The organism is Staphylococcus coagulans (genome assembly GCF_022557135.1).
Lineage (GTDB): Bacteria > Bacillota > Bacilli > Staphylococcales > Staphylococcaceae > Staphylococcus > Staphylococcus coagulans.
This window is the reverse complement of the sequence record NZ_CP092966.1, coordinates 2,253,171-2,310,841: the sequence shown is the minus strand read 5'-3', so window position 1 is coordinate 2,310,841 and position 57,671 is coordinate 2,253,171. Positions and strand designations below refer to the sequence as shown.

Here is a 57,671-nt window from a genome sequence, read left to right as displayed (position 1 = left end):
GCTGGTTTAACAGCGACAGAAGAATACTTGCTTAAAGAAGTTCAAAAAGTTTATCGTATGCAAGGTGTAGAAATCGACGATAAACACGTTGAGGTTATGGTACGTCAAATGTTACGTAAAGTTCGTATCATTGAAGCAGGTGACACGAAATTATTACCAGGATCACTTGTTGATATCCATAACTTTACAGATGCGAACCGCGAAGCCTTTAAAGAACGTAAGCGTCCTGCGACTGCGAAACCAGTCTTGTTAGGTATTACAAAAGCTTCTCTTGAAACAGAAAGCTTCTTGTCAGCTGCATCCTTCCAAGAAACAACACGTGTTCTTACAGATGCTGCGATTAAAGGTAAACGTGATGACTTACTCGGACTTAAAGAAAATGTTATCATTGGTAAATTAATTCCTGCAGGTACGGGTATGAAACGCTACAGTAAAGTTGATATTGAAAAAGACGAAGCGCCACAACAAGGCCTTGAAGAGCAAGTCATTATCGACTAATTTGAATCATTGAAGTAAGTTGTAATATTGGGATCTGTCAATATATGATCTGTACTGACAGAAATAAAAGGTAGGGGCTGATTTCGATATCGTGTATACAATATTGAAATCAGACTGCCTGCATCCCCAATATAAGATTGACTGGTATTCACAAGTCTCTAAAAATCAATATTTATTGCGAATAACAGTTGACGAAGTATTTATGAAAATGATAATATAGTAAAGGTTGATGCAAGCAAGTACTTTGGAGGATATGTAAATGTCTAATGAAAAAGTCACACGCTTAAACAAACAAGCCTACGTTGTTGGTTTAAAAGAAACGCTAAAAGCGCTTCAAAAACAACGTGTAAAAACATTGATTATCGGTGAAGATGTTAATGTGCATCTCTTAGCACGCGTGTTATGCTTTGCCAATCAAAATAAGATACCTATCGAATTCTTTTCAAGCCGAAAAGCATTGGGAGAATATGTTGGTATAAATGTAAAAGCAACAGTTGTTGCTTTGCTCAAATGAGATTAGTAAGTTTTTGCTTACTAAATTTTATTTAACCTAAAAATGAACCACCTGGATGTGTGGGATTAAGAAATGAAGAGAGGAGGAAACTTGAAATGCCTACTATTAACCAATTAGTACGTAAACCAAGAAAAAGCAAAACTCAAAAATCAGACTCACCAGCTTTAAATAGAGGTTTCAATAGTCAAAAGAAACAATTCACTAAATTGAATTCTCCACAAAAACGTGGCGTATGTACACGTGTGGGTACTATGACACCTAAAAAACCTAACTCAGCGTTACGTAAATATGCACGTGTTCGTTTATCAAACAACATTGAAATCAACGCATACATTCCTGGTATCGGACACAACTTACAAGAGCACAGTGTTGTACTTGTACGTGGTGGACGTGTAAAAGACTTACCTGGTGTGCGTTACCATATCGTACGTGGTGCGTTAGATACATCTGGTGTTGATGGTCGTATGCAAAGCCGTTCATTATACGGTACTAAAAAACCTAAAAAATAAGGTTAAAAGATTGTAAATCAGCCTTTTAATCATGACTGATAGAATATAAATATACTATAATAGGAAGGGAGGACTTGTATTATGCCTCGTAAAGGATCAGTACCTAAAAGAGATGTGTTACCGGATCCAATTCACAACTCTAAGTTAGTAACAAAATTAATCAACAAGATTATGTTAGATGGTAAACGTGGAACTGCTCAACGTATTCTTTATTCAGCGTTCGACCTAGTTCAAGAACGTTCAGGTCGCGATGCTATGGAAGTTTTCGATGAAGCAATTAACAATATTATGCCAGTACTTGAAGTTAAAGCTCGCCGTGTAGGTGGTTCAAACTATCAAGTGCCTGTAGAGGTTCGTCCAGAGCGTCGTACAACTTTAGGTTTACGTTGGTTAGTAAACTATGCGCGCCTTCGTGGTGAAAAAACGATGGAAGAGCGTTTAGCTAACGAAATCTTAGACGCAGCAAACAATACTGGTGGTGCAGTTAAGAAACGTGAGGACACTCACAAAATGGCTGAAGCGAACAAAGCATTCGCTCACTATCGCTGGTAAGATATGTGCTAATTCCCTGAGCAATTCTAGTATCAGTAATCAACTTGCATTTTGCTTGTTTGAGAGAACTGTACGTGCTTAGGGTAAAGCTATATCTAAATATATTATCCTATTATTCTGGAAGGAGAAAGAATACCCATGGGAAGAGAATTTTCTTTGAAAAACACGCGTAATATCGGTATCATGGCACACATTGATGCGGGTAAAACGACTACTACTGAACGTATTCTTTATTACACTGGACGTATCCACAAAATTGGTGAAACACATGAAGGTGCTTCACAAATGGACTGGATGGAACAAGAACAAGACCGTGGTATTACGATTACTTCAGCCGCTACAACTGCAGCATGGAATGGTCACCGTGTTAACATCATCGACACACCAGGACACGTAGACTTCACTGTTGAAGTTGAACGTTCTTTACGTGTACTTGATGGTGCAGTGACAGTATTAGATGCGCAATCAGGTGTTGAACCTCAAACTGAAACAGTTTGGCGTCAAGCAACAACATACGGCGTACCACGTATCGTATTTGTAAACAAAATGGACAAATTAGGTGCTAACTTTGATTATGCAGTAAGCACTTTACATGATCGTTTACAAGCAAACGCAGCACCAATCCAATTACCAATTGGTGCAGAAGATGACTTCAATGCCATCATCGACTTAGTTACAATGAAATGTTTCAAATACACAAATGATTTAGGAACAGAAATTGAAGAAACTGAAATTCCTGAAGACCACCGTGAACGTGCAGAAGAAGCACGTGAAACATTAATCGAAGCTGTTGCTGAAACAAATGATGACTTGATGGAAAAAATCTTCAGTGAAGAAGAAATCACTGTTGACGAACTTAAAGACGCTATTCGTCAAGCAACAACAGACGTTGAATTCTACCCTGTATTATGTGGTACAGCGTTCAAAAACAAAGGTGTTCAATTAATGCTTGATGCTGTTATTGACTACCTTCCTTCTCCGTTAGATGTTAAACCAATCATTGGTCATCGTGCGGATGATCCTGATGAAGAAGTGATTGCGAAAGCAGACGACGATGCTGACTTCGCTGCACTTGCATTTAAAGTTATGACTGACCCATACGTTGGTAAGTTAACATTCTTCCGCGTATACTCAGGTACTTTAACTTCAGGTTCTTATGTTAAAAACTCAACAAAAGACAAACGTGAACGTGTAGGTCGTATCCTTCAAATGCACGCAAACTCACGTCAAGAAATCAGCACTGTATATTCTGGTGATATCGCAGCTGCTGTAGGTCTTAAAGATACTGGTACAGGTGACACGCTTTGTGGAGAGAAAAATGACATCATCCTTGAATCAATGGAATTCCCAGAGCCAGTTATCCACTTATCAGTTGAACCAAAATCTAAAGCTGACCAAGATAAAATGACTCAGGCGCTTGTGAAACTTCAAGAAGAAGACCCAACTTTCAAAGCGCATACAGATGAAGAAACAGGTCAAGTTATCATTGGTGGTATGGGTGAACTTCACCTTGACATCATTGTTGACCGTATGAAAAAAGAATTTAACGTTGAAGCTAACGTAGGTGCGCCAATGGTGTCTTATCGTGAGACATTCAGACAATCTGCTGCAGTTCAAGGTAAATTCTCTCGTCAATCTGGTGGTCGTGGTCAATACGGTGATGTACACATTGAATTCACACCAAACGAAACAGGTGCAGGTTTCGAATTCGAAAATGCTATCGTTGGTGGTGTAGTTCCTCGTGAATACATTCCATCAGTTGAACAAGGTCTTAAAGATGCTATGGAAAATGGTGTCTTAGCTGGTTACCCATTAATCGATGTTAAAGCAAAATTATTTGATGGTTCATACCACGATGTCGACTCATCTGAAATGGCCTTCAAAATTGCTGCATCTTTAGCGCTTAAAGAAGCTGCTAAAAAATGTGATCCAGTTATCTTAGAACCAATGATGAAAGTAACTATCGAAATGCCTGAAGAATACATGGGTGATATCATGGGTGACGTTACTGCCCGTCGTGGACGTGTAGATGGTATGGAACCACGTGGTAACGCACAAGTGGTAAACGCTTATGTACCACTTTCAGAAATGTTTGGTTACGCAACTTCATTACGTTCTAACACGCAAGGTCGCGGTACTTATACAATGTACTTCGATCACTATGCAGAGGTGCCAAAATCAATCTCTGAAGAAATCATCAAAAAGAACAAAGGCGAGTAATTCAATCATTACAAATTAGCGCGAATCATGTTAATATGACTAAGGGCAAGCCTTGTTTATAAATTGATTTTTTCAGTAAAATGATTTATAAAGGAAATATCATTATCTATCTCATGTTGGTGAGTAACTTTCATGAGAGATATTTAAAATATTAATTCTTATTCAAAGAGGAGAGATTTCATAATGGCAAAAGAAAAATTCGATCGCTCAAAAGAACATGCCAATATTGGTACTATCGGTCACGTTGACCATGGTAAAACTACTTTAACAGCTGCTATCGCAACTGTATTAGCTAAAAACGGTGACTCTGTTGCACAATCATACGACATGATTGACAACGCGCCAGAAGAAAAAGAACGTGGTATCACAATCAATACTTCACACATCGAATACCAAACAGACAAACGTCACTATGCACACGTTGACTGTCCTGGACACGCTGACTATGTTAAAAACATGATCACTGGTGCTGCTCAAATGGACGGTGGTATCTTAGTAGTATCTGCTGCTGATGGTCCAATGCCACAAACTCGTGAACACATCCTTTTATCACGTAACGTTGGTGTACCAGCATTAGTTGTATTCTTAAACAAAGTTGACATGGTTGACGATGAAGAATTATTAGAATTAGTTGAAATGGAAGTTCGTGACTTATTATCTGAATACGACTTCCCAGGCGATGACGTACCTGTAATCGCTGGTTCAGCATTAAAAGCTTTAGAAGGCGAACCAGAATACGAAGAAAAAATCTTAGAATTAATGCAAGCTGTTGATGATTACATTCCAACTCCAGAACGTGACTCAGACAAACCATTCATGATGCCAGTTGAGGACGTATTCTCAATCACTGGTCGTGGTACAGTTGCTACTGGTCGTGTTGAACGTGGTCAAATCAAAGTTGGTGAAGAAGTTGAAATCATCGGTTTAGCTGAAGAATCTTCTAAAACAACTGTTACTGGTGTAGAAATGTTCCGTAAATTACTAGACTACGCTGAAGCTGGTGACAACATTGGTGCTTTATTACGTGGTGTTGCACGTGAAGACATCAACCGTGGTCAAGTATTAGCTGCTCCTGGTTCAATTACACCACACACAAAGTTTAAAGCAGAAGTTTACGTATTATCTAAAGACGAAGGTGGTCGTCACACTCCATTCTTCTCTAACTACCGCCCACAATTCTATTTCCGTACTACTGACGTAACTGGCGTTGTTCACTTACCAGAAGGTACTGAAATGGTTATGCCTGGCGATAACGTTGAAATGGAAGTTGAATTAATTTCACCAATCGCTATCGAAGACGGTACGCGTTTCTCAATTCGTGAAGGTGGACGTACTGTAGGATCAGGCGTTGTTACTGAAATCGAAAAATAATTCATCTATTTGATGAGATAAAAGAGCTAGCCCTGTTGGGTTAGCTCTTTTTATATTGGCGCTCTGTCAAATCAGACTGATAAGCAAAGTATAGGGGTAAAGTAGTATCGCGTTACTTAATCTCTTTTTTGATGCGTTTCAAAATGATTCATACATAAAATGATAGACTGCACTACTAAACTATTTATAGAAGGGATACAATATAAAGCTAGCTTATCTAGAGAGCAATGCTAAAAATAACTATCTTTTCTTGTCTCCGCATCATGAACAAAGCTATAAGTAACTACTGTTATGAGTTGAATTAAAAGATCAATGGCATCTTACTAGTAAAAGTATTCTATTAATTCAATAGTACACTTCCATTTGAAATGTATTGCTTTTAAGCGTTAAAGTGTGTATGATGGAAATTATCTAAATATTCTCACTTCACTTTGATTGCGGGATATGATTCCGTTGAGTGTATTGTGTATAAGATGGGATAAATTAAACTATTTAATTTGAATTGGAAAGTGGGAAAACCATGGAGAATTTGACAGCAAAGCAATTTGTAATGAATATTTTGAATGGCATGGCTATTGGTGTCGTCGTTGTGCTTATTCCAGGTGCATTACTAGGAGAATTAATGAAAGTATTAGTACCTGTTCTGCCATTTTTGAAACCTATCGTAGGGGCTTTGGCATTGTCTAATGCGATGATGGGACTCGTGGTGGGTGTATTAACCGGTTTAAACTTTAAATTTAATCCAATCCAAGCTACGGCATTGGGATTAGCGACGATGTTTGCATCAGGTGCAGCGCAATTTGGAAAAGAAGGTATGATTATACTTAAAGGTACGGGCGATGTCATCAACATGGGACTGACAGCAGCATTAGGAGCAGCTGTGATTTTGTTTATCGGTGATAAGTTAAAAGCCTATACGATTTTAGTGATACCACTTATATTACTCGTAGGCGTTGGCTTTATTGGACGCTTGATGTTGCCGTACGTCATGCAAATCACCACATGGATTGGACATGGGGTCGCAGCACTATTGAGCCTTCAGGCAGTCGTGATGTGTATCATCATAGCAGTGATATTTAGCATAATGATTGTGTCGCCGATTACAACTGTAGGTATTTCACTTGCGATTTCAATTTCAGGCATTGGTGCAGGTGCAGCAAATATTGGTATTTGTGCAGCTGGTTTCGGATTTGCGATATTAGGTTGGTCAGTTAATACGAAAGGAACAAGTGTGGCACATTTTATTGGCTCGCCTAAAATGTCGATGGCGAATGCAGCGCAAAAGCCTATTATTTTACTACCTATTGTGTGTACAGCGGCTTGTTGTGGTCTGATTGCTTCTCTATTAAATATTATTGGCACACCTATGAGTGCAGGTTTTGGATTTAGTGGCTTAGTAGGACCCATTAATTATTTAAATTTAGTAGACGGTGGTTGGAATATAACTAATTTTATAAAAATGTTAGTTGCTTTTATTATTGCGCCGGTTGGATTCAATTTCTTATTTAAATATCTATTTATGCGTGTGTTCCCCATTGTGAAACCTGAAGATTATCGTTTGAATATTTAAAGCGTTAGCTGAAGCATTGTCCCATTCAATTGAAAATCGCTTCAACCTATACAACGAAATATAAAAAGAGAGGAGGGGACAATGGTTTATAACTTATAAAAAATAAGAAGGCAAGACGTTGAAGTCTGCCTTCTTAATAATTTGTGATACAGTTTGAGATCAACTTAAAATAGATTTCAAAAAATCAGTGCATATGACTTTTAATTATTTATAAAAAGGGGGTATCGTATTCAATCACTAACAGTATTACAAGCCTAGCGCGAGTAAGCGCGTATGAATATGATGATGTTTCATCCCCTCTTTAAGTAAGGATAACGAAAATCAAGCAACATAATGTTTAGATACCATGCTCAATCTCTTTTTTTCTATTGATAGTTAGATTTAAATACTAAGATTTAAATGAATATGCCACTATTATGGTTTATTCAGCTTCTCTAATTTCATCAGCAATATCGTTATAATCTATTTCAGTTTCTGTGAATGTACGATTATGAACTGGGAAATGTTGCTCAAAATTTTCGAAGTTTTGAATTTCAACTGTAACATGATCGACTTCAAAATCGAGGACATGCCCACCAAACTGACGGGCATCATCAGCGAAATGGATATGAAACCCTCCAGAACCTATCCCATGAAAGAGTTCAGGTGTAAAAAAGCCAATAAGAGTTCCTTGAATATTTTCTTCTGTTTGTTCTGGCTGTCTACGCGCAGAATTGATTAAACGTGTATAAGGGGGCTCTTGCCCAGGCATCATACGCACATGCATTTTTTTAAATGTTCCTGTAATTCTTACAGATGAAAACATATTTGCACTTAGCATATGTGCTTTCACTTCTTCTAACACGTCTTCAGAAGGTTTATTTTCTGTTTGGTAAGTTTCATCAGCAGAAAAGCGTGTAATTGTTGCATAAGGCGTCATTTCGTCGCCTTTTAATTTAACGAACTCTTTATGTTCATTTGCGTGATAAGCTTCTCCATTTAGAAAAATCACTTCACCGTCGGATCCTGTTAATGTTGCAAGTCCAGAGTCACCATGTTCCAGTACTTCTTTTACACTCATAGTGCCTTCTAATAGTCCTGCCATTAACGTACCTAAAGTCCCGTGTTGATATAATGTGTGTGCCATACTCTAATTACTCCTTTGCTTTCTTTTCTGTTTAATTTAATGCATCGGGTAGTACATTTGTTGATAATTTAATGTTATCGGCATAATTGACCGGAATATCAATTAAAACAGGTCCTTCTGTCGTATAACTTTCTTTAATTGCTTGTTCTAATTCTGCTGGTGTAGTGACGCGAACGCCTTTTGCTCCGAATGACTCTGCGTATTTGACAAAGTCAACTTCCCCGAATTCAACACCTGCAGAACGTTGATATTTCATTTCCTCTTGGAATTCAACCATATTGTAACGTCCGTCATTCCAAATCAATTGTGTAATATTAAGGTTTTTACGAACTGCTGTTTCAAGTTCTTGGCCAGAAAATAGGAAGCCACCATCTCCAGCAACTGAGATTACCCGTTCATGAGGTCTAACGAGTGCAGCAGCAATTGCCCAAGGTAAAGCGACACCTAATGTTTGCATCCCATTACTGAACAATAAATGACGTGGTTTATAGCTTCTAAATTTTCTAGCCATCCAAATGTAATGACTTCCTACATCGACAGTCACTGTTGAATCGTCACTAATTGTTTTTTGCATCGCATCGATAATTTCGATAGGGTGAAGGACACCTTCAACATGCGTTGCTTTAATCCCTGTTGCTTCAGATACATTATCTCTAAGTGAATCGAGTTTTTGTAATTTTTCTTCGTCTAAGATTGGATGATTAATATGTTCAGAAATGAGTTGAATTGTCTCTGATATATTACCAATCAATTCAGCTTTAGGTTGCATATGGTTCGTGATTTCTGCAGGAACTTCATCAATATTGATAATTTCAGTCTCTAATTCTTTATTCCAGTTACTTGCTTCATACTCAATTGGGTCATAACCAATTGTGATGACTAAATCACTTTTTCTAAGAAGCTCATCACCCACTTGGTTTCTAAATAAACCTATTCTTCCAAAGAAGTGTGACTCCAATTCACGGCTAATCACACCTGCACCTTGGAATGTTTCAACAACAGGTAATTTTGACTTTTCAACAAGTTGACGAATCGCATGTGTCTCAGCTTCACTAGAGCTACGCATACCCACTAATAATACAGGTGATTGTGCAGATTTTAAATCTTCGACAATATTTTTAATATCTTCCTCTGCAGGAACACCTAATTTTGGTTTTTGAGGAACAGTGATTGCTTCCGTTTGAACTGGCGCACTAATAACGTCTTGTGGAATACTGATAAAACTTGCACCATTTTTTCCAGAAGTTGCTTCTCGAATCGCATTTGTCATCACTTCTGATAATGATTCAGGATCTTGAACTTCCGCACTGAATTTTGTAGAAGATCTCAATAATGATGCATTGTCCACACTTTGATGGGTTAAACGAAGTAAATCATTACGCTTAACTTGTCCACCAATAGCGAGCACAGGGTCACCTTCAGAAGTTGCAGTGAGAAGGCCGGTAGTAAGATTGCTCACCCCTGGTCCACTTGTTACAAGGGCAACTCCTGGCTTTCCAGTCAATCGGCCAATTCCTTGCGCAATCATGGCAGCATTTTGCTCATGACGCGTAACAATAAGTTCAGGGCCATCATCTTTTAATGCATTAAAAAGAAAATCTATTTTTGCACCCGGTATACCAAATACATAGTCAATACCGTGATGTTTTAAAGTATCAATCACCATATCTGCAGCTGAATAGTTTTGATGAGTCATGTTATCAATTCCTTCCTTATCATGTAAGATAAGTCAGTATCAGTGAACGATTCATACCTAAAATATATTAGCAGGGTATCAAATAGATCACTCATATGACTTATGCCTATTTTAAGTCTAGAACACAAAACTAATTTAATCAAAAACAATGTTTTTATTATTTAGATGGAAATAGTTATTTTAAAAATATCAATTTATTAAGTCGTTGATATGACTTGTATTAAGCGATTACATGAATTTTGGCTATCGGATAATATCAATTTTTCAACAATTAAAATATAGAATAATAAATGAAGTAAAAGGGATTTTGATATAAAAATGAGCTCATTTTAGTGAGTGAATAAAACGCAAAGAAGAGGACAATCAAATCATTATTGTCCTCTTTTTTCTAAATCATTATAAATATGAAATTATCCATTAATATATGATAGCGCGCCTGAATTAGCCGTTTGAGAAGTAACGACATCATCAAAAAGATTTTCTATCTTGCTTATATTCTCAACTTGAAACCTTAACTAAAAGTTGCCTTCAAGTTCTAATATTTTCATGAATGTACTTACGGCGTACTTCATCGCACTTTCATCAATATCAAAGTGTGGACTATGATGGGGCCAATCGGTTTCTTTTTGAGGGTTACCGCAACCCGTAAAGAAAAAAGCACCGGGTCTGGCTTTTAAATAAAAAGAGAAATCTTCTCCAACCATCATGAGGTCAGAGTCATGGTATCGAAAGTTCAATGCATTGGCTGCCTTTTTAACGGTTTCTGCTGACGCTTCATGATTATAGACAGGTAAATAACCCTTAATGTAATCATATGAATAAGTGATATCGTTTGCCAATGCGAGTCCTTGAAGCAGCTTATCCATCTTATGATAGATGTGTGTTTGAACTTCAGAATCAAAAGTTCGAACAGTGCCTTGGCAAGTGGCTGTATCAGGAATAACGCTATCGGCGTTTCCTGCTTCAATCTTACCGAAAGAGAGTACTGCTTGTTTGACGGGATCTATCGTTCTTGAGACGATTTTTTGAGCACTTAAAATGAACTCTGCCAAAATAACGATGGGGTCGATGGTTTCGTGGGGTTTCGCGCCATGCCCTCCTTTACCAAAGAGCGTAATATGAAATTCATCCGGCTGTGCCATCATAGGCCCGGGTCGTGTATGAATCGTGCCGGTAGGGTAGCCTGTCCACAAATGGTTGCCATAGATTTTATCAACGCCCATTAATGCATTGTCTGCAATCATTTCTTGAGCGCCACCCGGTGTTAATTCCTCGCCATATTGAAATATCAGAACGACTGTCCCTTTCAACTCCGATTGATGCTCGTGTAATAGTTCCGCGACGGTTAATAATATAGACGTATGGCCATCATGACCACAGGCATGCATGATGCCTGGTACTTTAGAACGATAAGGGACGTCTTTTAAATCATCGATAGGTAGCGCATCGAAATCAGCGCGCAAAGCAATTGTAGGGCCGGGCTCTTCGCCTAATATACGGGCTAATATACCGTTTTGTCCTACATGCGCATCAATTTGAAAGTTTAATTTTTGGAGACGCTCTACAATATAATCATGAGTATGTTTTTCTTGAAAAGACAATTCGGGATATTGATGAAGATAACGACGTGTTTCAATCATATCCTGTTCTTTTTCATAAGCCAATTGGAACCAATCAGTCACGATGATCCCTCCTTACTTGCAGTTATTTCATTTATTATACACTTGCTTTTAAGTTTGTACAAAATACGTTATGATTAAAGTGTATGAAAATTGAAAGGGGAACTTAATCATGGTACAAAAGTTAAATGACTTTCTTGAAGAAAATATTAGTTATTTAAAAGATAATGGTCTTTATAATGAAATTGATACAATTGAAGGTGCAAACGGTCCTGAAATTAAAATTAATGGCAAAAAATACATTAACCTTTCTTCAAATAACTATTTAGGCTTAGCAACAAACGAAGATTTGAAAAAGGCAGCTAAAAGTGCTATTGATTCTCATGGTGTAGGTGCAGGGGCAGTACGTACTATTAATGGTACATTAGATTTACACGATGAACTTGAAGCGACTTTGGCGAAATTTAAAGGCACTGAAGCGGCAATTGCTTACCAATCAGGTTTCAATTGTAATATGGCTGCAATTTCAGCGGTTATGAATAAAAATGATGCTATTCTTTCTGATGAATTAAACCATGCCTCAATTATTGATGGTTGCCGTTTATCAAAAGCGAAAATTATTCGTGTTAACCATTCAGATATGGATGATTTACGTCAAAAAGCAAAAGAAGCTGTAGAATCTGGGCAATACAATAAAGTGATGTACATTACTGACGGTGTTTTCAGTATGGATGGTGATGTTGCTAAATTACCTGAAATTGTCGAAATTTGTGAAGAATACGGTATCATGGTTTACGTGGATGATGCACACGGTTCAGGTGTGATGGGTAAAGGTGCAGGTACAGTAAAACATTTCGGCTTACAAGACAAAGTTGATTTCCAAATCGGAACATTATCTAAAGCAATTGGTGTTGTGGGTGGCTATGTTGCGGGCTCACAAAAATTAATTGACTGGTTGAAAGTACAATCACGTCCGTTCTTATTCTCTACTTCATTGGCACCTGGCGATACAAAAGCTATTACTGAAGCAGTTAATAAATTAATGGCATCAACTGAACTTCATGATCGACTATGGGACAATGCGCATTATTTAAAAGAAGGTCTGAACCGTTTAGGATTTAATACAGGTAAATCTGAAACACCGATTACGCCTGTAATTATTGGAGACGAAAAGAAAACACAACAATTTAGTAAACGTTTAATGGATGAAGGCATTTATGTTAAATCTATCGTATTTCCAACTGTGCCACGTGGTACAGGACGTGTACGTAATATGCCAACAGCTGCACACACAAAAGAAATGCTAGATGAAGCGTTAGCGGTGTATGAACGTGTGGGTAAAGAATTAGAAGTCATTTAACTAAAAAAATTATATATTAAGATTCGTTATTTGAGCTGGAAAAGGGCACATATTCGAGTCATCTTTAAAAGAGCAAGGTGTACACTTATCATAGCAGTGTAATGATTTTACCTTGTTCTTTTTTGATTTAAGTGTCATATCGTATGCAGGACAGAAAATTAATTTTATTGTGAAACTTTGGTAAAGATAACTGCAATTGCGTATAAATGGTTATAAACGAATACGAAATCTAGTGAGTGACTTCCTTTATTTGTTTAGAGCTTTATCTTTAGCTTAAAATATGCTTATAGCTCAAACTGATTTAACATTAAGATGTCTTTGATATTTAAATTTGCGATAAAGTTAGAATTTGAAATCAATGTGTATTTATATGTATATCATGCATATACAAGAAAACGCTTTAATGTTATAATTACTCTATATTTTAAAGAAAATGATTGTACATAAAACACATGTGTCCTCAGGAGAAACACAGAATGGAGATGGATGACGTTATGAAAAGAATTATGGTTACCGGTGCGTTAGGACAAATTGGGACTGAGCTTGTCGCAAAATGCCGTGAAGTTTATGGTACTGAAAATGTGCTTGCTACTGATATTCGTGAGCCAGAAGCAGGTTCTATAGTTGCGGAAGGTCCGTTTGAAATACTAGATGTGACAGATGCAGATAAAATGATGCAAATTGCAGAATCATTTAAGCCTGATACTTTGATGCATATGGCTGCGCTATTGTCTGCAACTGCTGAACAAAAGCCTTTATTAGCATGGAATTTGAACATGGGTGGACTTGTAAATGCGTTAGAAACAGCGCGTCACTTAAACTTACAATTTTTTACCCCAAGTTCTATCGGTGCTTTTGGACCCAATACACCTAAGAAAAACACACCCCAAGTTACAATCCAAAGACCAAATACGATGTACGGTGTAAATAAAGTTTCTGGGGAATTATTGTGCGATTACTATTTTACTAAATTCGGTGTGGATACACGCAGTGTTCGTTTCCCTGGTTTGATTTCATATGTTAAAGAGCCCGGTGGCGGTACAACGGATTATGCCGTTGATATTTATTTCCAAGCGGTTCGAGAAGGTAAGTACACAAGCTATATTGATAAAAACACATATATGGATATGATGTTTATGGATGATGCGATACAAGCGATTATTCAATTAATGGAAGCAGACGGTGGTAAACTGATTCATCGTAATGCATATAACTTAAGTGCAATGAGTATAGAACCAGAAATGGTAAAGTCAGCAATTCAAGAACATATGCCTGAATTTACACTAGACTATGATGTAGATCCTGTACGTCAAGATATTGCTGAAAGTTGGCCAGATAATATTGATACGAGTTGCGCACGTGGCGAATGGGGCTTTAACCCTAAATATGATTTAGAAGCGATGACAACACGTATGTTAGAAGGTATTCGCGAGAAAGAAAGTCATAAAGCCTAAATTAATATTAAATAAAGCAGTAAAGTTGTTGAAAAGTATGTGGCTCAAGGAAATTCACCATTTCAATAACTTTACTGTTTTTTTGCTTGTTATAGTATCATTTCAGAGCTAAACAATAATAAGGGTGTCGACGTATATATCAAAACAATTGAAGTTCAATCGGTTAGAAAGTAAGATAGATGATAATATAGTCAATTCGTATAGGTTATTCGAAATAGCGCTATCTTTTTTGAAATGGCAGAAATATTTCACAAAAATTAAAATAAAATCTATAAATTGTTTTAATTTTCGGAATTCTCATTGAATTGTATGACTGTCATTGTTATAATGCATATATTACATTTACATAATTAGGAGGAATAATCATGTCAGAACTCATTAAACTTGATGCCAGAAAATCACTCAAAGAAAAGCCCGACAATGCATCGCTTACTTTCGGTGAAGTCTTCACTGATTACATGTTAAGCTTTGAGTACTCATTAGAAAAAGGATGGCACGATTTAAAGATTATTCCTTATGGTCCAATTGAACTTTCACCGTCAGCACAGAGTATTCACTATGGCCAATCAGTATTTGAAGGGTTAAAAGCATACAAACATAACGGCGAGGTTGTTTTGTTTAGACCTGAGGAAAATTTTAAACGTATCAATCAGTCGTTGGCACGTTTAAAAATGCCGGAAATTGACGAAGCATTATTGCTAGAAGGATTAAAACAGCTCGTAGATATTGATCGTGATTGGGTACCAGAAGGAGAAGGTCAGTCTCTTTATATTCGACCGACTGTATTTGCGACAGAAGGTGTGTTAGGTGTTCACCCGTCCCACGAATATCGCTTGTTAATTATTTTATCACCATCGGGTTCATATTATGGCGGTGACTCATTACGTCCAACTAAAATTTATGTTGAAGATGAATACGTACGTGCCGTGCGTGGAGGCGTTGGATTCGCGAAAGTAGCAGGTAACTACGCTGCAAGTTTACTTGCTCAAGCAAATGCGAATGAACTCGGTTTTGATCAAGTACTATGGTTAGATGGTGTAGAACAAAAATATGTTGAAGAAGTAGGAAGTATGAACATCTTTTTTGTCATTAATGGCAAAGTGTTTACGCCACAATTAAACGGGAGTATTTTACCAGGGATTACGAGAAAAACGGTGCTCGAATTGGCACAAACATTAGGGTATGAAGTTGAAGAGCGTCGTATTTCGATTGATGAATTATTTGATCTTCATAAAGAAGGCGCTTTACAAGAAGTGTTTGGTACCGGTACAGCAGCAGTCATCTCACCTGTAGGGACATTACAATTTAAAGATCAACAGATTGTAATTAATGATAATCAAACAGGCCCTATCACACAAGAACTTTATGATCACTACACAGGTATTCAAAGTGGAAAATTAGATGATCCTAAAGGATGGCGTGTAGTTGTACCACATTACGAAAGATAAGATATTTGAATCATTTTTAAATTTGAAAAAGGAAGCGTCAAAATTGCGTTGTTCAATTTTGGACGCTTTTTATTTTGAAGTATGATAAACCTAACGCAAAAAAAGATGAGGTGAGGAAAGAATGACAAATCAACAATGGATACTATTCGATAAAGATGGCACACTGATACATTTTGATCAGAGTTGGACCAAGATAGGCATACAATTAGTTGATGACGTCTGTGCATATTATAAAATTAATAATCAGAGCGAAGTGTATCACAAATTAGGTATACGTGATCATCAATTTGTGAAAGGAAGTATCATGGCTTCAGGGACGTTAAAAGATATGATAAATGTATTTAACGCTTTTACAGATGCGGATACTACAAAATGGGTTTCAGAAAGAAGTCAGCAACTGATACGTCAAAGACAGCCTGAAATCGAGTTGTATGAAGGTGTGCAGACATTGCTTTATGAACTAAAACAACAGTCTTATCATTTAGGTCTAGTGACAAGTGATAATGCGGTAGGGGTAGACAAATTTATCAAAACTACACAATTAGAGCAGGTTTTTGACATATTGATTTCTACAGAGGGTAATCATTATGAAAAGCCAGATGCACGGTTGCTTCAACCTTTGTGGGACATGGGCGTACAAGGTAAATCGCTTGTGATGGTGGGAGATACAGATAACGATATGTTGACTGGAAAAAATGCAGGTAGTGCTTTAAATGTAGGTGTAAGAACGGGATTAGGGCAAGAAGCGACATTTGAAGCGGCAGATGTGGTCATTGATGACATCAGTCAATTACTGTCTGTATTAGATAAAAAAGCAGATCAAAGAAGTTAACGACGTGCGTTGTTTCTTCTTTAACCTGCTTTAAAATTAGCGCATTAATCTTGATAAGATTCGGATTATGAACGCGAATCCACTTGTCTATATGTATGAATTACATGTTCGATTTTCTTGAGCACGATATCAATCGACTCGGGGTTTTCATATAAGTCGTATTCTTTAATATTGACACGAACAACTGGACAAGCGTTAAATTGATTAATCCAATCGTCATAACGTTTAAACAACATTTTCCAATATTCTGGATCAGTTTCGATTTCCATTTGACGTCCACGTGTTTGAATGCGTTCAATCACAGTGTCATAATCAGATTCGAGATAAATAAGGACATCTGGCTTAGGAAAGTAAGGTGTTAATACCATTGCCTCGAAAAGGTTTGAGTAGGTCTGGAAATCTTCTTCAGACATTGTACCTTGTTCTTCATGCATTTTCGCAAAAATATCGACGTCTTCATAAATAGAACGATCTTGTACAAAACCACCGCCATATTCGAACATACGTTTTTGTTCTTTGAAACGCTCTGCTAAAAAGTAAATTTGAAGATGGAAACTCCATCGATTGAAATCTTGATAAAATTTATCGAGGTAAGGATTATTTTCGACATTTTCATAAGAAGTTCGAAAGTTAAGCTTCTCAGCTAAAGCTTGCGTTAATGATGATTTACCAACACCAACGGTTCCAGCTATTGTAATAATAGCATTGGAAGGAATGTTATATTGATTCATTTCATTTGCCTCCGATTAGTTCGTTAATTTGTTCTAATACATGCGCATAGTCATCAGGATTTTCAACAAAGTCAATTTTTGTTGTGTCAATCCATAAAACATGATGACCATCATTTTTTAATGATTGATAGTAATTTGCATAATCTTCTTTAAGTTTTAATAAATAATCATCTTGGATATTCGCTTCGAAATCACGATCTCGTTTGGCGATACGTGCTTTAAGTATACTTAAATCTGCATCTAAAATAACAGTGAAGTCTGGAGAAATCAGATCTTCCGTTAAAATATCATAAATTCTGGAAAATTTATCATATTCCTTATCATTTAAAGTATTACGCGCAAAAATTTTGTTTTTATAAATATGATAGTCGCTGACAATGCCACCATCGTATTCAGCTAGATCTTGATAAGCTTTGTAACGATGACATAAGAAAAACATTTCCGTTTGAAAACTCCATTTGGAAATATCTGTATAAAAATCTGATAGATAAGGATTTTCGCCGACAATTTCTTTTGCTTCATAAAAGTGATAAGATTGACTCAACTTATGCGCTAATGAAGATTTGCCAACGCCTATCGGTCCTTCGATTGCGATAAACGGTTTTTTCATATTTTTCTCTCCATAAAAAATTTTATTGAACCAGTATTACAAATTTTAACATAAGTGAGGCTATTTCTGTATGACAAGTCATCAATATTATATGTCATTGGCACTTGAAGAAGCACGTGAAGCGGCAAAAAAAGGAGAAGTGCCTATCGGTGCCATTATCGTTAAAAATGAAAAAGTGATTGCACGTGCACATAATTTACGTGAAACAAATCAAATTCCGACTGCACATGCTGAGCAACTAGCAATAGAACGAGCTGCTGAAACACTAGGAACATGGCGATTAGAAGGATGTACATTGTATGTGACACTAGAGCCTTGCGTGATGTGTGCAGGAAGCATTGTGATGAGTCGAGTGGACAATGTTGTATTTGGTGCATATGATCCAAAAGGGGGATGCACCGGTAGTTTAATGAATCTCGTTCAAGATCAGCGTATGAATCACCGAGCAAAAGTGATTGAAGGTGTATTGGCCTACTCATGTGGTGAAATCTTACGTCAATTTTTTAGAACGCTACGTCAACGAAAAGCCACTAAGGCGATGTCAAACTAGGCTGTGATTAAGTTATCGAGGCATGAAAAAAAGATATGAGTTGGTGCCAAGTGTAAACAACAAATCCCCGACTGAATGACATAGCGTTGTACAAGTAATCCTTTCTTTCGTTTAAATAAATGAAGATGTTTGAACAATACTTATAGTCATAATTTTGATAGAATGAGACTGTATTTGAGACAGTCATTTTATAGTTAAAACATAAAAGAGAGAGGGATAAAGATGGTAAAACTTATTGCCACAGATATGGACGGCACGTTGCTAAACGCAGCACATGAAGTTTCACAAGAAAATATTGAAGCCATTCAATACGCACAATCACGCGGTGTTACAGTAACCATTGCGACAGGCCGAGCGTTTTATGAAGCGAATGATCCGATTAAACCAACAGGATTAAAAGTCCCATATATTTGTTTGAATGGCGCAGAAGTCCGTGATGAAAGCTTTGATATTGTCCATACATCGAGTCTAAATCATGAACTTTATCAACGTATTCGAAACGTGCTCGTTCGTGAAAATATCTATTATCAAATTTATACAAATTTTGGTATTTACACTGAAGACCCTGAGCGTGATTTAGCAATTTATTTGGACATTGCTAAATACTCAGGGCAACAACCTGATGTTGAAAAAATACGTCAACATATTAATCATCGTATTGAAATTGGAACATTAAAAGTAGTAAACAACTATGACAATATAGAATCCGTAACAGGAGAGTTAATCATGAAAGTTCTTGCGCATGATACGGATTTAGATAAAATTGCCCGAGTGAAGGCTGAATTGTCAGAGAGTAGTAATTTAGCGGTGTCTTCTTCTTCAAAAGGTAATCTAGAAATTACGCACATAGATGCACAAAAAGGGTTAGCATTATGTGCGATTGCTGAAAAATTAGGCATTGATATGAAAGATACCATGGCAATCGGTGACAATTTGAACGATAAATCAATGCTAGATCGTGCAGGTATTGCTGTGGCAATGGACAATGGTTTACCTGAATTAAAAGAAAATGCCACTTTTGTAACAGCTTCGAATGAAGAAAGTGGTGTCGCAAAAGCAATTTATCGTGTTTTAGGTGAGAATAATTAATTTGGCTTAAGCGTGATACTGCATATTGTCTTTTAACTCTATTATAGCGGGTATAATCCATCTAGCATGATGGATTTTGTATCAATCGGATTGGTGAAATGATATTTCAATTTTGCCTTTCCGATTTTTTTATGAATAAAAATAGAGAATCACTATAACGACGGTAAATTGTCTAGTTCCCAAGAATAATTTATAAACCAATAAAAAAGAACTCTAGATTATTGATTTAATCTAGAGTCCCTTCTAAATCATTAAAATTATGATGAGTTTGCCTCAAAAAAGATTATTTTTATGAGTGCAAACTATGATTTTCTATATTTCAATTTTGCAAACGCATCATGCTGATGGATAGATTCTTCGTTACGACATTCAATATCGAAGCCTTCTATCCAGTTGACCTCTACTAAGTCAGCAGCAATCAAGCGTATTAAATCTTCTACAAAACGTGGATTTTCGTAAGCGCGCTCTGTTACTCTTTTTTCATCAGGTCTTTTTAAGATAGGATAAAGCATTGAGCTCGCATTGGCTTCCATTGCATCTAAAATAATCTCTTTATGGTTTTCAGGTAATATCGCGTTTTTGTCAATATATGTTTTGACAGTAATCATACCACGTTGATTGTGTGCAGAGTATTCACTGATTTCCTTAGAACATGGACAGAGCGTTGTCACTGCAGCCTCAATTGTCAATTCTTTGCGTGTAATTTGATCGTTATCGACAGCTAAACCATATGTGACGTCTGCATGGCCAATTGCTTTAATTTGAGTGACTGGGCTCAAGCGATCAAAAAACCACTTTCCGCTCACGTCTACACCAGCACTTCGTTGTTTCATACTTGTTTTGAGACGATTCATCAGTTGTGTTAATGCTTCAAATTCAAGTCGAATCCCGTTGTCATATTCCGCTTCAACAGATTCTAATATACGACTCATGTTAATGCCTTTTTCATCTTGCGTCAGGCTTGTCGAAAAGCTAAAATTACCAGCCGTTTGGTATTGATCAATCCAAACAGGGTAAACGAGATTTTTAATTCCTACTTCTTCTATTTCAAATAAGAAATTTTTATGCGTACTTTGAAGGTCGGGCATTTCAGATTTTGTTGTCGGCTTACTTCCATTAACGGGATCAACCGAACCGAAATGTCTCCAACGACCTTCACGCGTTGATAAATCAAATTCAGTCATGTATCTTCCTCCACTAAATTTTCACAGTAATACGAATGTCATACCATTTATTTAAATTGATAAGTCCAAAATGTTTCTCTTGTTAAATAAGCTGCTGCATCTTTGGGTACACCCGATGCCTGTCCTTGAGGATTCGCAAGTTGTTCTAAAAACGGACCTGTTTGTGAACGATGCGCCTCAAAAGCAGCAAATTTTTGGTCTCTATAGTCTGAAATGTCATTGATGATATCAGGTTCACCGAGCACATCAATGGCGTCGTTACTGAATGCTACAAGTTGTAATCTTGGGCGACGACTTTCTTCCATTCGACCTACTGTTCTTACAACAGCTTCAGCAGTCGCTTCATGATCTGGGTGAACCGCATGCCCAGGATAGAAAGAAATAATGGTTGTAGGTTGCGTCTCATCAATTAATTTTTGAACCATCGCATCCATTTCTTCATGGGGTTCAAATTCAACCGTTTTATCGCGTAGCCCCATTTTACGTAAATCTGTAATCCCAATCGCCTTTGCAGCATCTTCAAGTTCGCGTTCACGAATATTAGGCAGTGATTCGCGTGTCGCGATAGGGGGATTTCCTAAGTTACGTGCCATTTGACCAAGTGTCAGACAAGCATAAGTAACTGGCACACCGTCGTTGATATAACGTGCAAGTGTACCAGCAGAGGAGAATGTCTCATCGTCAGGATGAGGAAAGATGACAAGAATATGTTTTTCAATCGTCATTTGTATTCGTACTCCTTTCTACGCCTTAAAAGGTTTGCGACTAATTTCAAGTGCTGCCGCAAGTTGACCTTCATAATTAAATCCTGCTAATAAGAACTCCTCATCATCGTTCACTTCATAGTGTGTTAAGCCTTGAACGTAAACCCAACCGTTGTTGTCGAGCTTTAAACCTACGCGATAAGGATCCTTGCCGCCCCCTTTAAGTTGGGCGTGCTGATAAGTCAGCTGTATATTTCTTAAAAATGTGCCTGCGTTGAATACACGCTGATCAAAATGATTCGCATAAGCGCCATTTGTTGTCTCAACGTGGATATAGACAGGTTCATTGGCATAGTGATCAAATAATTTTTGAACAGTCGTTTCTGTAATCGGTTGCAAAAAATTCACTGCCTTCCTGATTATGGTTATCTGTCCATTTTACTAAAAAAGAAAGAAAATTAATATAGCTCTGCTCATTTTAATCCTCAAATAAAAGCAAATCTTTACTTAATTGAGGTGTGGGTTGTCTTCTCATCACGAGCTGTTGATAACTTTCTGTAAAATAATCAAGACGCTCTTGATCTTGTAAAAGATGATAGCTGAGAAGGTCAATAATAAAGTGATTGGCTAATTGTGAATTAATAAAATACGCATCATGCGTACGACTGCGATCGGCAGTGATAATAATACGGTCACAATAAGTTTCAAGTGCAGGCGTGCGCAAATGAGAAATAGCAATAATCGTCGCTTCATTTTGGTGTCCATGATAAATGCTATCAATAATTTCTTGCGTCGCACCACTATTGGTAAAAGCAACAATGGTTGTTTTGTTATTGCACATATGCCCGACGACAGTCATTAAATGGGCATCAGTAATCGCAAGCGTATTAAACCCCATACGAGCAGTACGAAAGTAAAGTTCTTGCGCGCTCAGTCCAGAACTACCAATACCGATAAAAATTGTTTTTTCGCTGTTTCTAATGGTATTTACGAGGTAGAGCAAATCTGACTCAACTAAAAATTCTCCGGTATGATCCATAATTGAACGATAGTGTTGGTGCAAAATTTGTATAGACGGACTATTATGAATCGGCTTCACTTGCAATTCATGTTGAATAGCGAATCGAAAAGATTGAAAGCTATCATAATGTAGTTTATAAGCAAAGCGCGTCACACTTGAAGGCGATACCCCAATCACATCAGCTAAATTATTTATGGCGCCAATATCCATTTGGTAATCGATATTTAAAATATAATTTGCAATTTGTCGATCTACTTTTGTGAAAAGATGTTGATATTGTTGAATACGATTTTCAATTTTCATAGCAATTCTCCTTTAATCTCATTGTATTTGAAAAGATTTTTCAAAACAATGTATTTTATTGACGGATATTTTCAAAATGATATATTGAAGGTGGATAGATGATGCATTGAAACGCAAAGCATAAGCCATAGTTATCCACCTTGTACTGTACTTTAAAGATGAAATATTTTTAGACGTATGTTTTCAACCGCGAAAGATGTTGCGTAGAACGATTTGAATTGAATGAAGCATCATTGAAATCATAAATACAGACAGATTTTTTTAATGAAATATGGCGTAGGCTATGAATAGATATATACTTCAAAAAATGAAAAGTAGTCATATGATGGATAAAAATAGCTGAATCGAAGCGTAAACCTATGTCATACAGGTCAAAACAAATGAACAGACAACGAAAGGAATGTGGAAAAATATGAAAATACCTCAAGGCTTGGTCGTATCGTGTCAAGCGTTACCAGATGAACCGTTGCATTCATCTTGGATTATGAGCAAAATGGCTTTAGCAGCCAAAGAAGGCGGCGCGGTAGGGATAAGAGCAAATACAAAAGCAGATATTATGGCAATTCAAAAAGAAGTAGACTTGCCTATTATAGGCATTGTAAAACGCGATTATCCTAACTCCTCTGTTTTTATCACTGCGACACAAAAAGAAGTGGATGAACTAATTGAGAGTGGTTGTGAAGTGATAGCACTAGATGCCACATTGCGAGAACGTCCAGCGCAAGATTTAGAAACACTAGTGACATATATAAGAGAAAAAGCGCCACAAGTTGAAATTATGGCAGATATTGCGACGATTGAAGAAGCTAAAAATGCGGATCGTCTAGGCTTTGATTATATAGGAACTACTTTGAGAGGCTATACAGAAGAAACACAAGGACAAGTTTTGTATGATCAAGACTTTAAATTTTTAACAGATGTTTTGTCAGTCGTACAGCAAAAAGTGATTGCTGAAGGGAATGTGATCACACCGGAAATGTTGAAAACTGTATTTGAAAAAGGGGTATATGCTGCAGTAGTAGGCGGTGCAATTACAAGACCTCGAGATATTACAAGACGATTTGTAAAAATGATTGAGGAGTAGGATGCGAAGATGAAAATTATCAATTTAGGTTCAGAAGCACATGCCTCGTTCCATGTAGCATGTGAACTTTACAAACAAATGTTGTATCAAAAAGAGAGTCGCTTAGGATTGGCGACAGGCGGTACAATGGTAAAAGTGTATGAATATTTAGTCGAGCTACTACAAAAAAATCAATTAGACGTTTCACATATTGAAACTTTTAATTTAGATGAGTATGTTGGCTTAGATGCAAATCATGAAGAAAGTTATTATCAATATATGCAGAAAGTACTTTTTAGCGCTTACCCACATTTTGATCCAGAGCGTATCCATCTCCCGAATGGGATTGCACAAGATATCCAAGCAGAAGCAAAACGTTACGAATCGTTATTAGAAGCAGGTGGTGCAGTGGACATTCAAATATTAGGTATCGGTCAAAATGGGCATATCGGTTTTAATGAGCCAGGTACCTCTTTTGATAGCTTAACGCATTGTGTCAACTTGACTGAAAGTACAATTCAAGCGAATAGCCGTTATTTTGAAACGATTGATGACGTACCTAAACAGGCGATTTCAATGGGCTTACATTCAATTATGAAAGCAAAACGTATTATTTTGCTTGCTTTTGGTGAGCAAAAAAGAGCGGCTATGCGTCAATTAATGACAAAAACCATTACAACTGAAGTGCCGGCATCAATATTGCACCGTCACCCGCATGTCGAAGTGTTTGTAGATGATGCTGCAATGCCTTAATCGATAAGGCTTTCCAGTATCTCATCGATATCCGACTTGTTTAATCTCTTATATGTTGGGTAAACATGTTATCATGAGAGTTACAAATTTGACGGAGGATTGATGAAATCATGGAATTACAATTAGCTATAGACTTACTAAATAAAGAAGAGGCAGCAGAACTTGCTAAAAAGGTAACTGATTATGTAGACATTGTAGAAATCGGAACACCTATCGTAATTAATGAGGGCTTACCTGCCGTTCAACATTTAAAAGAAAATGTAAAAGATGAAGATGTTAAAGTTTTAGCAGACTTAAAAATTATGGATGCAGCTGACTATGAAGTAAGTCAAGCTGTTAAATTTGGTGCGGATGTTGTTACGATTTTAGGTGTGGCAGAAGATGCTTCTATTAAAAATGCTGTAGAAGAAGCGCACAAACACGGTAAACAATTGTTGGTGGACTTAATTGCAGTACAAGATTTAGAAAAACGTGCAAAAGAAATTGATGCACTTGGTGCGGACTACATTGCCGTTCATACAGGTTATGACTTACAAGCACAAGGTCAATCGCCACTAGAAAGCTTGAAGAAAGTTAAATCTGTCATTAAAAATGCAAAAGTTGCAGTTGCAGGTGGTATTAAACCTGAAACTGTTAAAGAAGTGGCTGCTGAATCGCCAGACTTAATTATCGTGGGTGGCGGTATCGCAAACGCTGACGATCCACGTGAAGCAGCAAAACAAATTCGTGAAGCGATTGAAGGTAAATAAAATGGCTATTCAACAGCAATTTGAACTTATTCATCGTGAGCTTGAACAGACATTGTCTCAAGTCGATGAAGAAGCCATCCGACAATTTGAACAAGCTGTGTTAAATGCAGAAGCGGTGTTTGTGACAGGTAAAGGACGTTCGGGTTTTGTCGCAAATGGTTTTGCGATGCGTTTGAACCAACTTGGCCAAAAGGCGCATGTCGTCGGCGAAACGACAACACCCTCTATTCAAAAAGGGGATTTGCTCGTTGTCATTTCAGGTTCAGGTTCGACGACACATTTAAAATTATTAGCCGACAAAGCGCATGAAGTAGGTGCAACAATTGCTTTAGTAACGACAAAAGCTGATTCTGAGATAGGTGAACGTGCAGAAGTGACGCTTGTCCTTCCTGCAGGTACGAAACATCAATCTGAAGGCTCTGCTCAACCGCTCGGTAGTTTATTCGAGCAAAGTGCGCAGTTGATGTTAGATGGTGTCGTATTAGATTTAATGCCCGCATTAGATATAAACGAGACAACCATGCAAAATAACCATGCTAATTTAGAATAGTATCATCAAAAATAAAATCAATGATTTGAAGTTGAGGGAAAAGCTAGTTTCTACAGTAGTGATGTGGAACTAGCTTTTTTTGAAAATGTTAATACGTTGAGAGGAATTTGCATGGCTTGCTTTTAGCTTTAAATGCTTTTTTAGATTAAGTGCAGCTATGTCTCATCCGCACGACACACTCGATTAATAGAATTTTCTTATAATTTAATAGAATTTATGTATTAGAAACTGATTACACGATTTGTTGGATTAAAGCAAAGTCATCTACCAAGGAGGAAATGTTATGGATTATTCACCAAAACAAGGGATTAGAAGTCATGGTTTACCTCATGATCCATTTAAAAGTAGTACGGTACCGCGTCCGATTGGTTGGATTTCAACGGTTTCAAAAGATGGAAAAGACAATTTAGCGCCCTATAGCCAGTACCAAAATTTAACGTGGGATCCACCAATGGTGATGTTTGCGGCGAATCAATCAGTATTAGGAAATCATGAGCGTAAAGATACCGTAAAAAATGCTGAAGAGACAGGTTGGTTTGTGTGGAACATGGCAACATATGAATTGCGAGAAGCTGTAAACTTGTCGTCTAAAGCGTTACCACCTGAGGAAGATGAGTTTGAATTTGCAGGTGTGACAAAAGAAGCATGTATTGAAGCGCCAGGCTACCGTGTCAAAGAGTCACCCGTGCATTTTGAATGTGAGTATGTCCAAACAATTCGTATTCCAACTGGCGACCCTGTTTCGACGGTAGATATTGTTATCGGTCGTGTAGCGCAAGTACATATTGATGATGATGTCATTATGGATAATGGAAAGTTAGATATTAAGTCTATCCGTCCTATTGCGCGTCTAGGTTACTATGATTACACAGTCGTTGACCAAATTTTTGAAATGAAAGCACCAGCAGCAACGAAAGAAGAACTTGCAGGACTCGAGGGGCGTAACTTCGATAATAAGTCTGAATCATAGTAAGTCCCTTTTTTGAATTATTACCTCAATAATCGCGAAAAAGCGGAAGATTCAGTTAGATTTTTATTCAACAAGAAGTCTAAAAAGTTTGATATAGGCGATATAGATATTTTAGAAATGAATCTGGTGTAACCGTTTCTAGAATATCTTTTATGTCTAAGAAAAGCGGATGAAATAATCCATGATGAAGATCTTATTCCAATTTATTACAAGAAAACTTATCGAATAGCCAATCATAAAATATGAAAAGATGATATAGGCATACGAGTATTAGTGTCGTAAACAATAAGGACTACTGACTTTAATAGCGTTTTTTAGAAGTGCGCGCTTCTAAAGTAATTTAATTGTTTTGCAATAAGTAAGCTAGGAAATGAAACAATATATTCATATTTTATCAAGTGTAAATCATGTAAAAGCATCAAAAAACTTGTTATAATCAATTTATATAATAAAAAAATCGCATTTTTTAATACATTGATTAGCACGTGAACGTTTATTTTTGATTAACATTTAATGCGATTGGCGTTCACGTATAGAAAGAAGGTAAAATATGCCAAAACTTATTTTATGTAGACATGGCCAAAGCGTTTGGAATGCTGAAAATTTATTTACAGGATGGGCAGACGTTGATTTATCTGAACAAGGACATAACGAAGCCATAACTTCAGGTAAAAAAATGAAAGAACAAGGAATTAATGTTGATATCGCGTTCACATCATTATTGAAACGTGCCATCAAAACAACATTTCATTTATTAAATGAATCAGATCAACTGTATGTTCCTGTTGTTAAATCATGGCGTTTGAACGAACGCCATTACGGTGGATTGCAAGGATTAAACAAAGATGAAGCGCGTAAACAATTTGGTGAAGATCAAGTACATATTTGGAGACGTTCTTACGATACCCCGCCACCAGCACAAGATGAAGCACAACGCGAAAGTTATTTAAAAGATCGTAAATATGAATTGTTAGATAAACGCGTGATGCCTGAATCTGAAAGTTTAAAAGATACATTGGTACGTGTAATTCCATATTGGAATGATCACATTTCACAAGAATTATTAGCTGGTAAGACAGTTCTTGTATCCGCACATGGTAATTCTTTACGTGCCTTGATTAAATACTTAGAAGGCGTATCTGATGAAGATATTGTCGGTTATGAAATTAAAACAGGTGCACCACTTATTTATGAATTATCAGATGATTTAAAAGTCATTGATAAATATTACTTATAATAATGTTATCGCTATAAAGAATAAGCGACTTAAAAAGGCTAGGAGATATCCTGGTCTTTTTTTTGATATGAAAAAGCACAAATCTTCATTGGTTATCATTTGAATTAAATTTGGGATGATAAGGGGTTTCATCATATTGATTCAACATATGTATAATACGGAGATATAGAAGTATCAGTTTCACATATGGATAAAGCAACTACTATGTTAAAATAGGGCAAAAGTATAAAAAGAAGTGTGATGGATTTGGAATTGTTAAAGCGACTTGAAAGATATGCCCAAGAAAGGCCAAAGCATCTCGCGTTATGGATGGAGGATGTCCCCATTACCTACGAAATGTTATGGCAAAATGTACAAGAGGAAAGTGAAACGATAACTGCCGCTATTGCGTTTCAAAAAGTTATGTTGACGCATACGCAAACAGCGAATTTTATTGTCGCTTATTTAGCGGTCTTGATGCGTCAAGGTATACCCTGTGTACTCGGTCCTCAATGGTCGTCGGAACAACGAGATGCGCTCATTAAGTTACATCCTATTCCGTATGTTTGGGGAGATGATGGGTTAGTGTGTACATCTTTTGAAATATCTCATAAGCGATCCGAAAAGCCACAATTATTACATATCGGTTTTACCTCAGGGACAACAGGCTTACCGAAGGGCTTTATGAGAGACTTACCGTCATGGATTGCTTCATTTGAAGTGAATGATAGGTTGCTAGATACTTCAGTACAGATGTATATGGCGCTTGGCCCTTATGCACATTCGTTAACTTTGTATGTCCTGATATACGCGTTGTGGAACGGTAAAACGTTTATAGGACAAGATACATACGATATGGCAAAAGGTTTATCTGACCTTGCAGAACGACAACAGACGTGTGCTTTGTTTCTTGTACCTACAATGGTGTATGATGGGATTCATTTGCGACAACATTCGCCTTGGGTTCGTCATATTTTTATTTCAGGAGACAAGTTACCGCCCAGTCGCCATAAACAACTGAAAGCAGTGTTTCCAGAGAGTTCAATTGATGAGTTTTTCGGTACGTCAGAAGCAAGCTTTATCAGTGTTAATCGTAATCAAACGGCACCTCTCGATTCTGTTGGGCATTTGTTTCCAAATGTAGCAGTGACTTTACGCGAACAAGACAAGGCCGGTATAGGACAATTATTTGTGAAAAGCCCGATGACATTTTCAGGCTATGTGGGTGAAGGAAAAGACAATGAATGGATAGCGACAGGGGATTATGCACGAATAGAGGAGGATGTGTTGTATTTACAAGGCCGTGTAAAAGACCGTCTCATCATTGGTGGAAAAAATGTCTATCCTGCAGTCATTGAACAGTACCTTAAACAATGGCCTGAAATTGCAGAGGCCGTCATTGTGCGCCGTCCACACGATAAGCTAGGTGAGTTGGCCGTAGCGCTTTATGTAGGAACTGCAACGTTGGATGTCCATGCGGTGCGACAATGGCTTTCATCACGTGTCTCAAGATACGAAATACCATCAAAATTTATTCGTGTTGCGTCGTTACCACAAACTGCAAGTGGTAAAGTTTCGCGTAAAGATGCGCAAATTTGTTATGAAAGAGGTGATTATCAATGACGAAAGCAGTCATTGTAGCAGCGAAACGGACACCTATTGGCGTTTATGGAGGGTTATTAAAGAGATGGGAACCCGAAGCATTATTAAAACCATTATTTGAGTATTTTGTGGAAAATTTACCGTGTCCGCTCGATGAACTTGATGATGTAATCATTGGAAATATTGTTGGCAAAGGAGGGAATATTGCACGCAAAAGTTTATTAGAAGCGGGCATCGATGTGTCGATTCCTGGACTTACAGTTGATCGACAATGTGGTTCAGGTTTAGAAGCCATTCATTTAGCGTGTCGGTTGATTGAAAGTGGCGCGGGAGATTTTTACATCGCTGGTGGCGTAGAGAGTGTGAGTCGTGCGCCCTGGAAAATGGAAAAACCGACATCATTATATCCTTCCAGTCCCCCAACTTTTTATGAACGCGCACCATTTGCGCCAGAGGGTCAAGATCCGAGTATGATTGAAGCCGCCGACAATGTCGCAAAACAATACCACGTGACAAGAGAAGACCAAGATCGGTTTGCGGTTCAAAGTCATCACCGCACGAGCCAAGCGATAGCGATGGGTGTCATAGAACCTGAAATATTACCGCTTTCTGTAAATGGACAACAGATGCTTCATGATGAAAGTGTAAAGCCGAAAATCCAATATGAACGTATCGCACGTTTAAAACCGCTACGTGAAGGTGGTACGGTAACAGTCGGCAATTGTTGCCTTAAGCATGACGGAGCATGTTTAGTTGTAGTGATGTCTGAACAAAAAGCAGGGCAACTCGGTTTGACACAAGGATTAGCATTTGTTGATTATGCGATGGTCGGTGTTGATCCCAATCTATTAGGGATAGGTCCAGTTCCAGCAGTAAAGCGCATTCTAGAACAGCAACAACTGACAATCGAACAAATTGATGCTGTAGAGTTAAATGAAGCGTTCAGTTCACAAGTGCTTGCATCACAGCGAGAGCTAGACATTCGCAATGATCAACTCAATCGTTTTGGCGGTGCCATTGCGATGGGACACCCTTATAGTGCAAGCGGGGCCATTTTAGTCACTCGATTATTTTATATGATGGATGCGCACAGAACCATTGCTACGATGGGGATTGGAGGCGGTATGGGTAATGCAGCGTTATTTGAACGTTGGGCGTAAAGAAACCCGTTATTTAAATATTGAGCAACAAGCATTAATGGATTATCAAGCGTTATTTGATGACGCTTCAACAACGACAATCCCCTTATTATTTTTTGCGCGCTATTGGTCAAAATTTGAACTGTTTCAACCTTTTATTGGAGAAGCCATTACTTTAGTAGAGACAAATGTAAATCAGCCTCAAGCCATTTTATATGAGGCATCAATAGAAGCAACAATGACTTATATGGCGTATAAAAAGATTAAAGGATTTGAACGCTTTCAATTTGAGCTTGCTTTACCTCATGATAATACAATACAACAGACATTTGTGAAGCGGGTGGGACATTGAAATTTTCATTAGAAGTCATACAAAACTATGTCAATATCGTTAAAGATGATAATCCGATTCATGTGCATATTGTGCCCGGTCAAATGGTGGTGGAAAGGGTCTGGCATGTGTTGAAATGGCAGCCAAAAGTGTATAAAGTAAAATATCAGCAGCCTATACGTGTGGATGAACAATTAGAGATACGTCAAATGGCACACTTAATCCAAGTTGTAGGCGCAAATGAAGAGACTAAATTAACGATTCGCTATATGTGAGAAATTCAGTGTAGAAAAAGCGCGAATGCGGCAATAAAGCGTTATGAGTGGATATGTATATCTTAATCCATGGAAAAAGTTTTAAATAAAGGCAAAGATGATTAGTGGCTTGCTAACTTATACAGTCCGAATCATCTTTGCCGGGGTAGGGCGACGAAATCAAATTGATTTCTGTCTTGCTCTATTAAATGTATTTGTATCTCTACAGTTATACTTCTGTTACTTCAACTTCAATTTGTTCGATACGATTGGCAGCACCGTGATCGACTGGGCCAACAAATTCATTCATTTTCCAACCGTTTTTAATCGCAGAAGCGACGAATGCTTTTGCATTAACGACTGCTTCTTTTGGTGTTTGACCGTTCGCTAAGTTCGCAGTTGTCGCCGCTGCAAAAGTACAGCCTGCACCATGGTTATAACTTTGTTGGAACATATCCGTTGTTAATTGATAGAAAGTTTGACCATCATAGTAAAGGTCATAAGATTTATCTTGATCTAATGCTTTACCGCCTTTGATTACAACATGTTGCGCACCTTGGTCGTAAATGATTTGTGCCGCTTTTTTCATATCTTCAATCGATTTCAATGTACCTAAGCCAGACAATTGGCCCGCTTCAAAAAGGTTAGGTGTTGTTACTGTTGCTTTAGGCAATAAATATTGAATCATTGCTTCAGTATTTCCCGGGTTAAGAACCTCATTTTCCCCTTTGCATACCATCACAGGGTCGACGACAAAATATTTGGCACCTGATTCAGTAAAAGCTTCGCCTGCGCGCTGAATAATTTCTTCTGTGCCGAGCATCCCTGTTTTGACTGCATCAGGTCCAATACTAATCACAGTTTCTAGTTGTTTATTAAAAACATCAAACGGAATCGGTGTGACATCATGAGACCATGTTTCTTTATCCATTGTTACGATTGCAGCTAATGCGACCATGCCATATGTGTCTAGTTCTTGGAAAGTTTTTAAATCTGCTTGCATGCCTGCACCAGCACTCGTATCTGAACCTGCAATTGTTAATACTTTTTTTAAAGCCATAATATACGCACTCCTTTAAATCTAACTTATTGATATTGGACCGACAAAATCCGCATATCAATACGTCTCCATAGTTATTTAGTTACATACTATCTTATCATGGTCACCTATCGTATGCATATGGAATGTTTGAATCTAAAATGAAAGAACACGATTCATGACGAATTATGGTAAAATGTCAACGAGGTGAAAAAGATGGATTGGTCAACAATATTTCATGAAATTACAACAAAACATGACTTTCAGGCTATGCACGATTTTTTAGAAAAAGAATATTCTACGCAAATTGTATATCCAGATAGAAAAAACATTTATCAAGCCTTTGATTTAACGCCTTTTGAAAATGTTAAAGTTGTGATATTAGGACAAGATCCTTATCATGGTCCAAATCAAGCCCATGGGTTAGCTTTTTCTGTACAGCCTAACGCAAAGTTTCCACCATCACTGCGTAATATGTATCAAGAGCTTGCAGATGATATCGGGTGTCAACGAACTTCCCCTCATTTACAAGATTGGGCAAGAGAGGGCGTTCTCTTATTGAACACAGTCTTAACAGTTCGACAAGGACAGGCACACTCACATCGTGATATTGGTTGGGAAGTCTTTACAGATGAAATTATTAAAGCAGTATCTGAAGGTAAAGAAGGTGTTGTTTTTATCCTTTGGGGTAAACCGGCGCAACAAAAAGAACGTTTAATCGATACTACAAAACATCATGTCATCAAGTCGCCCCATCCAAGTCCATTGTCTGCACATCGAGGCTTCTTTGGTTCAAAACCCTATTCAAGAGCAAATCAATATCTAGAATCACAAGGATTAAAGCCAATCCATTGGTGTGAAGGTAAGGAGAAATTCGATGAATAAAGAAAAACTGATTCAATTGTTGGAACAGGAATTAGTGCAAGCGGATGCAGCAACAACAGATGAAGCATTTCATAAACACATTTATGCGATACACACATTGACATCTTTATATGTTGATGAGGAAACACCAAAGTTTTCAAAGCATAAGTTATCAGAAACAAACAAAAATCGTCATACGTCACGTTCATCTGAGGTGACTGACGAAGAAATCAAAATGATGGGCGGTAAGGTGTCCTCGTCTCCACAACAATTAGATTCAAATCAACGTATGGTAACAGATGATGAAGTGGGGAACGGCGCATCTATTTTTGATTTTTAAAGAGGAGGAAATAAAATGAAAGTATTTATCATATTAGGCGCATTAAACGCGTTAATGGCAGTAGGTACAGGTGCATTTGGCGCACATGCATTGGATGGCAAGTTATCAGAGCACTACATGTCAGTATGGGAAAAAGCAACAATGTATCAAATGTATCATGGTTTAGGTTTAATATTGATAGGCATTATTGGCGGTGCTTTACATCTTAATGTGGGCTGGGCCGGTTGGTTAATGTTCATCGGTATCGTATGCTTCAGTGGATCTCTTTATATTTTATCCTTAACGCAAGTGAGTATCCTCGGTGCGATTACTCCAATCGGTGGTGTTCTCTTTGTAATAAGTTGGCTGATGTTAGCTATTGCCGCTTTTAAACTGTAAGTGGGTATGTTTAAAAGTATCAAGTAGAGCAATTCATTTGATGGCAATGTATATTTAAGTACAGAGCTATTTAGTCATTTTAATATTTATTAAAAGAATAACTTAATCAATTTTATAAAAGCGTTACCTAGAGTGTAATTATTATACATTTAAGGTAACGTTTTTTATTGCTAGATATAAAGATGGGCATTAAATTTGTTTGTCGCAAAAGGATTTGTGCCATGATACGAAATAATGATGCATATTTTTGTAAAAGTTTGACAATAAATAGAGCGCCTTTTTTTATCGCACTTTTTTTAATTTTAAGGTATGATTTATTTTTGATATGCCAAAAATAATTGTTATAAAAATTTATAACAGGGGTATAATAACACTCAGGGGTGAAATGATAATGAATACAAAGAACGGAAAACCTGATCGTGGAGACCTCCAACAAAACTTATCTGAAAAGTTTGTGTGGGCGATTGCTTATGGGTCATGTATAGGATGGGGCTCATTTATTCTTCCGGGGGATTGGATTAAAGCTTCAGGACCGATCGCAGCATCTATCGGTATTTTTATCGGTGCGTTATTAATGATTATTATTGCGGTGAGTTACGGTGCATTAGTAGAGCGATTCCCAGTATCAGGTGGTGGCTTTGCGTTCAGCTTTTTAGGATTTGGACGCTATGTGAGCTTTTTCTCGGCATGGTTTTTAACATTCGGTTACATATGTGTAGTTGCGTTGAATGCGACGGCATTTAGTTTATTAATTAAGTTTTTACTGCCAGATGTTATTGAATTTGGAAAATTATATACCATCGCGGGATGGGACGTCTATATTACTGAAATAATCATTGCTTCATTATTATTGATTATTTTTATGTTGATTGCGATTAAAGGGACGAGTGTCTCAGGATCACTTCAATACTACTTTTGTGTCGCAATGGTTATTGTCGTGGCATTATTATTCGTAGGTTCTTTCTTTGGTTCTAATTTTTCTTTTGATAATTTAAAACCATACAATGGACCTGAATATGGATGGTTTAAAGCGATTATTATGATAGTAGCGGTTGCACCATGGGCTTTTGTTGGTTTTGATAATATTCCACAAACCGCAGAGGAATTTAATTTTTCTCCAAATAAAACATTCAAATTGATTGTTTATAGCTTACTTGCTGCAAGTGTGACTTACATTATGATGATATTATACACAGGTTGGTTAGCAGGGGGAAACAGTGATCTTTGGTTAACAGGATCTGTAACGCGTGAAGCTTTCGGTACGATTGGCTTAGGTGTATTGACGATTGCAATTGTTATGGGGATTTTTACTGGATTGAATGGTTTCTTATTGAGCGCAAGTCGCTTGCTCTTCTCAATGGGACGTTCAGGCATTATGCCTTCAGTATTTAGTAAATTGCATCATCGATACAAAACGCCGTATGTGGCGATTATTTTCTTAGTAGCGATTACGTTAATTGCACCTTGGTTAGGGCGTACAGCATTAACTTGGATTGTAGATATGTCATCTACAGGTGTTTCTATCGCTTATTTTGTTACTTGTCTATCCGCTGCTAAATTGTTTAGTTTTGATAAAAACAGTCGAACTTATGGTCCAGTTTATAAAATATTTGCTATTGTCGGTTCGGTGATTGCGTTTATTTTCTTAATGTTATTGTTACTTCCTATATCACCAGCTTCATTGTCTTTACCATCTCATATTGCGCTTGGTGGATGGACAATACTTGGACTGATTTTCTTCTTAATTCGTTTACCAAAATTAAAACGTATGGATAAAGATGAGTTAACACAATTAATTTTAGATACAAAAAAACGTGATGTTGATAAAATGTTAAATGAATAAATAATAACAGTAGAGCAATGTATAACTTTTAAAAATTGATTTAGGAGTTTGCATTGCTCTATTTATTTATGACTATATATTAAAAGAGATTGTAAAGATTTTTGTCTAATGTTATAATTTTCAGAAAAATAAGAGGTGAGTTGATGCATCATTTTAGATTACCTATCGAGGGAGACGTCGCGCTCGTTTATCCTCATATCGCATATGCAGAAGAAATATTGGAAGCCATACAACAAAACAGCGCACATTTAAGTCGCTATTTAAAATGGGTGGACGATATAACAACAGTAGAAGCTGAAAGAAATTTTTTAGAAGGGGTGTTAACACAAGTTGCAAAAGGTGAAGCGTTGCTTTATTTGATTTTTGATGAGGAGCAATTCATCGGAATGATAGATTTACATGCATTTGATAAAGAAACACGAAAAGCAGAGGTAGGCTATTGGCTTGCAGAAGCATATACAAAGCGAGGGATTACGACAAATGCTGTAAAACTATTGTGCGATATTGCATTTGAAGATTTGGCACTCAATAAATTGGAATTACGTGCCAATGTTAACAATAAAGGGAGCAATCGAGTAGCGGAGAAGGTTGGTTTTCGGTGGATAGGGGTAAAATACGAGGATGAGTTTAGCAACCACCAATATGAAGACATAAATTACTATGAACTTTTAAAATCTGATTATTATGGTTGAAAAACGATTCGCGACATTCCAAACACACAACATAAATAAAAAGTTTAAAAATTTCATAAAAAATTAATGAAATTTCAATATTTCTATCCCAAAAAGTTTAAAAACATGTTACATTAGTGTTAAGCAAAATATATGAACAGTATAAGCATATCATTTTGTGTTTTTCATTTTCAAAAAGTTCTCCAATAAAGGGCCTGGCTCACATTAATAGCGTAGCGACTGTTAGTGATGAGACAGGCCTATTTGACTGCGATTTAAACAGACATTAACTGTGCTTTTAAGGTTTTGACATAACCATATCGTGAGAAATAGATTTCTACCATTAATAAGTTAAAACCTTTGCTTAGATGAAAGCTATATGTCTTAGCCTTGTGAAAGGCACATGATTGTGTATTCTCCAATTTTCTCTCAATCCGTCCCTTAAATTATCTATTCATTTTAAGTACATTTGAATACAAGGTATCTGCCATGGCATCAGGAGATTCTTGACACCCTTTTGAGAGCCAACTATAAACAATCGCAATTTGTCCACCTAGCGTGTAATGGATAAAATATTGCGTCTGCTTTAATTCTGGTAAATGCTTTAGCATTTTCTCATAGGCCCCATAAGTATATTGAATATAACTTCGCATTAACTCAGGTTGCGGCTGTGTGACGATAATCGCGGTAAAAAATGTACGATGACGTTTTAAATAGCGAAACAGCAGTCGAAACACTTTCAAAATTGTCGTTTTAACTTCTGGAAGAGAATGATTTTCTACGACATCGACAAGATAACTAATAAGGTGCTCGTATTTCGTCATATGATAAGTCGTAAGTTTCTCAAATAATTGATATTTATCTTCGAACTGTGCATAAAAAGTAGAACGATGGACACCGCTCTCTGCACAAATTTGTTTAATTGTAATAGATTCAAGGGGTTCAGTCTTCAATAAGCGAATCATCGCTTTAATAATTTGACGCCTTGCTTTTGATTTTGATTTCGTCATAGTATCACCAATTGTTATTATAATATATTTTCAAATCCGACACATTTAAAAAGATTGTCTCTATTTTTTATGAAAAAATCATTTTATAATACAAGAGTTACTTTATTGGAGAAAGGGAGTAAAGACAATGAAGAAAATAATAACGATTAACATTGTAACAATCGTTCTTTTAATTATTATTGGTGTTGTCGGCTTTTATTTTTACAATCAATCTGTAAGTTATATCAAAACAGATAATGCAAAAGTCGATGGCGATCAAATTAAAATTGCAAGTCCAGTATCAGGTAAAATCGATGGTTTGGACGTGCATGAAGGACAAAAACTAGATAAGGGCGATACAGTGGCTAAAGTACAAGGAAAAGGAGAAAATGGTTCTCCACAATCTGTATCAATTAAAATGCCACAAACTGCAACAATCGCTAAACTCGATGGGCAAAACGAAGGTATTGCTCAAGCAGGTCAACCTATCGCTTATGCTTATGACATGGACGACTTATACATCACTGCAAATGTTGATGAAACAGACATTAAAGATGTAGAAGAAGGTCGTGATGTCGATGTTTCTATCGATGGCGAGCATTCTAAGATTAAAGGTAAAGTTGACCGAATTGGTCATGCAACTGCATCAAGCTTTTCATTGATGCCTTCATCAAATAGTGACGGTAATTACACAAAAGTAACGCAAGTTGTTCCAGTTAAAATCAAATTAGACAATCAACCATCAAGTGGTGTTGTTCCAGGTATGAACGCTGAAGTAAGTATTCACAAAAATTAAAAGGGGGTCATCAAATGTTTGTGATGATTTATACAATTCTTGCCCTTATTGTGACTATTATACTTAACTGGATTTTAGTCCGTGGTAAAAAGCGTAAACCACAACAACAACATCGCAAATCGTCAACACAGTCGATGACAACATCAAATGAACCCCATCAAAGTCAGCATACTTTCACACTAGACGATGATCATTCAAATGCGCAAGCTTCTCATGAGACGCATGTTCCACGTCAACCTGTGAATGAAAAAGTTGCAGATGCAACGCAAGACTTTGTGTTCAAAAAAGGTACCACTCGTAGCAAAGTATTAATCGCAATGATATTTGGTATGTTTATAGCGATTTTAAACCAAACATTATTGAATACAGCATTGCCACAACTTAATACGGACTTTAATATTTCCGCTTCAACAGGACAATGGTTAATGACCGGTTTTATGTTGGTGAACGGGATTTTAATTCCAATCAGTGCCTTTTTATTCAATAAATATTCTTATCGACGATTATTCTTAATTGCGATGCTTTTATTTACAATTGGTTCATTCGTCTGTGGTATTGCATGGGGCTTCCCAATTATGATGGTTGGACGTGTGCTTCAAGCGATGGGTGCAGGTGTCTTAATGCCACTTGGTACAAATGTATTTATGACCATCTTCCCGCCTGAAAAACGTGGTATGGCTATGGGAACATTAGGGATTGCAATGATCTTAGCACCAGCAATTGGACCTACATTATCAGGTTATGTTGTTGAAAACTATGATTGGCACTCTATGTTTATAGGTATGTTTGTGATTGGTATTATTTCGCTTTTAGTTGGTTTTCTTTGGTTTGGTATTTATCAAAGAACGACAAACCCAAGAGCAGATATTCCAGGTATCATATTTAGTACAATCGGTTTTGGTGCGCTATTATATGGCTTTAGTGAAGCGGGTAACGATGGTTGGACATCACCTAAAATTGTGATTATGTTCATTATCGGTACAGTGTTTACAATTGCCTTTGTCGTTCGTGAGATGACAATGAAAGTACCAATGCTAAGTTTTGAAGTCCTTAAATATTCTGGCTTCACATTAACAGCAATTATTAATATGATACTTACCATGAGTCTCTTTGGCGGTATGATTTTATTACCACTTTACCTCCAAAGTTTACGTGGTTTTTCACCACTAGATTCTGGGTTACTTTTATTACCAGGTGCGCTAATCATGGGGGTTATGGGACCGATCGCTGGTAAGTTATTAGATACGATAGGGGTTAAACCTATTGCCATTCTTGGTTTGGCGATTACTACCTACGGGACATGGGAGCTTACACAGCTGACTATGGATACACCATATCGTAGTATTTTAATGATTTACATTATTCGTTCATTTGGTATGAGTTTTGTAATGATGCCAATTATGACTGCGGGTATTAACTCTCTTCCATCTCGTCTCATTTCTCATGGTAATGCACTTGTTAATACAATGAGACAACTTGCAGGTTCAATTGGTACTGCGATTTTGGTTACAGTGATGACGCAACAAACTGACCAACATCTTGCAACTTTCCAACAAGACCTAGACCGTACGAACCCAGCAATCAAAGACGAATTGCAAGAAATGGCGCAACAAATGGGTGGCCAAGACCATGCAATGGCTGCGATTATTCGATTTATGAATCAATTAGCATCTGTTGATGGTGTGAATAGTGCGTTTTGGATCGCGACTGCATTAAGTGGTTTAGCACTATTTTTAAGCTTTTTCCTAAAAGGGAAATCACATTATATTTCACACGAATAAAATTAATCACAACTACTATCTTATAAAATTTGATAGGTTGTGTATCAATGAGGTGTGTTTCACTTAATGATTGTTGTGAATCGCAGTCCTCATAAAATATATGATATTGCCCTACAAAGTCGCACAGATATAGTGCACACTTTGTAGGGCATTTTTAATTTGAATATAAGTAATATGAGCTATTAAACAGCCGTCTTATTTTTTAATAGGCAAACTTTGTGTAATATCTATACCTAATACAATAGGTAATAAGAAATAGACAACGACAATAATCATGACAATGCTGAGTAAGTTCATGATAAAGCCTTTGACGGCCATTTCTTTAATTTCTATTTTGCCGGTACCAAAAACAATGGCATTTGGTGGTGTACCTACTGGTAACATATAGGCGCAGTTCGCAGCCATTGCAGCAGGTACCATTAATAATAATGGATGTACATCAATAGCAACAGATAACGTAGCGAGAATCGGTAAGATCATCGTCGCAGTTGCCGTATTCGATGTAATCTCTGTTAAAAATAAGATGAACACTGTAATGACGATAACAATAACGATAGGACTTACATCTTTCAATAACGTCATTTGTTCTCCTAGCCATTTTGCAAGCCCACTTGCTTGTATTCCTTTTGCGAGCGCGAGGCCTCCTCCAAATAGAATGAGCACGCCCCATGGTAATTCTTTTGCGATAGACCAATCTAAAATACGTTTATGCTTATTTTTTGCAGGAATTAAGAAGAGTAAAATTGCCACAAACATCGCAATCGTACCATCTGCTACCAGTTGAGTAGTTCCCCATTTTGAGAGTAAAAACTCACGTGAAATCCATAAGAAGCTCGCAATTAAGAAAACAATAAATACAACTTTTTCTTCATATTTAATTTTGCCTAATTCAGCAAGTTTATCTTTAATTACCTTTTGGCCTCCTGGCAATGACTTCATATCATGACGAAAAGCGATAAATTTAAAATAGAGCCAAGCTAGAAATAATAGTAAGATGACAGTTGGAATCCCAATAATCATCCATTTCCCAAAACTTAATTCTTGTCCAAAATGTGTGGCATATTGGCCTTTTAAAATAATAAGAGGTGGTGTTCCGATAAGTGTTCCGAGTCCACCAATCGTTCCTGCGTAGCCGATACCTAAAACGAGCGCACGCTCAAATTTTAAAATGCTTTCTTCATTGTCATTTTCAGTTTTTAAGGCATGTGCTTCATTGATAATAGCTAAACCAATAGGAATCATAATCATCACGGCAGCTGTATTCGACACAAACATCGATAAACCGCCAGTTGCTAACATAAAACCAAGTAAAATACGCCCAGTACTTGTCCCAATGCTATTAATAATTGTTAAGGCAATCCGTGTATGTAAATCCCAACGTTCCATTGCGATAGCGAGAATAAAGCCACCTAAAAAGAGATAAATAATATCGTTCCCGTATTGAGCGGAAACTGTGGCACTATCCATGACATGACCTAAAGGTAATAAAACTAAAGGCAATAAACTTGTCGCGGGAATAGGGATTGCTTCAGTAATCCACCAAATGGCAATCCAAGCTGTAATAGCGAGTACATAAATGCCTTTAAAAGATAAGTCGTCAGGTCTTACAAATAGTAAAATTAACGCAAAAAGAAGGGGTCCTAATACTAGCCCGATTAACTGTGCAAGCGTATACGAAGGATCCTTCTTTTTCTCTGTAAAAAACGTCAACAATCGTGACTCATTAGAGTTATTCATGATGTTGCCCCCCCTTTGTTTTTAATACACCATCCCATAAGTAGTATCATATTTGAAAATAGTATAGCACATTCATTAATGGCGTATCTAGAGGGTTTCAGCAATAAACAGCGAAGTTAATCTGCAAAATGAAAACGCTTTATATTTTTAGTGTGTATAAATTGAAAAATATTTTAGAAAGGGCGTTAATGCAAGCAGAAGGCCCGTAACAAGGTGAGATAGTATAAAAAGATATTAGCGCTTGGAAAAGCCCTGTAAACGAATAGCATTCAATTCATTTCAGGGCTAAGTATAATCATGATTTATTTTTGAGGTGATTTTAAGATTTGAATAGGTTTACGAATAAAAGATTTGGCTACTTGATCAGATATAAGAAGACCTACTGCGATTGCACCGGCGATTAATGTTGCACGAACAAAGATGTCGCTGGCTTCATTAAAATTTAATGTGAGCAATTGTTGAGTGGCTTTAAAAAAGATACTTCCTGGCACTAAAGGAATAATACCTGGAACCATAAAGATAATCACAGGAGATTTATACGTGCGTGCCATCATGTGAGAAATAATTCCTAAAATAAAGCTGCCATAAAGGCTGGCATAGATACTGTCCATAGTAAAAACGTCATTAGCAACAAAGAAAGTTAAATAACCGAAGCCACCACATAAACCAGCGGGTAAAAATAGTCGAGTAGGTGCATCGTATACAAAAGCAAAACAAAATGAAGTTAAAAAACTACATATAAAGATAAAGACAATTGTCAATGTGAGCACCCCCTATAATATTAAAAACGCGGTTGTTACACCTGCACCAATTGCGAAAGATGTAACGATTGCTTCTAAAAATTTTGCTGTAAACATGAGCATGTGGCGACCAAATAAGTCTTGAATTGCGGTTGTTATTAGAACGCCGGGAACAATAGGCATGACTGCAGCGGTGATGGTGGCTCCAATATTTGGACTGCCTAACCAATGGTTGAGCGGGATGGCGATAAGTCCAATTGTAATGGCGCCTAAAAAGTCAGGAATGAAGAGCGTCAGTTGCTTGTTTTTCATCCATTCTGTCACAAAATAACCTAGTGCACCTGCTAAAACAGCTGGAAAAACATCGATCCAAAAAGCACCTTGTAAATATGAAAAGCCTAGCGAAATCATGCCAGCAAATAGCATTTTATGTCCTAAAGCGTAACGCGGTTGTTTTTGTTCGATTTCTTTTAATATGTTATATGCACGATCAAAGTCAATCGCATGCTGTGCGATTTGTCTCGAAATATGATTGACTAAATAAACGTTTCTTAAGTTAGTGTCATTTTTCTTAATTTTAACCATGCGTGTATCATGATCAGGTGACAAAGAAAAATTAATAAAAATATTGAGGGCATAACCTTGCGCTTCATCATAGCCATAGCTTTGTGCAATGCGTTTCATTGTATCTTCTACACGCGTAGCTTCTGCGCCACATTCAAGTAGAATGCGTCCTGCTAAAATGACTAAGTTTGTGACTTCTCGATCAGAAGGTATAATTTGGGTCATCAATGTCACCTGCTTTTTTATCTGTCATAGTTAACTCCTATCCTGGGTCAAAGTAATTATAATGAATAGTAAAGGTCTAAATGATATCAATTTCTTAATATTGTGAAAATAAAAACCATCGAAAACAAAGTGTTCCATTAAGCTGAAGCTGATTGGAAAGCACCTTTTTGATATAGACCGATTATAGCATAAGAGATGTTGAAATAAATATCGACTTTGTTGAAGAATGAAAGGCCATTAAAAATAGAAAGAACAATTTTTAAAGATATGGAGAGTCGCGTATTTGACAATCATAAAAAAGCTGAGACGTGACAACGCCTCAGCTTTAAAGAGTACACGAAACAAAATGTGATTGGTGACGGGCTACAAGGCGTATCTCGCGGCACATTCATCTCGTTATTATTAAGCTTATATTATTGAATCGCCATTAAAGTATTAATACCTTCTTTATCTAAATGGTGACCGACAAAGAAACTACCAAATTCACCATAGCGTGCTGTTGTTTCATCAAAACGCATTTCATAAACAATTTTTTTGAATTGTAGTACATCATCAGAAAATAATGTTACGCCCCATTCGAAATCATCGAAGCCAACAGAACCTGTAATAAACTGTTTGATTTTACCGGCATATTTGCGACCAATTAAACCATGATTGTACATTAACTTTTTACGCTCTTCCATAGATAACATATACCAGTTATATGTTTCGTTACGACGTTTGTTCATAGGATAGAAACAAATATATTGTTTATGTGGTAATTCAGGATATAATCTCGCTTTTACATGTGGATTTTCATAAGGATCTTCCTCTGAATCACCACCTAAATAATTACTCAACTCTACCACTGAAACATATGAATATGTAGGAATAAAATGGTCAGCGATGGCTAACTTATTAATCTCGTTTTCAATTTCAGTTAAATCCTTCATTTCTGGACGTAAAAACCATAATAATAAATCAGCCTTTTGCCCTGTTACATTGTAAATCACTTGATCGCCACTATGATCTGACTTCGCTTGATCAAAACGATCGAGTAATTGATGGAAAGCAGCAACCATTTCTTCACGATCCGCTTCTGGAACCAAACGCCAAGAAGCCCAATCTATCGCATAAAATAAATGCAAACTATACCAACCATCTAAAGTCTCTGCTGCATGACTCATTCAGAACACTCCTTAGAAATAGAATTATAATTAAATTTTATCATAAAGGGAGCAGGACAGAAATCTATTTGATTTCGTCGTCCTGCCCCAGCAAAGATGTGTAGGGTTGCGCAAAGCTTGAAAAAGCGAAGGCGCAATCCAGCCATCAACTGCGCTTTCTAATAGATATGGATAACAAAAGATGCAGGACAGAAATCTATTTGATTTCGTCGTCCTGCCCCAGCAAAGATGTGTAGGGTTGCGCAAAGCTTGAAAAAGCGAAGGCGCAATCCAGCCATCAACTGCGCTTTCAAAGAAATATGGATAACAAAAAATGCAGGACAGAAATCTATTTGATTTCGTTGTCCTGCCCCAGCAAAGATGTGTAGGGTTGCGCAAAGCTTGAAAAAGCGAAGGCGCAATCCAGCCATCAACTGCGCTCACTAGAGTTTACGCAAAAATTATACATGCAGGATAGAAATGGATTTGACTAGATCCCCCTATCCCTAGATTTACAGTGAGTGGCATGGAAATCTATGCTTAAATAACGTATAATAATAGATGGAAATTATTGAGAAGTAAAGCAGAGGAGGACAACAATGTCTAGTTTATTAGATGTTTTAAAAGACAAACTTTCAGGTAAAAATGTGCGTATCGTATTACCAGAAGGTGAAGATGAGCGTGTATTAACAGCAGCTGTAGAATTGCAAGGTTCTGATTACGTCACACCAATCGTTTTAGGTGATGTGGACAAAATTAATGCATTAGCAGCTGACAAATCTTTAAATATTGAAGGCTTAAAAGTCATTCACCCTGAAAAAAGTGACTTAAAAGCCGAATTAGTTGAGAAATTTGTGGAAAGACGTAAAGGTAAAGCAACTGAAGAACAAGCGCAATCGTTCTTAAACGATGTGAACTACTTCGGTACAATGCTTGTTTACGCAGGTTATGCAGATGGATTAGTGAGTGGTGCAGCACATTCGACTGCAGATACAGTACGTCCCGCGCTTCAAATCATTAAAACAAAACCAGGTGTGTCTAAAACTTCTGGTGTGTTCTTTATGATTAAAGAAGATCAACAATTTATTTTTGGTGATTGTGCCATTAATCCAGAATTAGGAGCATCAGATTTAGCAGAAATTGCGGTTGAAAGTGCCAAAACAGCACAAAGCTTTGGAATGGATCCTCGCGTAGCTATGTTAAGTTTTTCAACAAAAGGTTCAGCAAAATCAGATGATACAGAAAAAGTTGTAGAAGCTGTTCAACTTGCTCAAGAAAAAATAGCTTCTGAAGGACTTTCTGACGTTGTCATTGATGGCGAATTCCAATTCGATGCTGCAATCGTACCAGAAGTTGCGAAGAAAAAAGCACCAGGTGCACAAATTCAAGGTGATGCAAACGTATTCGTATTCCCAAGCTTAGAAGCAGGTAATATTGGTTATAAAATTGCTCAACGTTTAGGAGGATACGATGCAGTAGGTCCTGTACTTCAAGGACTTAATTCACCAGTAAACGATTTATCTCGCGGCTGTTCAACTGAAGACGTTTATAACTTATCTATTATTACTGCTGCACAAAGTTTACAATAATGGACTTAACATCAAAGTATTTTAATGGCCACACATGGCGCTATGTTGACCATTCTTCTGGTTTAGCGCCTATGCAATCATTTGCTTTTGATGATACGTTTTCGGAAAGTGTGGGCAAAGATTTATCTCCGAATGTAGTAAGAACATGGGTTCATCAACATACAGTGATTTTAGGTATTCACGATTCGCGACTTCCTCATTTGCAAGACGGTATTCGATATTTGACAGATACACGTGGTTATAATGCGATTGTTCGTAATTCAGGTGGTTTAGGTGTTGTTTTAGATCAAGGTGTATTAAACATTTCACTGATGTTTAAAGGTAAAACGGAAACCTCTATCGATGAAGCTTTTACAGTGATGTACTTATTAATTAGCAAAATGTTTGAAGACGAAAATGTAGACATAGATACACACGAAATTCAACATTCTTATTGCCCAGGTAAGTTTGATTTGAGTATCAATAATAAAAAGTTTGCTGGCATCTCACAACGGCGTGTACGAGGTGGAATAGCTGTGCAAATTTATCTTTGTGTTGAAGGCTCAGGCAGTGAACGTGCTGAATTAATGCGTGCATTTTACGAACATGCGCTTCACGGTGAGAAGACAAAGTTTACGTATCCAAGCATTGAGCCAGAATGTATGGCATCTTTGGAAGAACTTTTAGGTCATTCTTTAACTGTTCAAGAGGTCATGTTTAAATTGCTTTATGCGATTAAAGATTTAGGTGGTACACTGAATATGGATCCAATTACTTCATTTGAATGGGAGCGCTATGAAGGGTATTACGAACGAATGTTAGCGCGTAACGCGAAAATGAATGCAAAAATGGAATAAATAGTGCTGTATTGATTGAAATGAACGATATTAATGAGATATAGGGTTCAATCTACGAAAAGTTTTAAATAAATTAAAAGCAGTAACTGACTGGATTGCACATATGCTTGAAGCAAGCTTTACTCAATTTTAGTCATTTGTGCTGGAGTGGAACAACGAAATTAAACCGATTTCTGTTCCACTCCTTTTTTAGGTTCTTTAATGTTGGGCGAGGGACGATCTTAATAAGTTGTTAAGTGGCGTAAAAATATGGGTTGACGTTCATATCTCTAAAGATTTGTAACTTGAAAAATATTGAAAAAAGAGTAAAATGGATAGAGTTAAAAAATTGAGAGGTGGGACGCTAAAGTGAAAAATAAATTCATGGTTTGCGATGATTGCCAAGCGGTTAACATTAAAACATTGACGCAAAAGCTTAAAAAGTTAGACCCTGAAGCGGAAATTGAAGTGGGCTGTCAATCATACTGTGGACCAGGAAGACGTAAAACTTTTGCGTTTGTTAACAATCGACCACTCGCTGCGCAAACTGAGGAAGAATTGATAGAAAAGGTAACGAAACAACTTCAAAAACCAAGAGATCCAGAGGAAGAAGAACGTCTCAGAAAGCGTAATGAGGAGCGTAAGCGTCGAAAAGAAGAACAAGATCGGAAGCTGAAAGAAAAACTCGCTAAACGTCAATAAGCGGTTAAATCATTGAATTGATTCAAAATAAATAAGAGAGAAATGGCGACAGACATGTACGGATATGCCGTTGTTTTACGGTGTGGCGCACCTAGAAATAATGATGTCATTTCAAATCCTTAAAAAGGTTAAGACGTGATGACGTCTTAGCCTTTTTTATGTGTTATAGTCGGTTTTGAAAACTTTGTTCAGGTGCAAGATAAAAGAAATCATGCATATTTAGCGCTTTACATGGGAATAGTATCCATACATTCAAAAAAGTAAGAGGGATGATAATTTATGATTACGGTGCTATTCGGGGGAAGTCGAGATTACGGCAATACGGCTGCACTGGTTAAAGAAGCATTAAACGGATACGACTATGAATGGATTAATTTGACAAAATTAAAGTTTAATCCAGTGAGAGATGTCAGACATCAACATGAAACGATACTAGATTACAATGACGACTATCAAGAAGTCATTGATAAAGTGCTACAAAGCGATGAAGTGATATTTGCTTCACCGGTTTATTGGTACAGTGTGAGTGCGACATTAAAATCATTTATTGACCATTGGTCGGAAACATTACAAGATCCGCGTTACGTTGATTTTAAAGAAAAAATGGCGAGAATCAACTTTAGATTAATTATTGTGGGTGGCGATAGTCCTAGAATTAAAGCGCTACCTTGCGTACAACAGATTGAATATAGTTTGCAGTATTTAGGTGCGCATTTACAAGACTATTTAATTGGCTATGCAGAACGCCCAGGAGATATTCGTGATGATAGCTATGCAATGAAAGAAGCAAAGCGTTGGAACCAGTTTTACGCGTGACGAAATAAATATTTTCAATCCTATTTAATTGTGCATTTATGGTATAATAGTATGTATTCTATAATGCAAGTAAGGAGCGAAATGTTGAATGTATGAAGTAAGAATTGCTACACCTGATGATGTCATTGGTATCCGCGATGTTGCGACCAAAGCGTGGTACAATACGTATTTGAATATTTATGCGGCTTCCACTGTGAATGAATTACTCGCGGCTTCATATAACGAAGAGCATTTGCGTAAAAGATTAGAAGACCAACTCTTTATTGTCGCAATTGAAGATAAAGAAGTGGTAGGTTTCGCTAACTTTATACAAGGAAGCGAACTTTATTTATCAGCGCATTATGTGCGTCCACACTCACAAAATAAAGGTTATGGACGTTTATTGTTAGAAAAAGGACTTTCGCACTACGATGGTCAATATGATGCTGTCTACCTTGAAGTCGATACGCAAAATGAAAAAGGTGTCGCATTTTATGAACAAGAAGGCTTTGAAGTATTACGTACATATGAACATGTGATGTATGGTGAAACGATGCATCTCGCCCTTATGAAAAAAAGACTGAGATAAAATTGCGATTAAGGAGGATTTTCGATTGACGAAATCAACTTATGCAGCACGTAAATTACCAGAAGAAAAAGTTTTCAAAGATCCGATTCATCGCTATATACACGTACAAGATCAATTGATTTGGGATTTAATCAAAACAAAAGAATTCCAGAGGTTACGCCGAATTAAACAACTCGGTACGCTCAATTTAGCATTTCATACTGCTGAACATAGCCGTTTTGGTCATTCGCTTGGCGTTTATGAGATTGTTCGACGCATGATTGACGAATCGTTTAGAGGACGGCCAGAGTGGAATGATGCAGATCGACCACTAGCGATGTGCGCAGCCTTGTTACACGACTTAGGACATGGCCCATTTTCCCATAGTTTTGAAAAAATCTTTGATACAGACCACGAAGCATATACTCAGGCGATTATTGTAGGAGACACGGAAGTCAATAAGGTACTGAAACGTGTCAGTGACACGTTTCCAAATGAAGTCGCCGAAGTGATTAATAAAACGCATGACAATAAGTTAGTCATTTCAATGATTTCATCACAAATTGATGCAGATCGAATGGATTACTTACAAAGGGATGCTTATTTCACAGGTGTGTCTTATGGTATGTTTGATATGGAACGTATTTTAAGATTGATGCGCCCTTCGAAAGATGAGGTACTGATTAAAGAGAGCGGAATGCATGCCGTTGAAAACTTTATTATGAGTCGCTATCAAATGTATTGGCAAATCTACTTTCACCCTGTGAGTCGTGGTGGAGAGGTTTTGCTTAATCATTGTTTTAAACGCGCGAAATACTTATATGAGCAAGGCTATGCTTTTAAGATTTCTCCAAGAGATTTTGTGCCTTTTTTTGAGAATAGAGCAACAGTTGAAGAATATATTAAATTAGACGAAACAGATGTTACATATTACTTGAAAGAATGGATGGAAGAAACGGATCCGATTTTAAGTGATTTGTCGCGTCGCTTTATTAATCGTGATTTATTTAAGTATTTACCATTTGATGGCTCCATTATTACGATTACTGAGTTACGCGATTTATTTCAACAGGCGGGTATCGACCCTGACTATTATTTTGTCAGTGATTCATTTTCAGACTTACCTTATGATTATGACCGACCTGGATCTAATAGACAACCGATACATTTATTACAAAATAATGGTAGTATTCGAGAAATTAGTAGCCAATCGCTGATTATTTCAAGTATTACAGGTATTAAACGTGAAGACTATAAGCTCTATTATCCTAAAGAGCTTATTATTAATATTGAAGATCTCGAGATAAAAAGTACTATTATTAATCTTTTGAATGAGTTGAATTAATCAATTAGTGATTGAGAGAACCATGCATTTTGCCTCATATGAAGGGGCACAAAAGATTATGTTGCCGTTAAGGATGGGGATTGGGCATACGCTTTGAATGAGGCGTGGCATACTTCTTATTACTATTACTGATTGGGAAGACGTCTTTCAAATCAATTTTTATCCTTCACTTGTATTTGAGAGAACATGTTTGATGGAGGGATATGCAATGGCGGAGAAAAAAGGCTTTAATTTTAATATTATTAAAAAAGACCCGCTAGATGGTCATAAAGGGACGAATTTAGGTTCCATTAGTTTAGATAATGTGGCACCTGTTTTTATTGATATCGAAGCACAAGAAGCGTTTATAGATATTGGTGCGATGCATGCACGTGCTAAAGTAGAGCGAGGTGTGAAATGGATAACAGACAAGGAAATTGTTGATGTTGATGGCGCAAAAGCCTATTGGTTATGTTGGGTCACAACAGAAAGAGGAGAGCAAGGGCCCTATTACGCTGGCGTGACTGCAGCTTATATGCTTGTTAATAAGTCAATTCGTCGGGGATATAAAAGTATGCCTGAACATGTGAATATGATGGATAAATCGATGAAGCACAAAGTCATTGTCGACCATATTGGTGCGGACAATCGTAAAGTCCTCGCTGAATTTTTAAAATCGCATCATCCTGAAATGTGGCGCAACTCAGATGTGACGTTGCATCAAGCGCTGAACGATGAAGCAAACTAACATTTTCCAGAAAAAGGGAGCCGGACATGATGTCTTGCTCTCTTTTCTTTATTGTATTGTGTGATATAATGGCTTGTATTATTCTATAAAGTAAGGTGAATGACACTGTGGAACATAATATCAAAGTTGATGTGCGTCAAATTGTAAAAAAAGATGGAGATAAGGACATTTTCTCCCATCAAACGACTGGGCAATGGTTGAAAAAAGATGCAGACTTCATTCGATATCATGAAAAAGTGGATGACGCTGCTGTAAATGTGACCGTAAAATTAGCGGATGACAGTATCAAGATTATTCGTAAAGGTGATATCAATATGACACTTCATTTTGTTGAAGGTCAAGATACGACCACATTTTATGAGTTTCCGCATGGTAAAATGGTGTTAACCGTCCATACAATGAGTATATTACATTTTGTGAGCGAAAATGGTGGAAAACTTAAAGTGTATTACGCCTTATTTCAAGGAAATGAACAGATTGGAAAATATCAATACGAAATTAAATATAAGGAGATATAAGATGAATATTATCGATCAAGTTAAAGACACTTTAGTTCAAGAAATTAAAAATAGTATTCAACAAGCGCAAATCGTGGACACAATTCCTGATATTAAAATTGAAATCCCAAAAGATAGTAAAAACGGGGATTATTCAACAAATATCGCTATGGTTTTAACAAAATTAGCAAAGCGCAATCCGAGAGAAATCGCACAACTTATTGTTGACCATTTAGATACGGAAGCGGCACATGTAAAATCTATCGATATCGCTGGACCAGGGTTTATTAATTTTTATTTAGACCCAAGTTATCTCAATGTTGTGATTGATCAAGCGTTAGAGCAAGATCTCGCATTTGGTCGTGTAGCTGAACCTAAAAATGAAAAGATTCTAGTTGAATATGTATCAGCCAATCCTACTGGAGATTTACATATTGGGCACGCACGTAACGCTGCAGTCGGAGATACGTTGAGTAATGTACTTGATGCAGCCGGCTATGACGTGACACGTGAATATTATATCAATGATGCAGGTAATCAAATCACAAACCTAGCCAAATCCATTGAAGCACGCTACTTACAACAATTAGGATATGATGCGGAAATGCCACAAGATGGCTATCATGGTCAAGACATTAAAAATATAGGTGCAGATTTAGCAGAAAAACAGCCGCATTTAGTTGATTTAGCAGAAGATGAACGTTTAAAAACGTTTAGAAAATTAGGTGTAGACTATGAAATGGAAAAATTAAAGCAGGATCTTGCTGATTTTAATACGCATTTTGATCATTGGTTTAGCGAAACATCGCTCTATGAGAAAAATGAAATTAAAGCGGTTCTCGCTAAAATGGATGAATTAGGCTACACGTATGAAAAAGATGGCGCAACGTGGTTACGTACGACTGATTTTAAAGACGATAAAGATCGTGTATTAATCAAAAAGGATGGTACTTATACGTACTTCCTACCTGATATTGCGTATCATTATGATAAAATTCAACGCGGTAATCAAAAACTAATCAACTTGTTCGGCGCAGATCATCATGGCTATATTAATCGTCTGAAAGCTTCATTAGAGACATTTGGTGTTGATAGTAATCGTTTAGAAATACAAATTATGCAAATGGTACGTTTAATGCAGGATGGCGAAGAAGTCAAAATGAGTAAACGTACAGGAAATGCCATTACACTACGAGAAATTATGGATGAAGTGGGTGTAGATGCAGCACGTTATTTCTTAACAATGCGTAGCCCAGACACACATTTTGACTTTGATATGGCGCTTGCAAAAGAGCAATCACAAGATAACCCTGTATATTATGCGCAGTATGCACATGCACGTATTTGCTCTATCTTAAGACAAGCAACAGCACAAGGTTATCAAGTAGAAAAAGGTGCAGATTATCAAACAATCACAAATGAAAAAGCGATTGAATTATTAAAGAAAATCGCCGAATTTGAACCGATGATTGAAAGTGCAGCAGAAGCGAGAGCCCCTCATCGTGTGACAAATTATATTCAAGATTTAGCTGCGCATTTCCATAAATTTTATAACGCAGAAAAAGTGTTAACAGAAGACGATGCAAAAACTCGGGCCCACATCGCATTAGTTGATGCAGTGCGTATCACTTTACGAAATGCATTACATTTAGTCGGCGTTTCTGCACCAGAACAAATGTAAAATTAGACTATAAATCATAAAATTAAAAGTAAAGTAAGGTAGAAATCTAGCAAACGAACATAGGTTTCTGCCTTCTTTTTGGTTATTCAATCTTCGAATATGCGTAAAAATTGATTTTGGGTCAAGGGATGATTGTGATAGGGCTTCGAATTTTACATTATTTATTATAGAAAATAAATTTTATGCACCATTAAACTTTAGAAAATGATAAGATATATGAAATAATTAAAATAGGAGTGAAACCATGAGGGGGAAAAGTTTTATAAGCATCTTACTACTCATTGTAGTTGTGCTTGCAGGCTGTAATTTTAATGCAAATCAATCTAAGGATACGGGAAAATCAACGAGTAAAGTACCAGAGCGCATTATTTCTTTGATGCCTAGTAACACAGAGGTATTATATGCATTAGGCATCGGTGATAAAGTTACCGGCGTTTCTACAGTGGATGATTATCCAAAGGAAGTAAAACAAAAGGAAAAATTTGATGCGATGCATTTAAATAAAGAAGCTTTGATTAAAGCGCAACCAGATTTAATCTTAGCGCATGAATCTCAAAAAGCGACACAAGGAAAAGTGTTAAAAGATTTGAGTGAAAGTGGTATTAAAGTGGCATATGTGAAAGATGCCCAATCAATTAATGAAATGTATGAATCATTTGAACAAATTGGAAAGCTTACAGGTAGAGAAAAACAAGCAAAATATTTAATCGATGAGACAAAAGCAAATATCAAGAAAGTAACAGATAGTGTTCCAAAACAGAAAAAAGAGCCTAAAGTATTTATTGAAATTGCTTCAGAACCAGAAATTTATACCGCTGGAAAAGGCACATTTATGAATGACATGCTTAAACAACTGCACGCTAAAAATGTATTTGATGATACAGAAGGATGGCCGAAAGTGAGTAAAGAGCAAATTATAAAGAAAAATCCTGATGTTATGGTGTCGACTGCAGGCGTTTCAACAAAGGACTATCAACAAAGCGTGAAACAACGTGGTGGTTTTGAACAAATTCGCGCAGTGAAAAAAGAGAGCGTCGTGGCTTTAAATGATGATATGTTGTCTCGACCTGGACCACGCTTAGATGATGCCATGAAATTGTTAAGAGATGCCATATATGAAAAATAAGGCCTTGCGTGGCTTAATCAGCATAATGCTTTGGATAATTGCACTGATTGTTGTCTGTGCGTATGGCCTTCTTAGCCAAATTGAATGGGGAACTCCTTTGGCGGCAACATTGATATTAGAGGTCAGACTCCCACGCGTATTATTAGCACTTTTATCAGGCATGGGTTTAACTTTAGCGGGGCAAATGTTCCAAATTATTTTGAACAATCCACTGGCAGACAGTTTTACGCTAGGGCTGGCAAATGGTGCGACAGTGGGTGCAGCATGCGCTGTTCTTTTAGGCCTATCTTTTAGTTGGATTGCCCCGTTTGCGATGATAATGGGGATGGTCTCACTTTTCATTGTGATTGCTGTCGCATATTTCATAACACGCGGTTATCCCACGCGTTCACTGATTCTAGCCGGAATATTAATTGGTTCTCTGCTAAACGCGATATTATTTTTAATGGTGCAATTTAATCCTACAAAATTACGAAATATCGTTGCCTATATGTTCGGTGGTTTTTCAGCTTCGGAATATCGCGAGGTCATCTATGTCAGTATCGTTTTAGGTCTAACATTAGGCGCAATTTTGATATGTCTTCCTAAAATTAAGCTATTACAAATGAATACGTTATCAAGTGCTGCTTTAGGTCTTCATGTAGAACGTTTATCAATCGTAGTTTTATTATTGGCGACGGCAATTTCAACCGTTATTATAGGCTTTGTTGGTGTCATAGGATTTATTGGCATGGTGATTCCTCAATTTGTACATCGTATCAGTCAACAATCCCTTACGATTAAAGTGCTGCTTAATCTCGTCATCGGGGGAACCATGATGGTATTAGCAGACGTCTTAGGCACTCAATTGCTTGCGCCTATTCAAATACCGGCAAGCATTGTATTGGCAATAATAGGTATTCCTTTAATGTTTTATCTCATGATAGTTGAACGGCGATAGGCAATTGACTATGATAGAGTTATGTAATTTTCAAGAATAACAATGAGGGGAAATCAATGGACTTAACACAAATTAAAGCAATAATATTTGATTTAGAAGGTACATTATTGGATCGTAAAAAGTCTCGAGATAAATTTATCGAAGAGCAGTATGAGCGATTTCATGATTACTTAGTACGTGTACAGGCCTCGGATTTTCGTAAAAAATTCATTGAATTAGATGACGATGAAGACCATGATAAACCGGACTTATACAAAGAAATTATTAAGCAGTTCAACGTTGATCGATTAAGTTGGAAGGACTTATTTCATGACTTTGAAATGCATTTTTATCGTTATGTATTCCCATTTTACGACACGAACTATACGTTAGAAAGATTGAAAGCAGCGGGATATAAGATTGGCGTTATTGCGAATGGTAAATCTAAAATTAAACAGTATCGTGTTTATGCACTAGGTATTGAAGAATACGTCAATTATTTATCCACTTCAGAAACGGTCGGCTTCCGCAAACCACACCCACGTATTTATGAGGATATTTTAGAAAAGTTAGATGTTCAACCCGAAGAGGTTATATATGTCGGGGATGATGCATTAAACGATGTTGCGCCCGCACATGCGATGGGAATGGTAAGTGTTTGGTATCGTCATGAAGGACAAGAAGATGAAGTCGTTCCTCTAGATTCAGAAATGGATTATGAAATCACAACACTTGAAGAGTTGTTAGATATTTTAAATGTAAAGCGGGAGGCTGAAAAGTAATGGAACTATTTAGGACATCTGATGGTACGGCATTAAATTATCGCTCAATGGGTAAAGGTTATCCCATCGTTATGATACATTCGATATATATGAACCATACGGTTTTTGAAGACATTGCCACACGATTGGCACGTTATTTTCAAGTTATATTAATCGATTTACGTGGACATGGTTATTCTGATAAACCTTTGGCGATTGATTTTCATGAATATAGCCAAGATATAAAAGAGCTAATGGACTTTCTTTACATTGAAAGTGCGACAGTAATAGGTAATGAGTTAGGTAGCACGGTCGCGTTAGATTTGACTTTGAGTGCGTCAAATAAAGTTTCTGAGTTAATACTGATTAATCCTACTGCTGATGATACTTTATTACCACATGAGCGATTATTTCGCAAATACGCAGAAACAATTCGAACATGTAATGAATCTGAACAAGAAAAGTTTTTAGAGAAGCATTTATATCATTCTAAAGGAAAAGTGCGTAAATTTCTTAAAAATGTGAATGATTCTGAGGCGTTATTAACAGATTATGAAAAAACAGCTGTTGATCATTCATTTACGGAAAATGGATTAGAAAAGATTTTACCTGAAATTCACGTGAGAACGCTCATTATTGCAGGTCAGGCAAATGAACGTGTGACACCGAATGAGTCAAAGCATGTTGCAGAGTTAATGCCAAATGCAACATATGAATTATTTAATAAGTCAGGTGTTTACCCATTTGTAGAAGAAAAAGAAAAATTTCTTAAACAAGTCAAAGATTTTATGCAAAGAACGACACATCATATGGAGTTGTAATGTTTTTGTAATCAAATTGTTATTTTATGGTGATTACGGGTATGGATAACTAAAGATAACGGCATAAAAAAGGAGTGTGCGCTTTATGAAAAAGCTAGTCAGTGCAATACTTATCGCATGTGTGACATTGTTGACTACGTACACAGGAACAGCAAACGCAATGACAGGAAATGATTTGGAGTCAGTTAAAGCATTACAAAATGGTGATCAAACAATTGAAGGGGTAACAATTGGTCAAAGTTTGAAAGATGTTTTTCGTGAAAAAGGAAAAGGGATTCATACGCAACAAGCCTATGGACACAATCATTATTATGAGTATCATACTAAAAAAGGGCTTATGATTGTAACTACAAATGGACAAAGTGAGCAGTCTAAAGTAAAAAGAATTAGTATGAGTTATCAAGCACTCAACGGACCAAGTTATGAGGATGTAAAAAAAGAAGTTAGCCAAAAAGCGATTACACGTGCACATTATAATTCTGTGACAGGAAATAATGGTTACGTGGTAGATGGCAAAGTAGCTTATCAATTTGCATCTAAAAATCCAAAAGATCATCACTTAAAACTTTATCGCATTGATTTAGAAGCTTAAACGTAAGAGGCATCCTTTAAAGATATCTTTTGT

General features: G+C 36.9%; 59 protein-coding genes (1 of these 59 only partly in view). 44 read left to right on the top strand and 15 right to left on the bottom strand.

Features of this window, described 5'->3' with window-relative positions; genetic code table 11:
* The 7 genes from rpoC to KM149_RS11070 all read left to right on the top strand — a co-directional run.
* Nucleotides 1–498, top strand: partial view of a DNA-directed RNA polymerase subunit beta' gene (gene rpoC / locus KM149_RS11100; RefSeq protein WP_050331761.1) — the 3' portion only. It extends 3,123 nt beyond the left edge of the window; 498 of the gene's 3,621 nt are visible here — the last part of the coding sequence; its start codon lies beyond the left edge, outside the window; its stop codon occupies nt 496–498.
* Nucleotides 499–757: 259 nt separating this feature from the next.
* On the top strand, nt 758–1,012 hold the full coding sequence (locus KM149_RS11095; protein WP_165546018.1) for a ribosomal L7Ae/L30e/S12e/Gadd45 family protein: 255 nt from the start codon (nt 758–760) through the stop codon (nt 1,010–1,012).
* Between the two features lie 95 nt (nt 1,013–1,107).
* On the top strand, nt 1,108–1,521 hold the full coding sequence (gene rpsL / locus KM149_RS11090) for a 30S ribosomal protein S12 (protein WP_016424304.1): 414 nt from the start codon (nt 1,108–1,110) through the stop codon (nt 1,519–1,521).
* Nucleotides 1,522–1,602: 81 nt separating this feature from the next.
* Nucleotides 1,603–2,073: a 30S ribosomal protein S7 gene (gene rpsG / locus KM149_RS11085; RefSeq protein ID WP_014614746.1), complete on the top strand. Its 471-nt coding sequence runs from the start codon at nt 1,603–1,605 to the stop codon at nt 2,071–2,073.
* 138 nt (nt 2,074–2,211) lie between these two features.
* Nucleotides 2,212–4,293, top strand: a complete 2,082-nt coding sequence (gene fusA / locus KM149_RS11080) for an elongation factor G (RefSeq protein ID WP_050331760.1) — start codon at nt 2,212–2,214, stop codon at nt 4,291–4,293.
* A gap of 183 nt (nt 4,294–4,476) precedes the next feature.
* Nucleotides 4,477–5,664 (top strand): elongation factor Tu, encoded by a 1,188-nt coding sequence (gene tuf, locus KM149_RS11075; RefSeq protein WP_016424306.1) that lies wholly within the window; start codon nt 4,477–4,479, stop codon nt 5,662–5,664.
* Nucleotides 5,665–6,184: 520 nt separating this feature from the next.
* On the top strand, nt 6,185–7,234 hold the full coding sequence (locus KM149_RS11070) for a PTS sugar transporter subunit IIC (RefSeq protein WP_103356310.1): 1,050 nt from the start codon (nt 6,185–6,187) through the stop codon (nt 7,232–7,234).
* A gap of 421 nt (nt 7,235–7,655) precedes the next feature.
* Here the strand turns inward: KM149_RS11070 and budA are convergent, their stop codons facing one another.
* From budA to KM149_RS11055, 3 genes are all read right to left on the bottom strand, one after another.
* Complete coding sequence (gene budA, locus KM149_RS11065) at nt 7,656–8,360, bottom strand: acetolactate decarboxylase (protein ID WP_103356568.1); 705 nt, start codon at nt 8,358–8,360, stop codon at nt 7,656–7,658.
* Nucleotides 8,361–8,391: 31 nt separating this feature from the next.
* Nucleotides 8,392–10,056 carry an acetolactate synthase AlsS gene (gene alsS, locus KM149_RS11060; protein ID WP_050346067.1) on the bottom strand — a complete coding sequence of 555 codons (1,665 nt, stop codon included), beginning with the start codon at nt 10,054–10,056 and terminating at the stop codon, nt 8,392–8,394.
* A 515-nt stretch (nt 10,057–10,571) separates the two neighbouring features.
* Nucleotides 10,572–11,738: a M20 family metallopeptidase gene (locus tag KM149_RS11055; RefSeq protein ID WP_214972152.1), complete on the bottom strand. Its 1,167-nt coding sequence runs from the start codon at nt 11,736–11,738 to the stop codon at nt 10,572–10,574.
* A gap of 109 nt (nt 11,739–11,847) precedes the next feature.
* Here KM149_RS11055 and KM149_RS11050 point away from each other — a divergent pair, with 109 nt between their 5' ends.
* From KM149_RS11050 to KM149_RS11035, 4 genes are all read left to right on the top strand, one after another.
* A complete protein-coding gene (locus tag KM149_RS11050) occupies nt 11,848–13,035 on the top strand; it encodes a glycine C-acetyltransferase (protein ID WP_016424311.1) in 1,188 nt (395 codons plus the stop codon).
* A 494-nt stretch (nt 13,036–13,529) separates the two neighbouring features.
* Nucleotides 13,530–14,489, top strand: coding sequence for an L-threonine 3-dehydrogenase (locus KM149_RS11045; RefSeq protein WP_060830533.1), 960 nt, complete (start codon nt 13,530–13,532; stop codon nt 14,487–14,489).
* A gap of 365 nt (nt 14,490–14,854) precedes the next feature.
* Complete coding sequence (locus tag KM149_RS11040) at nt 14,855–15,937, top strand: branched-chain amino acid aminotransferase (RefSeq protein WP_241415397.1); 1,083 nt, start codon at nt 14,855–14,857, stop codon at nt 15,935–15,937.
* Nucleotides 15,938–16,058: 121 nt separating this feature from the next.
* A complete protein-coding gene (locus KM149_RS11035) occupies nt 16,059–16,769 on the top strand; it encodes an HAD family hydrolase (RefSeq protein ID WP_182280414.1) in 711 nt (236 codons plus the stop codon).
* Between the two features lie 65 nt (nt 16,770–16,834).
* Here the strand turns inward: KM149_RS11035 and KM149_RS11030 are convergent, their stop codons facing one another.
* Both KM149_RS11030 and KM149_RS11025 read right to left on the bottom strand, forming a co-directional pair.
* Nucleotides 16,835–17,500, bottom strand: a complete 666-nt coding sequence (locus KM149_RS11030) for a deoxynucleoside kinase (protein ID WP_050331752.1) — start codon at nt 17,498–17,500, stop codon at nt 16,835–16,837.
* Nucleotide 17,501: 1 nt separating this feature from the next.
* On the bottom strand, nt 17,502–18,110 hold the full coding sequence (locus KM149_RS11025) for a deoxynucleoside kinase (protein WP_050331751.1): 609 nt from the start codon (nt 18,108–18,110) through the stop codon (nt 17,502–17,504).
* 70 nt (nt 18,111–18,180) lie between these two features.
* Between KM149_RS11025 and tadA the strand changes: the two genes are divergently transcribed.
* Both tadA and KM149_RS11015 read left to right on the top strand, forming a co-directional pair.
* The gene (gene tadA / locus KM149_RS11020) at nt 18,181–18,660 is read left to right on the top strand and encodes a tRNA adenosine(34) deaminase TadA (RefSeq protein ID WP_241415396.1); all 480 of its coding nucleotides are present in this window, start codon (nt 18,181–18,183) and stop codon (nt 18,658–18,660) included.
* Nucleotides 18,661–18,882: 222 nt separating this feature from the next.
* Entirely contained in the window at nt 18,883–19,749 is an 867-nt protein-coding gene (locus KM149_RS11015; RefSeq protein WP_165546015.1) for a Cof-type HAD-IIB family hydrolase, read from the top strand.
* A 302-nt stretch (nt 19,750–20,051) separates the two neighbouring features.
* On the opposite strand, the gene folE2 is transcribed toward KM149_RS11015, so the two are convergent.
* The 4 genes from folE2 to KM149_RS10995 all read right to left on the bottom strand — a co-directional run bounded on the left by folE2 (nt 20,052) and on the right by KM149_RS10995 (nt 22,961).
* On the bottom strand, nt 20,052–20,933 hold the full coding sequence (gene folE2, locus KM149_RS11010; protein WP_214972162.1) for a GTP cyclohydrolase FolE2: 882 nt from the start codon (nt 20,931–20,933) through the stop codon (nt 20,052–20,054).
* Nucleotides 20,934–20,980: 47 nt separating this feature from the next.
* On the bottom strand, nt 20,981–21,658 hold the full coding sequence (bshB2, locus tag KM149_RS11005; protein WP_060830361.1) for a bacillithiol biosynthesis deacetylase BshB2: 678 nt from the start codon (nt 21,656–21,658) through the stop codon (nt 20,981–20,983).
* An 18-nt stretch (nt 21,659–21,676) separates the two neighbouring features.
* Nucleotides 21,677–22,036 carry a YojF family protein gene (locus KM149_RS11000; RefSeq protein ID WP_165546029.1) on the bottom strand — a complete coding sequence of 120 codons (360 nt, stop codon included), beginning with the start codon at nt 22,034–22,036 and terminating at the stop codon, nt 21,677–21,679.
* Nucleotides 22,037–22,115: 79 nt separating this feature from the next.
* Nucleotides 22,116–22,961: a MurR/RpiR family transcriptional regulator gene (locus KM149_RS10995; protein WP_165546013.1), complete on the bottom strand. Its 846-nt coding sequence runs from the start codon at nt 22,959–22,961 to the stop codon at nt 22,116–22,118.
* A gap of 412 nt (nt 22,962–23,373) precedes the next feature.
* On the opposite strand from KM149_RS10995, the gene KM149_RS10990 reads away from it, so the two are divergent.
* The 10 genes from KM149_RS10990 (at nt 23,374) to KM149_RS10945 (ending at nt 31,609) form a co-directional block, all read left to right on the top strand.
* Complete coding sequence (locus tag KM149_RS10990) at nt 23,374–24,045, top strand: N-acetylmannosamine-6-phosphate 2-epimerase (protein ID WP_060830358.1); 672 nt, start codon at nt 23,374–23,376, stop codon at nt 24,043–24,045.
* A 9-nt stretch (nt 24,046–24,054) separates the two neighbouring features.
* Complete coding sequence (gene nagB / locus KM149_RS10985) at nt 24,055–24,777, top strand: glucosamine-6-phosphate deaminase (RefSeq protein ID WP_050346058.1); 723 nt, start codon at nt 24,055–24,057, stop codon at nt 24,775–24,777.
* Nucleotides 24,778–24,887: 110 nt separating this feature from the next.
* On the top strand, nt 24,888–25,526 hold the full coding sequence (gene hxlA, locus KM149_RS10980) for a 3-hexulose-6-phosphate synthase (protein WP_016424326.1): 639 nt from the start codon (nt 24,888–24,890) through the stop codon (nt 25,524–25,526).
* 1 nt (nt 25,527) lies between these two features.
* On the top strand, nt 25,528–26,076 hold the full coding sequence (gene hxlB, locus KM149_RS10975) for a 6-phospho-3-hexuloisomerase (protein WP_165546012.1): 549 nt from the start codon (nt 25,528–25,530) through the stop codon (nt 26,074–26,076).
* A gap of 283 nt (nt 26,077–26,359) precedes the next feature.
* Nucleotides 26,360–27,046: a flavin reductase family protein gene (locus tag KM149_RS10970; RefSeq protein WP_182280419.1), complete on the top strand. Its 687-nt coding sequence runs from the start codon at nt 26,360–26,362 to the stop codon at nt 27,044–27,046.
* Nucleotides 27,047–27,596: 550 nt separating this feature from the next.
* Complete coding sequence (locus KM149_RS10965) at nt 27,597–28,283, top strand: 2,3-diphosphoglycerate-dependent phosphoglycerate mutase (protein WP_016424335.1); 687 nt, start codon at nt 27,597–27,599, stop codon at nt 28,281–28,283.
* 246 nt (nt 28,284–28,529) lie between these two features.
* On the top strand, nt 28,530–29,885 hold the full coding sequence (locus tag KM149_RS10960; protein ID WP_241415395.1) for an AMP-binding protein: 1,356 nt from the start codon (nt 28,530–28,532) through the stop codon (nt 29,883–29,885).
* A complete protein-coding gene (locus KM149_RS10955) occupies nt 29,882–31,024 on the top strand; it encodes a thiolase family protein (RefSeq protein WP_165545139.1) in 1,143 nt (380 codons plus the stop codon). Before KM149_RS10960 ends, KM149_RS10955 begins: the two co-directional genes overlap by 4 nt.
* Complete coding sequence (locus KM149_RS10950) at nt 30,996–31,355, top strand: hypothetical protein (RefSeq protein WP_050331740.1); 360 nt, start codon at nt 30,996–30,998, stop codon at nt 31,353–31,355. The genes KM149_RS10955 and KM149_RS10950 overlap by 29 nt, the downstream gene beginning before the upstream one ends.
* The gene (locus KM149_RS10945; protein WP_182280421.1) at nt 31,352–31,609 is read left to right on the top strand and encodes a hypothetical protein; all 258 of its coding nucleotides are present in this window, start codon (nt 31,352–31,354) and stop codon (nt 31,607–31,609) included. The genes KM149_RS10950 and KM149_RS10945 overlap by 4 nt, the downstream gene beginning before the upstream one ends.
* A gap of 208 nt (nt 31,610–31,817) precedes the next feature.
* On the opposite strand, the gene thiD is transcribed toward KM149_RS10945, so the two are convergent.
* Nucleotides 31,818–32,648, bottom strand: coding sequence for a bifunctional hydroxymethylpyrimidine kinase/phosphomethylpyrimidine kinase (gene thiD, locus KM149_RS10940; RefSeq protein WP_050331738.1), 831 nt, complete (start codon nt 32,646–32,648; stop codon nt 31,818–31,820).
* A 186-nt stretch (nt 32,649–32,834) separates the two neighbouring features.
* On the opposite strand from thiD, the gene KM149_RS10935 reads away from it, so the two are divergent.
* From KM149_RS10935 to KM149_RS10915, 5 genes are all read left to right on the top strand, one after another.
* On the top strand, nt 32,835–33,512 hold the full coding sequence (locus KM149_RS10935) for a uracil-DNA glycosylase (protein WP_306669211.1): 678 nt from the start codon (nt 32,835–32,837) through the stop codon (nt 33,510–33,512).
* Nucleotides 33,505–33,831 (top strand): DUF5327 family protein, encoded by a 327-nt coding sequence (locus KM149_RS10930; protein WP_165545136.1) that lies wholly within the window; start codon nt 33,505–33,507, stop codon nt 33,829–33,831. Before KM149_RS10935 ends, KM149_RS10930 begins: the two co-directional genes overlap by 8 nt.
* Before the next feature lie 15 nt (nt 33,832–33,846).
* Nucleotides 33,847–34,209: a DUF423 domain-containing protein gene (locus KM149_RS10925; RefSeq protein WP_050331735.1), complete on the top strand. Its 363-nt coding sequence runs from the start codon at nt 33,847–33,849 to the stop codon at nt 34,207–34,209.
* A gap of 391 nt (nt 34,210–34,600) precedes the next feature.
* The gene (locus KM149_RS10920) at nt 34,601–36,052 is read left to right on the top strand and encodes an APC family permease (RefSeq protein ID WP_241415394.1); all 1,452 of its coding nucleotides are present in this window, start codon (nt 34,601–34,603) and stop codon (nt 36,050–36,052) included.
* A 143-nt stretch (nt 36,053–36,195) separates the two neighbouring features.
* Nucleotides 36,196–36,744, top strand: coding sequence for a GNAT family N-acetyltransferase (locus tag KM149_RS10915; protein WP_060830344.1), 549 nt, complete (start codon nt 36,196–36,198; stop codon nt 36,742–36,744).
* A gap of 425 nt (nt 36,745–37,169) precedes the next feature.
* Here KM149_RS10915 and KM149_RS10910 read toward each other — a convergent pair whose 3' ends face one another.
* Nucleotides 37,170–37,733: a TetR/AcrR family transcriptional regulator gene (locus tag KM149_RS10910; RefSeq protein ID WP_165545134.1), complete on the bottom strand. Its 564-nt coding sequence runs from the start codon at nt 37,731–37,733 to the stop codon at nt 37,170–37,172.
* Nucleotides 37,734–37,860: 127 nt separating this feature from the next.
* On the opposite strand from KM149_RS10910, the gene KM149_RS10905 reads away from it, so the two are divergent.
* Both KM149_RS10905 and KM149_RS10900 read left to right on the top strand, forming a co-directional pair.
* On the top strand, nt 37,861–38,508 hold the full coding sequence (locus tag KM149_RS10905; protein WP_060830342.1) for an HlyD family secretion protein: 648 nt from the start codon (nt 37,861–37,863) through the stop codon (nt 38,506–38,508).
* 14 nt (nt 38,509–38,522) lie between these two features.
* A complete protein-coding gene (locus tag KM149_RS10900) occupies nt 38,523–40,289 on the top strand; it encodes a DHA2 family efflux MFS transporter permease subunit (RefSeq protein WP_241415393.1) in 1,767 nt (588 codons plus the stop codon).
* Nucleotides 40,290–40,484: 195 nt separating this feature from the next.
* On the opposite strand, the gene KM149_RS10895 is transcribed toward KM149_RS10900, so the two are convergent.
* The 4 genes from KM149_RS10895 to hemQ form a co-directional block, all read right to left on the bottom strand.
* Nucleotides 40,485–42,026, bottom strand: a complete 1,542-nt coding sequence (locus KM149_RS10895; protein ID WP_241415392.1) for an SLC13 family permease — start codon at nt 42,024–42,026, stop codon at nt 40,485–40,487.
* Between the two features lie 302 nt (nt 42,027–42,328).
* A complete protein-coding gene (locus KM149_RS10890) occupies nt 42,329–42,787 on the bottom strand; it encodes a threonine/serine exporter family protein (protein ID WP_050331728.1) in 459 nt (152 codons plus the stop codon).
* 12 nt (nt 42,788–42,799) lie between these two features.
* Nucleotides 42,800–43,555, bottom strand: a complete 756-nt coding sequence (locus KM149_RS10885) for a threonine/serine exporter family protein (protein WP_060830339.1) — start codon at nt 43,553–43,555, stop codon at nt 42,800–42,802.
* 413 nt (nt 43,556–43,968) lie between these two features.
* Nucleotides 43,969–44,721: a hydrogen peroxide-dependent heme synthase gene (gene hemQ / locus KM149_RS10880; RefSeq protein WP_050331725.1), complete on the bottom strand. Its 753-nt coding sequence runs from the start codon at nt 44,719–44,721 to the stop codon at nt 43,969–43,971.
* Nucleotides 44,722–45,299: 578 nt separating this feature from the next.
* Here hemQ and pta point away from each other — a divergent pair.
* The 14 genes from pta (at nt 45,300) to KM149_RS10810 (ending at nt 57,638) form a co-directional block, all read left to right on the top strand.
* On the top strand, nt 45,300–46,289 hold the full coding sequence (gene pta / locus KM149_RS10875; protein ID WP_165545131.1) for a phosphate acetyltransferase: 990 nt from the start codon (nt 45,300–45,302) through the stop codon (nt 46,287–46,289).
* A complete protein-coding gene (locus KM149_RS10870) occupies nt 46,289–47,125 on the top strand; it encodes a lipoate--protein ligase family protein (RefSeq protein WP_060830338.1) in 837 nt (278 codons plus the stop codon). Before pta ends, KM149_RS10870 begins: the two co-directional genes overlap by 1 nt.
* Nucleotides 47,126–47,473: 348 nt before the next feature.
* The gene (locus KM149_RS10865) at nt 47,474–47,806 is read left to right on the top strand and encodes a YuzB family protein (protein WP_050331722.1); all 333 of its coding nucleotides are present in this window, start codon (nt 47,474–47,476) and stop codon (nt 47,804–47,806) included.
* 279 nt (nt 47,807–48,085) lie between these two features.
* Nucleotides 48,086–48,622, top strand: coding sequence for a flavodoxin family protein (locus KM149_RS10860; RefSeq protein WP_165545130.1), 537 nt, complete (start codon nt 48,086–48,088; stop codon nt 48,620–48,622).
* Between the two features lie 88 nt (nt 48,623–48,710).
* The gene (locus tag KM149_RS10855) at nt 48,711–49,190 is read left to right on the top strand and encodes a GNAT family N-acetyltransferase (protein ID WP_050331720.1); all 480 of its coding nucleotides are present in this window, start codon (nt 48,711–48,713) and stop codon (nt 49,188–49,190) included.
* Nucleotides 49,191–49,215: 25 nt separating this feature from the next.
* Nucleotides 49,216–50,514 carry an HD domain-containing protein gene (locus KM149_RS10850; protein ID WP_050346044.1) on the top strand — a complete coding sequence of 433 codons (1,299 nt, stop codon included), beginning with the start codon at nt 49,216–49,218 and terminating at the stop codon, nt 50,512–50,514.
* Nucleotides 50,515–50,722: 208 nt separating this feature from the next.
* The gene (locus tag KM149_RS10845) at nt 50,723–51,241 is read left to right on the top strand and encodes a YwhD family protein (protein WP_050331718.1); all 519 of its coding nucleotides are present in this window, start codon (nt 50,723–50,725) and stop codon (nt 51,239–51,241) included.
* A gap of 107 nt (nt 51,242–51,348) precedes the next feature.
* Nucleotides 51,349–51,759, top strand: coding sequence for a YwiB family protein (locus tag KM149_RS10840; RefSeq protein WP_050331717.1), 411 nt, complete (start codon nt 51,349–51,351; stop codon nt 51,757–51,759).
* Nucleotide 51,760: 1 nt separating this feature from the next.
* The gene (gene argS / locus KM149_RS10835) at nt 51,761–53,419 is read left to right on the top strand and encodes an arginine--tRNA ligase (RefSeq protein ID WP_214971569.1); all 1,659 of its coding nucleotides are present in this window, start codon (nt 51,761–51,763) and stop codon (nt 53,417–53,419) included.
* A gap of 244 nt (nt 53,420–53,663) precedes the next feature.
* Nucleotides 53,664–54,545 carry an ABC transporter substrate-binding protein gene (locus KM149_RS10830; protein ID WP_165545128.1) on the top strand — a complete coding sequence of 294 codons (882 nt, stop codon included), beginning with the start codon at nt 53,664–53,666 and terminating at the stop codon, nt 54,543–54,545.
* Nucleotides 54,535–55,485 carry a FecCD family ABC transporter permease gene (locus KM149_RS10825; RefSeq protein WP_182280428.1) on the top strand — a complete coding sequence of 317 codons (951 nt, stop codon included), beginning with the start codon at nt 54,535–54,537 and terminating at the stop codon, nt 55,483–55,485. Before KM149_RS10830 ends, KM149_RS10825 begins: the two co-directional genes overlap by 11 nt.
* A 56-nt stretch (nt 55,486–55,541) precedes the next feature.
* Nucleotides 55,542–56,246, top strand: coding sequence for an HAD family hydrolase (locus KM149_RS10820; protein ID WP_241415391.1), 705 nt, complete (start codon nt 55,542–55,544; stop codon nt 56,244–56,246).
* Nucleotides 56,246–57,046 (top strand): alpha/beta fold hydrolase, encoded by an 801-nt coding sequence (locus KM149_RS10815; protein WP_165545126.1) that lies wholly within the window; start codon nt 56,246–56,248, stop codon nt 57,044–57,046. Before KM149_RS10820 ends, KM149_RS10815 begins: the two co-directional genes overlap by 1 nt.
* Nucleotides 57,047–57,131: 85 nt before the next feature.
* Entirely contained in the window at nt 57,132–57,638 is a 507-nt protein-coding gene (locus tag KM149_RS10810; protein WP_165545125.1) for an SA0570 family protein, read from the top strand.
* Nucleotides 57,639–57,671 lie beyond the last annotated feature (33 nt).

What these genes read in the sequence shown, in the direction of transcription:
- KM149_RS11095 (WP_165546018.1), top strand. Translation starts at nt 758, where the DNA reads ATGTCTAATGAAAAAGTCACACGCTTAAACAAACAAGCCTACGTTGTT.
- KM149_RS11070 (WP_103356310.1), top strand. Translation starts at nt 6,185, where the DNA reads ATGGAGAATTTGACAGCAAAGCAATTTGTAATGAATATTTTGAATGGC.
- KM149_RS11040 (WP_241415397.1), top strand. Translation starts at nt 14,855, where the DNA reads ATGTCAGAACTCATTAAACTTGATGCCAGAAAATCACTCAAAGAAAAG.
- KM149_RS10930 (WP_165545136.1), top strand. Translation starts at nt 33,505, where the DNA reads ATGAATAAAGAAAAACTGATTCAATTGTTGGAACAGGAATTAGTGCAA.
- KM149_RS10870 (WP_060830338.1), top strand. Translation starts at nt 46,289, where the DNA reads ATGGACTTAACATCAAAGTATTTTAATGGCCACACATGGCGCTATGTT.
- KM149_RS10915 (WP_060830344.1), top strand. Translation starts at nt 36,196, where the DNA reads ATGCATCATTTTAGATTACCTATCGAGGGAGACGTCGCGCTCGTTTAT.
- folE2 (WP_214972162.1), bottom strand. Translation starts at nt 20,933, where the DNA reads ATGACTGAATTTGATTTATCAACGCGTGAAGGTCGTTGGAGACATTTC.
- KM149_RS10855 (WP_050331720.1), top strand. Translation starts at nt 48,711, where the DNA reads ATGTATGAAGTAAGAATTGCTACACCTGATGATGTCATTGGTATCCGC.
- KM149_RS10970 (WP_182280419.1), top strand. Translation starts at nt 26,360, where the DNA reads ATGGATTATTCACCAAAACAAGGGATTAGAAGTCATGGTTTACCTCAT.
- hxlB (WP_165546012.1), top strand. Translation starts at nt 25,528, where the DNA reads ATGGCTATTCAACAGCAATTTGAACTTATTCATCGTGAGCTTGAACAG.
- KM149_RS10925 (WP_050331735.1), top strand. Translation starts at nt 33,847, where the DNA reads ATGAAAGTATTTATCATATTAGGCGCATTAAACGCGTTAATGGCAGTA.
- tuf (WP_016424306.1), top strand. Translation starts at nt 4,477, where the DNA reads ATGGCAAAAGAAAAATTCGATCGCTCAAAAGAACATGCCAATATTGGT.
- rpsG (WP_014614746.1), top strand. Translation starts at nt 1,603, where the DNA reads ATGCCTCGTAAAGGATCAGTACCTAAAAGAGATGTGTTACCGGATCCA.
- KM149_RS10955 (WP_165545139.1), top strand. Translation starts at nt 29,882, where the DNA reads ATGACGAAAGCAGTCATTGTAGCAGCGAAACGGACACCTATTGGCGTT.
- KM149_RS10920 (WP_241415394.1), top strand. Translation starts at nt 34,601, where the DNA reads ATGAATACAAAGAACGGAAAACCTGATCGTGGAGACCTCCAACAAAAC.
- KM149_RS10810 (WP_165545125.1), top strand. Translation starts at nt 57,132, where the DNA reads ATGAAAAAGCTAGTCAGTGCAATACTTATCGCATGTGTGACATTGTTG.
- KM149_RS11050 (WP_016424311.1), top strand. Translation starts at nt 11,848, where the DNA reads ATGGTACAAAAGTTAAATGACTTTCTTGAAGAAAATATTAGTTATTTA.
- KM149_RS10895 (WP_241415392.1), bottom strand. Translation starts at nt 42,026, where the DNA reads ATGAATAACTCTAATGAGTCACGATTGTTGACGTTTTTTACAGAGAAA.
- KM149_RS10825 (WP_182280428.1), top strand. Translation starts at nt 54,535, where the DNA reads ATGAAAAATAAGGCCTTGCGTGGCTTAATCAGCATAATGCTTTGGATA.
- KM149_RS10900 (WP_241415393.1), top strand. Translation starts at nt 38,523, where the DNA reads ATGTTTGTGATGATTTATACAATTCTTGCCCTTATTGTGACTATTATA.
- KM149_RS10905 (WP_060830342.1), top strand. Translation starts at nt 37,861, where the DNA reads ATGAAGAAAATAATAACGATTAACATTGTAACAATCGTTCTTTTAATT.
- tadA (WP_241415396.1), top strand. Translation starts at nt 18,181, where the DNA reads ATGACAAGTCATCAATATTATATGTCATTGGCACTTGAAGAAGCACGT.
- bshB2 (WP_060830361.1), bottom strand. Translation starts at nt 21,658, where the DNA reads ATGACGATTGAAAAACATATTCTTGTCATCTTTCCTCATCCTGACGAT.
- nagB (WP_050346058.1), top strand. Translation starts at nt 24,055, where the DNA reads ATGAAAATTATCAATTTAGGTTCAGAAGCACATGCCTCGTTCCATGTA.
- argS (WP_214971569.1), top strand. Translation starts at nt 51,761, where the DNA reads ATGAATATTATCGATCAAGTTAAAGACACTTTAGTTCAAGAAATTAAA.
- hemQ (WP_050331725.1), bottom strand. Translation starts at nt 44,721, where the DNA reads ATGAGTCATGCAGCAGAGACTTTAGATGGTTGGTATAGTTTGCATTTA.
- budA (WP_103356568.1), bottom strand. Translation starts at nt 8,360, where the DNA reads ATGGCACACACATTATATCAACACGGGACTTTAGGTACGTTAATGGCA.
- KM149_RS10860 (WP_165545130.1), top strand. Translation starts at nt 48,086, where the DNA reads ATGATTACGGTGCTATTCGGGGGAAGTCGAGATTACGGCAATACGGCT.
- KM149_RS10815 (WP_165545126.1), top strand. Translation starts at nt 56,246, where the DNA reads ATGGAACTATTTAGGACATCTGATGGTACGGCATTAAATTATCGCTCA.
- KM149_RS10910 (WP_165545134.1), bottom strand. Translation starts at nt 37,733, where the DNA reads ATGACGAAATCAAAATCAAAAGCAAGGCGTCAAATTATTAAAGCGATG.
- fusA (WP_050331760.1), top strand. Translation starts at nt 2,212, where the DNA reads ATGGGAAGAGAATTTTCTTTGAAAAACACGCGTAATATCGGTATCATG.
- KM149_RS10845 (WP_050331718.1), top strand. Translation starts at nt 50,723, where the DNA reads ATGGCGGAGAAAAAAGGCTTTAATTTTAATATTATTAAAAAAGACCCG.
- KM149_RS11015 (WP_165546015.1), top strand. Translation starts at nt 18,883, where the DNA reads ATGGTAAAACTTATTGCCACAGATATGGACGGCACGTTGCTAAACGCA.
- KM149_RS10950 (WP_050331740.1), top strand. Translation starts at nt 30,996, where the DNA reads ATGCAGCGTTATTTGAACGTTGGGCGTAAAGAAACCCGTTATTTAAAT.
- rpsL (WP_016424304.1), top strand. Translation starts at nt 1,108, where the DNA reads ATGCCTACTATTAACCAATTAGTACGTAAACCAAGAAAAAGCAAAACT.
- KM149_RS10830 (WP_165545128.1), top strand. Translation starts at nt 53,664, where the DNA reads ATGAGGGGGAAAAGTTTTATAAGCATCTTACTACTCATTGTAGTTGTG.
- alsS (WP_050346067.1), bottom strand. Translation starts at nt 10,056, where the DNA reads ATGACTCATCAAAACTATTCAGCTGCAGATATGGTGATTGATACTTTA.
- KM149_RS11025 (WP_050331751.1), bottom strand. Translation starts at nt 18,110, where the DNA reads ATGAAAAAACCGTTTATCGCAATCGAAGGACCGATAGGCGTTGGCAAA.
- KM149_RS10965 (WP_016424335.1), top strand. Translation starts at nt 27,597, where the DNA reads ATGCCAAAACTTATTTTATGTAGACATGGCCAAAGCGTTTGGAATGCT.
- KM149_RS11045 (WP_060830533.1), top strand. Translation starts at nt 13,530, where the DNA reads ATGAAAAGAATTATGGTTACCGGTGCGTTAGGACAAATTGGGACTGAG.
- KM149_RS10995 (WP_165546013.1), bottom strand. Translation starts at nt 22,961, where the DNA reads ATGAAAATTGAAAATCGTATTCAACAATATCAACATCTTTTCACAAAA.
- KM149_RS10885 (WP_060830339.1), bottom strand. Translation starts at nt 43,555, where the DNA reads ATGACCCAAATTATACCTTCTGATCGAGAAGTCACAAACTTAGTCATT.
- thiD (WP_050331738.1), bottom strand. Translation starts at nt 32,648, where the DNA reads ATGGCTTTAAAAAAAGTATTAACAATTGCAGGTTCAGATACGAGTGCT.
- hxlA (WP_016424326.1), top strand. Translation starts at nt 24,888, where the DNA reads ATGGAATTACAATTAGCTATAGACTTACTAAATAAAGAAGAGGCAGCA.
- KM149_RS11030 (WP_050331752.1), bottom strand. Translation starts at nt 17,500, where the DNA reads ATGAATCAATATAACATTCCTTCCAATGCTATTATTACAATAGCTGGA.
- KM149_RS10990 (WP_060830358.1), top strand. Translation starts at nt 23,374, where the DNA reads ATGAAAATACCTCAAGGCTTGGTCGTATCGTGTCAAGCGTTACCAGAT.
- KM149_RS10820 (WP_241415391.1), top strand. Translation starts at nt 55,542, where the DNA reads ATGGACTTAACACAAATTAAAGCAATAATATTTGATTTAGAAGGTACA.
- pta (WP_165545131.1), top strand. Translation starts at nt 45,300, where the DNA reads ATGTCTAGTTTATTAGATGTTTTAAAAGACAAACTTTCAGGTAAAAAT.
- KM149_RS11035 (WP_182280414.1), top strand. Translation starts at nt 16,059, where the DNA reads ATGACAAATCAACAATGGATACTATTCGATAAAGATGGCACACTGATA.